The organism is Exiguobacterium sp. SH5S4, assembly GCF_004337045.1.
GTDB lineage: Bacteria > Bacillota > Bacilli > Exiguobacteriales > Exiguobacteriaceae > Exiguobacterium > Exiguobacterium aurantiacum_A.
This window is the reverse complement of record NZ_SJUQ01000024.1, coordinates 1-48,912: the sequence shown is the minus strand read 5'-3', so window position 1 is coordinate 48,912 and position 48,912 is coordinate 1. Positions and strand designations below refer to the sequence as shown.

42 protein-coding genes and 2 pseudogenes are annotated in these 48,912 nt (G+C 45.5%); 25 read left to right on the top strand and 19 right to left on the bottom strand.

Going from position 1 to position 48,912, the window contains the following annotated elements:
* Positions 1–749 precede the first annotated feature (749 nt).
* Positions 750–1,601 (bottom strand): hypothetical protein, encoded by an 852-nt coding sequence (locus EVJ32_RS12790; RefSeq protein WP_131458676.1) that lies wholly within the window; start codon positions 1,599–1,601, stop codon positions 750–752.
* A 758-nt stretch (positions 1,602–2,359) separates the two neighbouring features.
* On the opposite strand from EVJ32_RS12790, the pseudogene EVJ32_RS12785 reads away from it, so the two are divergent.
* Positions 2,360–2,485: pseudogene (locus tag EVJ32_RS12785) on the top strand (IS3 family transposase); the annotation flags it as partial.
* Positions 2,486–2,617: 132 nt separating this feature from the next.
* Here EVJ32_RS12785 and EVJ32_RS12780 read toward each other — a convergent pair.
* The 10 genes from EVJ32_RS12780 to EVJ32_RS12735 form a co-directional block, all read right to left on the bottom strand.
* Entirely contained in the window at positions 2,618–3,421 is an 804-nt protein-coding gene (locus EVJ32_RS12780; RefSeq protein ID WP_131458675.1) for a hypothetical protein, read from the bottom strand.
* A complete protein-coding gene (locus tag EVJ32_RS12775) occupies positions 3,418–4,194 on the bottom strand; it encodes a ParA family protein (RefSeq protein WP_071399740.1) in 777 nt (258 codons plus the stop codon). The genes EVJ32_RS12780 and EVJ32_RS12775 overlap by 4 nt, the downstream gene beginning before the upstream one ends.
* Positions 4,191–4,880: a hypothetical protein gene (locus EVJ32_RS12770; RefSeq protein ID WP_071399739.1), complete on the bottom strand. Its 690-nt coding sequence runs from the start codon at positions 4,878–4,880 to the stop codon at positions 4,191–4,193. The genes EVJ32_RS12775 and EVJ32_RS12770 overlap by 4 nt, the downstream gene beginning before the upstream one ends.
* On the bottom strand, positions 4,877–5,659 hold the full coding sequence (locus EVJ32_RS12765) for a ParA family protein (RefSeq protein WP_131458674.1): 783 nt from the start codon (positions 5,657–5,659) through the stop codon (positions 4,877–4,879). The genes EVJ32_RS12770 and EVJ32_RS12765 overlap by 4 nt, the downstream gene beginning before the upstream one ends.
* A 704-nt stretch (positions 5,660–6,363) precedes the next feature.
* On the bottom strand, positions 6,364–7,431 hold the full coding sequence (locus EVJ32_RS12760; protein ID WP_131458673.1) for a hypothetical protein: 1,068 nt from the start codon (positions 7,429–7,431) through the stop codon (positions 6,364–6,366).
* Between the two features lie 848 nt (positions 7,432–8,279).
* Positions 8,280–9,716: a hypothetical protein gene (locus tag EVJ32_RS12755; protein ID WP_131458672.1), complete on the bottom strand. Its 1,437-nt coding sequence runs from the start codon at positions 9,714–9,716 to the stop codon at positions 8,280–8,282.
* Between the two features lie 827 nt (positions 9,717–10,543).
* The gene (locus tag EVJ32_RS12750) at positions 10,544–11,140 is read right to left on the bottom strand and encodes a YcxB family protein (RefSeq protein ID WP_131458671.1); all 597 of its coding nucleotides are present in this window, start codon (positions 11,138–11,140) and stop codon (positions 10,544–10,546) included.
* A 1,047-nt stretch (positions 11,141–12,187) separates the two neighbouring features.
* Positions 12,188–12,796, bottom strand: coding sequence for a hypothetical protein (locus EVJ32_RS12745; protein WP_131458670.1), 609 nt, complete (start codon positions 12,794–12,796; stop codon positions 12,188–12,190).
* Between the two features lie 491 nt (positions 12,797–13,287).
* Entirely contained in the window at positions 13,288–13,869 is a 582-nt protein-coding gene (locus tag EVJ32_RS12740; RefSeq protein WP_131458669.1) for a YcxB family protein, read from the bottom strand.
* A gap of 238 nt (positions 13,870–14,107) precedes the next feature.
* Complete coding sequence (locus EVJ32_RS12735; protein ID WP_131458668.1) at positions 14,108–15,130, bottom strand: tyrosine-type recombinase/integrase; 1,023 nt, start codon at positions 15,128–15,130, stop codon at positions 14,108–14,110.
* Between the two features lie 344 nt (positions 15,131–15,474).
* Here EVJ32_RS12735 and EVJ32_RS12730 point away from each other — a divergent pair, with 344 nt between their 5' ends.
* From EVJ32_RS12730 to EVJ32_RS12720, 3 genes are all read left to right on the top strand, one after another.
* Positions 15,475–16,554 carry a hypothetical protein gene (locus EVJ32_RS12730; RefSeq protein WP_131458667.1) on the top strand — a complete coding sequence of 360 codons (1,080 nt, stop codon included), beginning with the start codon at positions 15,475–15,477 and terminating at the stop codon, positions 16,552–16,554.
* 40 nt (positions 16,555–16,594) lie between these two features.
* Entirely contained in the window at positions 16,595–16,996 is a 402-nt protein-coding gene (locus EVJ32_RS12725; protein ID WP_131458666.1) for a hypothetical protein, read from the top strand.
* 146 nt (positions 16,997–17,142) lie between these two features.
* Positions 17,143–17,478, top strand: coding sequence for a hypothetical protein (locus EVJ32_RS12720; RefSeq protein ID WP_131458665.1), 336 nt, complete (start codon positions 17,143–17,145; stop codon positions 17,476–17,478).
* 258 nt (positions 17,479–17,736) lie between these two features.
* On the opposite strand, the gene EVJ32_RS12715 is transcribed toward EVJ32_RS12720, so the two are convergent.
* Positions 17,737–17,958, bottom strand: a complete 222-nt coding sequence (locus EVJ32_RS12715) for a helix-turn-helix domain-containing protein (protein WP_131458664.1) — start codon at positions 17,956–17,958, stop codon at positions 17,737–17,739.
* A gap of 336 nt (positions 17,959–18,294) precedes the next feature.
* Here EVJ32_RS12715 and EVJ32_RS12710 point away from each other — a divergent pair, with 336 nt between their 5' ends.
* The 19 genes from EVJ32_RS12710 to EVJ32_RS12620 all read left to right on the top strand — a co-directional run bounded on the left by EVJ32_RS12710 (position 18,295) and on the right by EVJ32_RS12620 (position 34,952).
* Positions 18,295–18,783, top strand: coding sequence for a helix-turn-helix domain-containing protein (locus EVJ32_RS12710; protein ID WP_131458663.1), 489 nt, complete (start codon positions 18,295–18,297; stop codon positions 18,781–18,783).
* 298 nt (positions 18,784–19,081) lie between these two features.
* Entirely contained in the window at positions 19,082–19,264 is a 183-nt protein-coding gene (locus EVJ32_RS12705; protein ID WP_131458662.1) for a hypothetical protein, read from the top strand.
* Between the two features lie 12 nt (positions 19,265–19,276).
* Positions 19,277–19,501, top strand: coding sequence for a hypothetical protein (locus EVJ32_RS12700; RefSeq protein WP_012390467.1), 225 nt, complete (start codon positions 19,277–19,279; stop codon positions 19,499–19,501).
* A gap of 66 nt (positions 19,502–19,567) precedes the next feature.
* Entirely contained in the window at positions 19,568–20,668 is a 1,101-nt protein-coding gene (locus EVJ32_RS12695) for a hypothetical protein (RefSeq protein WP_131458661.1), read from the top strand.
* Positions 20,669–20,682: 14 nt separating this feature from the next.
* Positions 20,683–23,046 (top strand): VirD4-like conjugal transfer protein, CD1115 family, encoded by a 2,364-nt coding sequence (locus EVJ32_RS12690; RefSeq protein WP_131458660.1) that lies wholly within the window; start codon positions 20,683–20,685, stop codon positions 23,044–23,046.
* 16 nt (positions 23,047–23,062) lie between these two features.
* Positions 23,063–23,305: a hypothetical protein gene (locus EVJ32_RS12685; RefSeq protein WP_024127790.1), complete on the top strand. Its 243-nt coding sequence runs from the start codon at positions 23,063–23,065 to the stop codon at positions 23,303–23,305.
* Between the two features lie 16 nt (positions 23,306–23,321).
* Entirely contained in the window at positions 23,322–23,738 is a 417-nt protein-coding gene (locus EVJ32_RS12680) for a hypothetical protein (protein ID WP_131458659.1), read from the top strand.
* A gap of 15 nt (positions 23,739–23,753) precedes the next feature.
* Complete coding sequence (locus EVJ32_RS12675) at positions 23,754–25,715, top strand: pLS20_p028 family conjugation system transmembrane protein (RefSeq protein ID WP_370251059.1); 1,962 nt, start codon at positions 23,754–23,756, stop codon at positions 25,713–25,715.
* Between the two features lie 6 nt (positions 25,716–25,721).
* Positions 25,722–26,021: a DUF5592 family protein gene (locus tag EVJ32_RS12670; RefSeq protein WP_029336108.1), complete on the top strand. Its 300-nt coding sequence runs from the start codon at positions 25,722–25,724 to the stop codon at positions 26,019–26,021.
* Between the two features lies 1 nt (position 26,022).
* Complete coding sequence (locus EVJ32_RS12665; RefSeq protein ID WP_131458657.1) at positions 26,023–26,643, top strand: hypothetical protein; 621 nt, start codon at positions 26,023–26,025, stop codon at positions 26,641–26,643.
* A gap of 17 nt (positions 26,644–26,660) precedes the next feature.
* Positions 26,661–28,613, top strand: a complete 1,953-nt coding sequence (locus EVJ32_RS12660; protein WP_201739083.1) for a VirB4 family type IV secretion system protein — start codon at positions 26,661–26,663, stop codon at positions 28,611–28,613.
* Positions 28,613–29,719, top strand: a complete 1,107-nt coding sequence (locus tag EVJ32_RS12655) for a lysozyme family protein (protein WP_131458656.1) — start codon at positions 28,613–28,615, stop codon at positions 29,717–29,719. The genes EVJ32_RS12660 and EVJ32_RS12655 overlap by 1 nt, the downstream gene beginning before the upstream one ends.
* Before the next feature lie 30 nt (positions 29,720–29,749).
* Positions 29,750–30,328, top strand: coding sequence for a hypothetical protein (locus tag EVJ32_RS12650; RefSeq protein ID WP_131458655.1), 579 nt, complete (start codon positions 29,750–29,752; stop codon positions 30,326–30,328).
* Positions 30,329–31,168, top strand: coding sequence for a hypothetical protein (locus tag EVJ32_RS12645; RefSeq protein WP_131458654.1), 840 nt, complete (start codon positions 30,329–30,331; stop codon positions 31,166–31,168). It abuts the gene before it with no gap.
* Positions 31,169–31,360: 192 nt separating this feature from the next.
* Positions 31,361–31,612, top strand: coding sequence for a hypothetical protein (locus tag EVJ32_RS12640; RefSeq protein ID WP_029596487.1), 252 nt, complete (start codon positions 31,361–31,363; stop codon positions 31,610–31,612).
* Positions 31,605–32,759, top strand: coding sequence for a MobP2 family relaxase (mobP2, locus tag EVJ32_RS12635; protein WP_131458653.1), 1,155 nt, complete (start codon positions 31,605–31,607; stop codon positions 32,757–32,759). The genes EVJ32_RS12640 and mobP2 overlap by 8 nt, the downstream gene beginning before the upstream one ends.
* 9 nt (positions 32,760–32,768) lie before the next feature.
* Positions 32,769–33,218 carry a hypothetical protein gene (locus tag EVJ32_RS12630; protein ID WP_131458652.1) on the top strand — a complete coding sequence of 150 codons (450 nt, stop codon included), beginning with the start codon at positions 32,769–32,771 and terminating at the stop codon, positions 33,216–33,218.
* A 5-nt stretch (positions 33,219–33,223) separates the two neighbouring features.
* Positions 33,224–33,511 (top strand): hypothetical protein, encoded by a 288-nt coding sequence (locus tag EVJ32_RS12625; protein ID WP_131458651.1) that lies wholly within the window; start codon positions 33,224–33,226, stop codon positions 33,509–33,511.
* A 4-nt stretch (positions 33,512–33,515) separates the two neighbouring features.
* Positions 33,516–34,952 (top strand): ImmA/IrrE family metallo-endopeptidase, encoded by a 1,437-nt coding sequence (locus EVJ32_RS12620; protein WP_131458650.1) that lies wholly within the window; start codon positions 33,516–33,518, stop codon positions 34,950–34,952.
* A gap of 300 nt (positions 34,953–35,252) precedes the next feature.
* On the opposite strand, the gene EVJ32_RS12615 is transcribed toward EVJ32_RS12620, so the two are convergent.
* From EVJ32_RS12615 to EVJ32_RS12595, 5 genes and pseudogenes are all read right to left on the bottom strand, one after another.
* Positions 35,253–35,645 carry a hypothetical protein gene (locus EVJ32_RS12615; protein ID WP_071398599.1) on the bottom strand — a complete coding sequence of 131 codons (393 nt, stop codon included), beginning with the start codon at positions 35,643–35,645 and terminating at the stop codon, positions 35,253–35,255.
* Positions 35,642–37,066, bottom strand: a complete 1,425-nt coding sequence (locus EVJ32_RS12610) for an RHS repeat domain-containing protein (RefSeq protein ID WP_131458649.1) — start codon at positions 37,064–37,066, stop codon at positions 35,642–35,644. Before EVJ32_RS12610 ends, EVJ32_RS12615 begins: the two co-directional genes overlap by 4 nt.
* 139 nt (positions 37,067–37,205) lie before the next feature.
* Positions 37,206–37,498: pseudogene (locus tag EVJ32_RS16415) on the bottom strand (transposase); the annotation flags it as partial.
* 152 nt (positions 37,499–37,650) lie between these two features.
* Positions 37,651–38,010, bottom strand: coding sequence for a transposase (locus EVJ32_RS12600; protein ID WP_131458647.1), 360 nt, complete (start codon positions 38,008–38,010; stop codon positions 37,651–37,653).
* On the bottom strand, positions 38,007–44,738 hold the full coding sequence (locus tag EVJ32_RS12595; protein WP_161568804.1) for a DNRLRE domain-containing protein: 6,732 nt from the start codon (positions 44,736–44,738) through the stop codon (positions 38,007–38,009). Before EVJ32_RS12595 ends, EVJ32_RS12600 begins: the two co-directional genes overlap by 4 nt.
* Positions 44,739–46,018: 1,280 nt before the next feature.
* Between EVJ32_RS12595 and EVJ32_RS12590 the strand changes: the two genes are divergently transcribed.
* Positions 46,019–46,354 (top strand): hypothetical protein, encoded by a 336-nt coding sequence (locus EVJ32_RS12590; RefSeq protein WP_131458645.1) that lies wholly within the window; start codon positions 46,019–46,021, stop codon positions 46,352–46,354.
* 232 nt (positions 46,355–46,586) lie between these two features.
* Positions 46,587–46,808, top strand: a complete 222-nt coding sequence (locus EVJ32_RS12585; RefSeq protein ID WP_131458644.1) for a hypothetical protein — start codon at positions 46,587–46,589, stop codon at positions 46,806–46,808.
* 336 nt (positions 46,809–47,144) lie between these two features.
* On the opposite strand, the gene EVJ32_RS12580 is transcribed toward EVJ32_RS12585, so the two are convergent.
* Together EVJ32_RS12580 and EVJ32_RS12575 are read right to left on the bottom strand one after the other, a co-directional pair.
* The gene (locus EVJ32_RS12580; protein WP_161568803.1) at positions 47,145–47,768 is read right to left on the bottom strand and encodes a helix-turn-helix domain-containing protein; all 624 of its coding nucleotides are present in this window, start codon (positions 47,766–47,768) and stop codon (positions 47,145–47,147) included.
* A gap of 105 nt (positions 47,769–47,873) precedes the next feature.
* Entirely contained in the window at positions 47,874–48,401 is a 528-nt protein-coding gene (locus EVJ32_RS12575) for a hypothetical protein (RefSeq protein WP_131458642.1), read from the bottom strand.
* Between the last annotated feature and the right edge of the window lie 511 nt (positions 48,402–48,912).

Below are 48,912 nucleotides of genomic sequence, written 5' to 3'. Positions count from 1 at the left end.
TTACAACTGCGAACGCGGTCAGTGGAACCTAAAAAAGATGACCCCGGAACAATATCGGGGCCATCTAATCGCCGCATAGGACATACGGGCTTTTTATTAAACTGTCCATTTTACGGGGCTCAGTTCAAATCGATGCTTCGAACACGTTTCAATTCCACTATGACTTTATTTAGTTAATATCGAAGGGAATCACGTGTTCTCCTGCAACAATCTCCTCTACTACAATTAATGCGGCACGTGTAGAGTCGACAGGTACCTCATAGGTCAACGTGACCAAGGACGTTGAAGGGACTCGAAGCCAAGAGTTATGTTCCCAGCCTTCGGTGTGTCACCACGTACCGCCACAGAAACTAACTTATATCCCCGAGCGACTTAAGCAGGAATCGGGACGATTTTCTCGATGCTGACGAGTTCATCACGGCCACACCGAGTGTCGCTGCGATAGAACCGACAGCGAGCTTGAAACGACGCTCGGTCCGTCTCGTGTTCACCTGCGTCCCACGCATCGCCTGATACTGCAAAACGTGACGGCCATTTGGGCCGGCAGTAATGCGCCAATCAGGCCCGTCAGCACGGGGACGAATAGCGTTGCCTTGAGGATAACAATATCACTTCTACTTTCGTTTATGTTCTGCCACATGATCTCCTTCGTCCTAAGCATGGCGATGAGGAGCAAGACACCCATCGTGCATGATTCCCTCCTCGAGTTCGACGTAGTTTCTGAGGAGTGAAGTGAACATGCGCTTCAATTATGTCTCAAGCTCATTAAACACAAAAAAATGGAATGCTTGAGTATATTTTGCCATGTAATGTTGAAGTTCATCGTCCAAGAACTGCTTTCTTTTATTCATATACTCACCAACTTCTCGAAAATCAGGTTTACATTCACTAAAGTTTTCTGGTGTAACGTGTTGTATGATTTCTCTAAAATACGAGTGAAAAATTTTATCAAACTCAATTAGTTTTAATGACCATTCTTGTAATTCAAAGGTTCTTTTCGTAAGTAGCGAGAATGAATATTCCTCGTCTTGTGATAAATCTGTTCTAATAGCAATTAGAGAGTTTGTATATTGAACATCAAGCTCAGGTGTATGCATTATTCCTCTATGTTTTATATAGTTATATGACCTTCTTATTTCTTGAGTTAAATCATTTTGGAAAAACGAATTTATGTACTCTCTTATTGAGTCATCGGCATATCTTCTTAATAGTTCATTCAAAGATTTTATACTACATAACCCAGCATATTTTTCATATAAATCATTATCTTCCATAAATAAATAAGAGGAATCTCCCCAATAAAACCACAGTACTTGCCAAGATAGATCTATTGCATAGTTATAATAAGCTAATGAATTGGCTAGAAATCTTGATCTAACAAACGTTAAATGTGTCTCATCATGCTGAGAAATCATCTCCCCATAATTATCAACTTGATAGAATGATAAATTAGTTCTTGCATTAGCAATCGAATGATAAACATCCTCTATTTTAAATGTTGAATATATTATATGGGGATCATAGACCACATAATGATGTTCCTCAGGAAAATAGTCTCGCCAAAAATGAATATCATGCGTTTCATATAAATTATCTATCATTTTATCTCCTTATCATATTAATTTATTTTAAAGAAATTCTCAGTTATACAGTCAAATTTATTTTATACTCTGCTCAGTTCAAAAATTGTTAGACATGTCGTTTCAAATCCAACTCCTCGTCTTCTAGCTTTTAGGTGTGCTCGCAGAACTCATTTTTTGAGCAATTTAAAGTTATATTTTTATTTTCTACAGAATTAAGATTCTTGTTAGTCATGTTATTCTTCGATTCCACTTCGAATAGTCCTCCTCTTGTTTTTATGTTCTATCAAACTTTTTAAAGTATTTCCGTCATAGCACTTCAAAATAGTCATAAAAAAACACCATTCGGCCGAATGGTGTATATCGTTAGACGTATCCACATTTTTGCTTTTGACGTTACGCTTACAGCTACGTGCACACCACTAAAAAAAGCCTAGGAGCAAAGATGATTTTTAAAAATAGCTTTTGTAATCGTGACATAAATGAGCAACTGTACAATGAGTGATTTTATCTAAACGGCGCTAGACGCTCACGCATGAGCTTAAATCACCATTCCTTCTCCCTTAATCCATCTTCAGGAACTCCCCAATCCTCGAACCAATACTTGATGAGTCAATAGACGTGCATCATTTTATACTCAAATACACTCTTTGATAACTTCGAGACTACAATACTGATGTCTCCATTTGCAACAACCCATGTCCCGTATGGATATCATTAAAATTTACTTTTTACCCAGATAGATTAACAACCGGAAGTGAAGTTAGTTCCATGCCTATCGCGAACTCACCTCGGCCATCGAGACCTACATCTCGTTCTACAATCACAATCATTTCCAGAAACGAATAAACGGATTGAGCCTTGTCGAATACAGGGCTCAAAAAGCCCAGATCGTTTTTCATTAGTTGCCCTTTCTACTTGATGGGAAGCAGTTTAATACAAAAACATCCCGATTTGATACGCATAACGAAAAGCACTGTAGATTCTGCCACGAAATAGTAGTTAAGCGAACATTTATTAGCTAACAAATAACTTAATCACGATTCATTCAAATATTTACTTAAAGCACGACGAATGATTTCATCTTCTGACACATGTGCCTTTTGCGCAGCTTGTGTTAATCCGACGTATAAAGGATCTGTCAAATCAGTAAAGCGAATTTGTACACGCATTGGCTTCACTGGTTTAGCTTCAACTTCGAGCACACGTTGCTCCTGACGTTCGATCAACATTCGTTTTACTTCACGGAGCTCTTCACGTGTCATCTCGTACACGGTCTTATCTCCTGAAGCAGTGTAATATTTTTTATTCTCGAGCAGCGCGAGCTTCGGATCTTCTGGCCACGACAACAACTCAGCAAGTTTTGTCGCACTGAAATCTTGCTCGAGAGTCTTCTCTAAGATGTTCGGACCAAACGTGTTCCAAAAGGCTACGAAGCGACTGACTTGAGGGTGTGACATTCCAATCTTGTTTAAAAAGTCTTTCCAAGTTCCTTGTTCTTTTTGGAACTCTTTTTTTGTTTCAGGATCACGGAATAGACTGTTCGCATGGGCAAGTATACGACACTTTTCGACAAAACTAGTCGCTTGAATCGCATCGATATGATTGTAATATTGAACGATTCCATCCATGTCCTCGGGAAGCCGTTTCGTGATGATACGCGACAATCCTGTCGCTGGGAGGGCCTGATAAGGGTTCGACACGGTCGTCGTCGCAGAGAACTCTTTCACGGCCTCGACTTGTTCCGTACGGCTATCCGTCGCTTGTTGATTCTGATTCACCGGAAGGTTGGCACTGAACGTCGAGATTTTAGGCGTATGTTTCTTTCGGTTACGTGTCATAAAGCAAGTACCTCCTGAGCAAGTAATAGATAGGCGTCTGTGGCTGGGCTCTTGTGATCAATGACGGGACGAGACTCTCGCTGCAACGTCTGAACCTTCACCGCATAAGGAATCGTCGTCAAAACAGGAATACCGACCTCTTTCCCGAGTTCTTCAAGTTCTTCGACTGTCGTGACATCCCCCTTCGAGCGGGCACTCACCATCGTAGGGATGAAGGCAGCGATATGAATGTCTTCCCGGAATCGTTTCATCTCTTCCAATTCTTCTGGTGCCGAATAGACGGCATCCATCGAGAACTTCTGCATCTGTACAGGCATCACGATGCGATCCTGAGCGACGAGTGCGCAACGGGCATAGGGATTAAGGGCAGAAGTCGATCCTGGACAATCGATGAGACAGATGTCAAACAGTTCATCAATTTTGGCGAGTTCTTCGCTGAGTCGATACTCGTACCCGATCTGGCTCGTCAGGTCACTCGGTGAGGCTGAGCGTCTCGTCGGAACAAGATAGACCGTTCCCGTCTCATACTCGCATGTCACGATGACCTGTTCGATCGGTGTATAGAATGGATCATTCTCTTCAAGCAGGCAATCGAGTAACACCTTGCCTTCATAATCGTTTGTCAGACCGAACCCATTTGTCGAAGAGGCCTGGTCGTCCGCGTCGATGACAAGGACACGTAATCCGTCGCGTGCATAGGCATGAGCCAAATTGATGGTGGTCGTCGACTTCCCGACGCCGCCCTTTCGATTGTACAATGCGATTTTCTTCATGATTCGTCTCCTCGCTTATCGTCTGTGACGTCGATGATATTGTCGTTCACGGTCCGCTCGATGATTTCCGTCAACAGCTCACTTACACTCCTGTTTTGTGCATGCGCATACTGTTGGAACTGATCGGACAGATCCGACGGGATTCGTGCAGAAAGAACCGCAGATGGTTTCTTCGGTTTTTGAAACGGGCTGACTTTGACCTTCGATACAGATTCACGTGTTTTACGGGCCTCACGGATTTGTTTGACCGTCAATTCGTCGACACCTCGAGACTCGCCGTCGATATAGAGTCCCTGTTCGACGACTTCCTCGACATTGTCGAGATACATCAGTTCAAACAGCTTGGAAGCCGGCAAGCTCGCAAGGGATGCTTCAAGTGGATGTAACGTCTCATATGCTTTGATATACCGGGATGCAAGAGAACTCGACATCGAAACGGCTTCGAGAAAACCGATCCATTCTTTTTTGTCATGCATCTCAGAACGGGCGATGACCAGCCGCTTCCCGATCTCGAATACAGAAATCGTTTGAACTTTTGAGAGCTCATTGATTTCATGGACGAGGTCTTCGACTTCTTTCGACACCGGAAGTTTTTGAACGAGTGTACTGATATTCGTCAAACCGCTCTGATATGGATGCTGCTCACTCGGCTTAATTTTATGAATGTTTCGGTTCCGTGCCTTCATGACGTCCCACCTGCCTGTTGAACGACTTGTTTGGCTAATAGTCTAAACGGTTCAGCGAGTCCCTTCGATTCCTTGGAGCGGTACTGGATGACACTCTTGCCACTATCGGCAGCTTTCTCAATGAATGTGGATCGTTTGATCATCGGAAGGATCTCTATTGCCTCCTCCTTCGCGATGACTTCCATTGCTTCATAGTATTCTTTATCTGCCTTTAACGAAGCATCCATGGCGACAGGAAAAATTCCCGTGATGACGAGGCCCGGATTATAGAACTTCTTCACTTTTTGTATGGTCCTTACCGTACTCGCAAGTTGATCGAACACGAGCTTCTTCGGCATGAAAGGGATGACCGTCATATTTGACGTCGAAAGCACGACTTTCGAGAGTTCATTGATCGATGGGACCGAGTCTAGGATGATCCAATCAAACTCATCCTCGAGCGGTGCAATCATATCTTTTAATAGAAAGAGCTTGTCTTGCTCAGAGATCAAATTGATCAACCTCGCATTTCGTTCATTCGAGGGGAGAAGACTCACGTGATACGTCTCATCGTCAAACAGGACTTCTCGGATATCGAGATTGCGTGTATGTACATCAAACATCGTCATATACTTGATCGTGTCAGATTCTTTTAACATCAACTTACTGAGTGAGCCTTGGGGATCCAAATCAATGATGAGAACTCGTTGTCCCAGCTCACCCAATGCGTAAGCCATATTCAAAGAACAGGTCGTCTTGCCTGATCCACCTTTCGATATGTAAAACGTGAGTATGTTCATCTTCTCTCCCCTTTCTCTTTCATATCATGTCACATTCACTCTTTCCATTCAACACAAAAACAGCAAAGACAATGATAAATTCAATATAAAAATGTATACAATAATGATTTGGATTTGTATACGATTTTTGAATCTGAATATTTTTTGTATATGTTTCGACGTCGAATTGTATACAGAGAAATTTTTGACCTAGGTATTTATACAAAGTTCCTGTTGTGAACGTCATTCATATTTGTAGATCTCTTTTATAGAATAAATACGTGGCACATCTGAACATGCTTTAAATAATAGAAGAAGAGATAAAACCATATTCTTCTGAGTTAAAAAAATATAAATAGATTAGAGAGAGTTAAATAAAGATTAATAGAATTAGAAAAAGAAGAGGGTCGCTCAAGCCAGTCGTACCAATCCTTCTGACGATTTAAGTGAAAAGAGATATTTCAAAAGCGCCATCGTTTCATTCACAAAGGTTCATTTTTTTTCAACGCTGATTTGAGAATTAAAAAACAAGAGAAGATTTAATTCAGTAAATCCTTGATTACTTAACTGTTTGGTTTGATTTTTTTCCTAAAAGTAAAAAAATGCAGATTCAGTATGCACTGATGACTTAGAACGAATGGGAAACAATACAAACAGAAGGAAACACCTGAAAGAATGGGTCATTTTCATATATACTTTCAAAAACGAACATGACAAATAGACCATCATGCGATAGCCAATTTTGCCTGGTTCTCTTTTAGTCGTTGATGGAGATAGAAGATCGGTTCTTCAAAGAACAGCTTATGGGTGCTCGAGTGGACCAAGTCCTCACGATGGTGTAGGAATGCCTGTTTTAACTCTTCGACGACCCGTTTGAATGTCTCGGCCCCGAATGTATCGCTCATCGAGAAGAGTGAATCACGGTTGACCTTGAGAGCATCAAAGTCGAAGAACTCCCCTACTCGCTTGCGCATTTCGAACCAAACGAGCTGAACTTCAGTGCGGTCTTTCTCTTTGATCTGCTTACTGTCTTGCGCAGCCGATAGCTGGACTTCAAGTAAGAGCGGTCGTGTCGCGTCTTGGACTCGTTTCTTGAGCGAGATGTTCTGTTTGACCATATTTAAGAAACGCTTACTGTCTTCAACAAGCGACACTTGAAGGAATTTGAGACCAGACATCATCTTTTGGATGGCGAGCTTATGGCCACAGTATTTAGGAAGGAATCCTTTGATCTCATCGTAGGTCAGGATGGCCTGTTCATTTGACTGGACATGAACGTCTTTTTCGACCTGGACGATTGTCCGTAGCGCGAGTCGTAACGTGTTCACATTATCAAGCGCGATTAATTCGGACAAGAGACCGTGCCAAACAGACGTATACCCGGTCTTCGAAACGACCACAGCAACGTCTACAAACAAATCACGATAGTTTTCAAGGTAATCCGTCAATTGGATTGAAATCACTCCTGGGAAGTGACGGATGACCGTCATGAGGCCATTCTGTTCGAAGGTCTTCAAGTTGTTATGTAGGGAGCGGACCGACGTACAGGCAAAATCCGCGACCATGTGGTCTTCGATGAATTCAAGCTTCCCTTGGTCGTCAGCGTAGGCGAGAATAGAGAGAATATGACGGATTCGAGACTTGGTCCATTTGAAGGCCGTGAAACAGGCCGGGATGTTATAATGATGCTGCTCATAACGATAGTGATCTGGGCGTTTCGTCCAGCGTGTCAATCCGCTCATCGCGACCAATAGTTTATTGGCGATTAAAATGTGTCGATTCGTCTCCATCATCTCTCCTACACCTCCCCTATCCTAAAATATGCTAGTTTCAGTATCCAGCTCTTTCAAGATAGTGTCAAAGTGCGTTTTCAGTACGGCATTTTGTTACCAAAATGAAAAATTCGTTGATATAAAGCCATTTTGAACCAAGAAAAATATGCGTTTTCAGTACGGTCATTTGTTACCAAAATTGATTCATCCGCTCTACAGCGCCATTGCTGTAGAGAATAGAGTAGATTTTTTTAGATGGAAAGGAGAAAAGTGTAGTTTCGGTACGGTGTTTTGTTACCAAAAACGAAAAATTGTAAGTTTGGTACGGTCGTTTGTTACCAAAAGAGAAGGAAATGTAGTTTCAGTACGGTCATCTGTTACCAAAAAAACAAAAAGAGTCTCAAAAATTTATTTTCTAAAGGGCGAGGAATCCATAAAAATGTAGTTTCGGTACGGTGTTTCGTGACCAAAATAAGAAAATGCACTTTCAGTACGGTCATCTGTTACCAAAAAACGAAAAGTGCAAGTTTGGTACGGTCATCTGTTACCAAAATCGTTGAAATCTGATATAAAGGAAAGCCATATTCACCAAGAAAGGCGATTTGATTGAATATCTATCGAATCTTAAGATGAAGATTTAGGGAAGATAGATTCAAACCAGCGCCATTTTTTAAGAAGAATGAGAGGAAAGTGTAAGTTTGGTACGTTACAAGAGAAGATATAATTCAGGATGTCCGACGATACTCGACATCATTGGACGTGTTGGTTCCAACTTCACTGTTAAATTCGAATCGTCGTGATTCATGTGAAACAATGAAGTAGATTAATTAAAAAAGAACCCAGATAGACTAGGTTCTTCTAGATAACAGTTATAACAGTAACGTGTCCGCATGACCTGGCAATTCCCAAGACTCCAACGGATAGAAGGTGAAGAAGTAATAATCGCCGGAACGGTGCCAGTCCTTCAGGATGAAATCATGTTCCTTGATCCGATCCAGGTTCAATTCAAGCTCTTTCAGGTTGTCGGCCTTTCGGACCTTGTTGAATCGAATCGAATAGGTGAACTGACGCCAGTGCCTTCGCACTGGTTGTTGCTCCCCTGTCTGGATGGAGCTCATCCGTTCTTTTTGTAGGACGAAGGCCAGATGATAGGCGAAGCTGCCTTTCAACTGTTCGATCTGTTCCCCATAGATGCTGACGATCTGTTGTTTCAACAGGTCGTCGTAAATCTCCTCACTGACCGTGACGATGACCTGGCTCTCGGCTAATGTCGTCGCATTTTTAATGGTCACCGAGGAGAACAGGCCTCGGATGAAGAAGTCCCCGTCCTCGTTGTGGCCTGCGACCCGATAATAACCGAGCTTCATGAGACGTTGCGTCGTCAAATCGTAGCTTTTCCCACTATCGTTCGCATACAGCTTCTTGACGAGCTGCGAGAGTGGGAAGATGATTTTCCGGCTAGTCTGGAACGTCATGTCCCGATACGCCAGAATCTCTGTGAAGGCCTCGAAGTCTTTCGAGTCAAGGTCCGGCACTTTCCCGTTCAATTCTTGGATGAATTCTTTGCTCACAAGGACCGAAAGGTGGTCGGGAATACCTTTCTTATATTTCGGGATCACCGTGTCATAGTTCTGAAGCTCGAGATTCAACTGCGACGCTTCATTCAGTTTCTCATCCAACAGGTCCGTCTGGTTCTTGATGCGGTCAGACATGCCGAAGAATGGGATATCGACGGCGAGCGTCGGAGAGTGGTGCGCCGTCGGTTGGTTGAGATCGACCTCTTTGGCGACCTCCCAAAGAATCATCAAAACGTCCGTCTTGAGTGAGGTCTTCTTCTGATTCACCGTCTTTTGGGACCAGTAAGGATACGTATGGATTAACAGATTCGGATTCTCAGCCCATTCTTTCAATTCTAGGATGCATTGTTGCATATAACCTTCGATGGTTTTCACGTGAAACTCTTTCAGGAAGGCTTCAGGGCCGACCAAATGATGATATGCGGTAATCATCTCGAACCGGGCACGCAATTCTTTCTTCGGGCCACGCCCCTCCTCATAGTTTCGGATGGAGGCCTGCACCCATCGTTTCTTTAGCTTGTTGAATGAATGATAACGTATCTTCTTATAAGAAGCTTCTAGATTTTCGAATTGATAGTGCTCTTGATAAAGTGTCGTGACGAATTCCTGGATATCAAAAATAGACACGCTGTGGAGAATCTCCTCCATACGATGCCTTTGAATAGCCGTGACCGCTTGAGAAATGATGAGTTGTTGCGAGCGGCCATTGGAGGTTGATTGAGTCTCCATATTGATCACCTCTTCTAAGGATAAATATAGCACAAATTAAGGCATATTTTTTTATCCAATTTAAATTATTTCAAATACCGTAGTTTTCATAAAAGTGTGCGCCGGCGCACACTTTTGGAATATAAATATTGTGGATAAGGCGATTTCTTATCCTTTCACTCTGTTTTCGACAATAAAAGAGAATAAAGATGCTTTGCAAATAACTAAGCATCATGATGTGTCAGCGCTCTTGAATTATTTTTTTTAGGATTATTTAAAACAATTTGATCGGTTTTAAATCAAAAGTGGGCTTAGCATGTGTTTGAGACATACCAATGTTTAGACTCTCTTTTTTTAGGATGTCCAAATTTGTTAGTTCATGATACATAAAAGCATTTAGAAAAGTGTGCGCCGGCGCACACTTTTGAAGAACGAAAACCAGAAAGAACTGAGGGTTGATATGCAGACGGGGTTAAAGAGGAACATTGATTAAAAACATTAAACTGAAAGTGTGCGCCGGCGCACACTTTTTTGGATTGTTCAATTATAATAACGTTTATAGTTTTTTGAAGAATCAACTCATGTTAAAAATCAACCCGATTCGACTGAACATCACGTCTATGCTGATAAAGTTTATTTTTGTATCTTAGAACGTTGTAATACTTTAAAAAATGAGAAGCTTAAGTATTATAAGCAGCACTTATGAAATATATAAAAAACCGTCAAAAGATAAAGAAACCATAGATTTATCTTTTGACGGGAAGTTTCAAAATACCTTATTCAGTTATATGTTTGTTAGTGAAGACTTTGTCCGTTATGAGCATTAGGACTTTCGTATAAATAGTTAATTACATTCCATTTTTCTTAAAATCATTATTCAAGCGTTGTTCTATCAAATCGTAAAACGCTATATTCTCTGATTCATTTAGAGTAGGAATGATTTTGGGGACAATGATTGCCTCGTTCGTTTCATAGTATAAAAAGAAGTGACCATCGTCTTCACCAACGACCTTAATTGAATCCCATGGCACATCAGTTTTTTTGATCCCACTTTTAAAAGAAGAGCTTACGTGAACCCCGGTTTCATCGAGCTGCAACGTCACATCCCGTGGCCATCTTGTATCATTTTTATACGCAGATTTGAGTTTGCGAAGCGTGACGAAATCGTAATACTTTCCGATGAACGGTCTCAATAGAATGACGGGGATAATGGCTAAACATACTACGATGAGTTTAAATATATTCTCCGAATTCAAATAGAGAGAATAAAAATAGAGAGACATCGGCAATATGATATGGAGAACAATAAAGCCGAACAAGAAGACCATCATGGCGAGTGCGATGGTTGTAATATTGTATCTAGCTTTATGATGCTCGGTCCTCTTTAAAGAGTCTTTCTGTAAGGCCATAAAGTCTTCAAACGTCAATTGATATTTTGTATCCATCCTACAGCTCCTCTTCTTCCATATAAATAAAATTTACTTACATAATGCTAACCTAGGTCAACCGTAACAGATTATTTACGTTATTTTCCAGCGATATGACTTTAATCATATTTTGTATAAAGAGTGTACATATCTTTATTTGTTAAAGAATGTGGGCACTATCAGGTAGGTATACAGTGACAAATACTTATTATCATTTCAAATAAAGCAGTTTTTGAAGTTCAGAAAAGAGCTTAGTTTGATTTATGAAATAAGCTCTGTTTCATGGGGACAGTCTAATGAAAAGTGCCTCGATTTCTATGCGGCGATCAGCTGGCCTCTGCATTGTTACGGGATCATCTTTTTTAAGTTCCATTGTTTGCCTTCGCTGTTGTAATAGTCGATATAGGCGTTAACCATTAAACGAACCTCGGTGAGGTCCAGTGCCGATCGCTGGTCGACAAGGTCCTTCAGGTGCTTGTAATGAGACTAGATCGGTGCGTTGTCGAGACCGTTCCTACGACGTGCCATAGACTGGAACAACCCCAGCCCGCGAATCTGCGATTGATAGGCCGGATAAGTATAGTGAAACCCTTAGTCCGAATGGTCATCGCATCAGGATGTAAGTTCCTGTGATGGTTCTCTTCCAGATTCTTCATCGTCTGAAAGACGATGTCTATGTGAAGGCTCGTCGACATATGGTGCGCCACGTCCTTCACATAAGAGAGATAGACGTTCTGCTACTTTCGTGTCGGGAGATAGGCGATGTCCGTCACGAAAACCTTGCCCGGCCTGGCTCGTTTTGGTCGAACTGACGGTTCAGACGATTTTGAAGTTTTTAAATGTTCAATCCTCAAACCCCTCCGTAAAAGTTTCAAGTCCAACTTTTACGGAGGGGTTTAGTAGAAAGTGCTTTTATTTATACGGTTTGAAAGGCAAGTCAATTTTTATTCATCGTTTAAGTTTCACGCCATTTATATTATCAGTTGTAATAAGCTATGGATTTCTTGCTGTCCGCATCAACTTAAATTCGAGCTTCAAATAAATTACTTGCTAATAGTTAAAGAATCAACTTAAGAATTGTCCGTGTCTATTGTTTGCGGCGATTATGTCAGAGGATAAGTATTGATTGAGCAGGTCCCGAAGCTTTTGTTTCTCAGCCTTACTTATTCTAGCATCGCTAATAGGGACGATTACTCCCTCTTTAGATTCAAGATAGTATAAAAACAGACGAGTTTTGTCGTTACCCAATCTTTCAATAGATTTCCAACTAACCTTAGTGATTTTTTTAATTTGATTATTGATTGAGTGGATTTCTATTCCAGTTTCTTGAAAGTGCAAAATTAAATCTCGTGGAAAGCTATTGTCTTTTTTTAAAACGAACCTATAAATTAAGAGCCTCACAAAATCGGAAATTTTGCTTATAGCCGGCATCATCAATACAATAAATAAAACACCTCCAAATGCTCCCAGGATAGGAAGTATGTCATAAAATGAACTTGTCGAAGAAGTCGGTTTAAATAGAAGTGAAGCAAGGAATAACCCAATCCAATATACAATGAAAATTGTTGCGATGATTAAGGTGGTCTTTTTTTGTCGACGAGACCTTGTTTTATTTAAATAATCCTTTTGTAGTGCGATAATGTCTTCATAAGTCAATTGGTAGTTAATAATCATTAAGATTCTCCTATTTTCATGTCATTATTTTTATAATCACTTATGATTAATTTTTTCTGAAATCTAATACAATGTACTAAGTCTAAATACGTTTTGTTATTTACATTTGATGCATTAGGATTCCGTTATATTCTGAAGAAAAGTTCTCCTCACTAGATATAAAATTATATCTTATTTGAAAGTAACATAGTTCTGTTCTTTTCATAAACAACTTACCTTCATATAAAAATCCATAACATACATTTTAAGTTCGTTTCACTACCATCCCAGCGGCTCCTTAAGTCCAAGTACCTCTATAATCTGGTGAAGATAATTATTGAAAGGTATTTAAAAAACAAACCCCATGAAAGCTAGAATTTCATGGAGTGTTGATCTTTTGAGTTTATTTAAATAATATTTGGCAATCCCAAGGGGCACACACATATAATTAATTATAATTTTATATTTTTGTATGAAATTGAATAATAAAGATAATTATCTCGAAGATAGATTTAATCACTATTATTTTGGAACTCATAATTTAAATGTTGCTTAAGTAGCTTTCGGAGTATTTCTTGTTTTTCTTTACCTAATAAATTATAACTTGTAGGTATAATAACTGCTTCGGTTTCTTCATAATACAAAAAAAGATGATTTCTGTCTTGACCGATTGTTTTAACCGAGTCCCAGATTACTTTAGTGGTTGTATCCGAATTCTCGCGAGAATATGTTAAATCGATACCGACTTCATGTATATTCAAGGTTATATCATGTGGCCAACGTTTATCGTTTCTAAGCATGAATCTTAGTTTTGCAATTGTAGCAAAAGCATAAAACTTTTTAACATAACACATCATTACCAAGGCAAGTAGGATTCCTATAAATATCGGGAGAAGTTGGTACAATTTAAACGACATTAAGTACGATGATTGAGGCAAAACAAGAATAGAGAGCACAATTCCAAATAAAAATACCATTACCGTTAGCAATATAAACAGAATACTAGATTTTATTCGATGAAATTTTGTTCTTTTTAAAGAATCTTTTTGTAAAGCCATATAATCTTCATATGACATTTGATACTTTACGATCATCCATTTGTTCCTCTTTTCTACTTAGCATTTAATTACTTTTTAAGTATGTGGAAATTATTCTATTTTCAAAAATGGGTGGTTTAAAGCAAGAATAAAAAAGTTATTCTCTATGCCTACTCTTTTTATAAAAAAATATAAGAGTAGAAAGATATTCAGTTTCTAGTAAATGTTCACCTTAGGTTAACAGTAATAAATTAAATTTCCAAATAAACCACATTAAACGATAAAAAATATTAAATTATTTAAATGGTAATTTATTGTTTGAAATATCCTGAATTTGATTTAACGATTGCAAGTAACCATTCGTCGTATTAATTGAATTATGACCGACCAGTTGCATGACCCCGATCAATGGGCTGCCATTGGCCAAGAGTTTCGTGATATAGGCGCGACGGAACCAATGGGGTGGTGTCTTTTCCTCGGTCTCCACATGCTCGACCGCGTTGTGCGTCATCAGTCGAAGAGCTTCATAGGTCATCGCCTTGCCTGACTTCTTCGTGCTGAAGGCGATATAAGGAGAGGTGATCTCCTCGATCATCATGAGCGTTTGCAGTCGGTTGATGAGGTGACTCGCCTTCTCGGTGAGCGGGATCCGGCGCCACTTGTCACGCTTGCCTTTCACCTCGAGGTAGAAGGTGTGCTGGTTGCGTTTCACGTCGGTGAATTGGACTGAGAGCAGCTCGGCCGCCCGCATTCCGGTCGTCAGCAACAAATATCCGATTGTCTCGTTCCGGAGCTCCATGAGCTCCTTTTTTTGTGCTCGCTTGACGGTATAGCGGAACGACTCGGCGATCCGCTCGATTTCGGCAAAGTCGACCTCACGTCGGAGCAACTCAGGGCGCTGCTGGTTCTTCACGTGGAAGGCTAGATTATGTAGATGATATTGGTTGACGTGGAGGTAGGTCAGGAGACGTTTGAGCATATGGTTCTTCCGTTGCGCCGTGCGTGGGGCATACTGTTCGTTCACCTCGAATAGGTAGCGATGGATGTCGAGAACGGTCAGGTTTTTTAACCCGTCTGTCTTCGTCATAACAAAATTAAGGATGAACTCAAGGTCCAATTTATATGCGCGTCGCGTGTGTGGGCTCTTGTCCGCATAGATAGGGAACAGTTCTGTCGCCCAGAACAATTCGATGATTTCGATGTCAGTCAACGTTTTTAGATCGATATGGTCCTTCCTTAATGCCTCGGCCAATTTTGGATTCGCACCGGTCAGTTCTCGCAACGCTACTTCGAACGCCTGCTGCTTCTCGATTTCCATGCTTCTCCCTCTTTTCCTTCTGTTTTTTTTGGAAACAATGTCCAATTTATTGAAAAGCAACGTGTTTTCTGTGTATTACACACGTAATATATAATAAAATACGAATGTTATAAGCTTTTATATTCGAAATGATGATGTATTACTTACATGTATCTTTATTATAATTAAATCCATTAACTTGTGATAATCTTATATTATCACAAGTTAATATCGAACCAAAAAAATACTTGTTATAAAAAAATGAAAAGGGAAAGGACATTCTATAAAAAGATAGAATAAGATTATTTAAGGTGATAAATGTATTAAAAAGTAATTAACATTATAAAAAGTGGGGAATTATGATTATGAATAAGCTAACTAATATTGTTTTTTTGACAGACATTGTAAAGCTTCCGAAAGATACGCTAAAAGAAATATGTACAGATTTTGACATTGATGATAATGGTCATGCTCATGAACTTGCTACATCAGTTTGGAATCACATTCAACAACACGGAGAGCAAATCAATGCGTTGGAACGATCAAAGAAAAGATTATTAGCAGGAAAAACTTCTGTAACGTGGTATCGTCTAGAACGGGGAACTGAATTCAAAGACATTAAAAATAAAATTATTCAGAATACAAATTTTAATTTATTTCAAGAAACTCGAATTCCTTCAATTGAAAGTCTAACGACTGATCCAGTGATTGTTGCAGGAGCAGAAGGTGATGTTGAAACGCAGTATTATTTAAGATTCATGTACAAAAGTGGCGTTAGTCGAGAATATCACTTAACGGAAATGAAGACTTCACCTAGAAGTGAGATTACTACAGTATTTATAGACGAATCGACTGGTCTTATTGAAGTTAGATCGGATGCCCGTAAATCAGATAAAGTGGCTAAGTCTCTTGCAAAATTAGTTGATAGTGAAGTGATATTAGAACAAGTTGTGGCACCTTACGGGACCAACATTGAAGAGATTGCCACTCAGTTAAATGGAGAGCTTATTGATGTGGTTTCAAAACCGGAATTTGTAGTAGAAGACCTTTCTCCTGCACAAGGTAGTGCTGTTGTAAAAATTCTTAATTCTCTAGATAGTTATTTGAAATCAAATGACATCTCAGAACTTGAAAACGATCTTATGGAAGCTAATGAAGTATTTGACGAGCAACTTCTTACTGTACCTTTCGCGGCGTTGATTTTGAACGGTTTAGAAAAGGTAGGATTTGGCGGGGAGCGCGAACTCCGTGGATTGTCTTTATACGATTCCTTAAATCCCTACCTTCAACACCAAGGAGGATTTATTAGATTTAAATATCCTGAAGAAGGCGTTGAAAAAGAATATACTATTAGATTAGGAATAAAGAGTAAGAGTATTTATTTCGCCACTTCTGCGACAGAAGATGTTATTGACTTTGTAAGAAGAAATGTTATAATTTCTTGAAGTTTAAATAATACTATTTTTGAACGAAAGGGGAAGGGAAATGTCATATCCTTGGCAAGAGAAGTATTTGGTCAACGAATATGTTGATACAATTGCACGTAGTCCAATTATTCGTTTTTATCCTACAGCTGTTGCTAAGTATGCAAAAACTTCCCCTAGTCGTACATTTAAATACTTAATTGAGATGGCCGAAGAAGGAAGATTAAATTTACTTTGGGAACTTCGTTGTCCAAACTACGAGTGTTTGCGAACTATTCAAATTAGCAAAAATGCAAGTGACTTTCCCGTTGAATTTACATGTAGAACATGCGGGGAGTTTTATGAAGTGGATGAAAGCATGTATTTTCCAGCTTTTGAAGTTAACTCAGAATATAAAAAATTTATAAGAGAATCCTCTGCAACTAGTACTAAAAAAAAAACTCTCAGTCTGTCCCTTTCATGAATCCAGGAGTAGCTTCCTCTTGGTCGTCTAGTTTATTATCTGAATTGGATAATGGACAAATAAATTTTTTGAAGAAACATTCTCCATCTGTTGTATTTATTAAAATCGATCAAATTTTACATCATTCGGGAAAGGGCGCCGTTCATATGAATAATAGAGAAATCAAAGGAAGTTTCAATAATTCATCTTTAAATGGGAATTTTAACGTTCAGTCAGATAATAATCATAACGAATTCAATGGTAATATTGATTCTGAAAAAATTGAATTAGCTTTTAGTGATTTGCTAGAGAATATTCAAAAAATCCCAGATGAAGATGAGCGTGATCAGGCTGAAACTAATTTAGAGTCTCTTAGACAAGCTGTAGATAACCATGACTCAGAAAAAACTAGCAAATTACTTCGATTATTGGGTAAAACTTTAGGGAACGTTGCCTCTTTAGCTACTATTGCCTCTGCTTTAGGTATTCCTTCTCCATTTTAATAACTTAGCTATATAACTATTTAAATTAGTTTTAATAAAGTCTCAGACTTTAGTTGTAAACAAGTGGTGCCTATTTATTGCGAAACATCTTATAAGACTTGGATCTTCATATCCAAGTCTTATAAGATGTTTTTTTATAAGGTGATATATGATTAGATTTAAGAAAATTAAATTAACATATCAATTCTCGACTTGAAACTTCCAAAAATAAATGTTGATTGAACTTTTGGTTTAGATATTAAAGTGATTCTTGAAAGCTTATTGGAATTTATTGCTATCAAAAAAAGTATTAATCGTAATATCTAATCCATTACAAAACTTTTGGATTGTACTGACTTTAGGATGTTTTGTACGCCCACTCATCAATTCTGAAATTGTCGCCTGATTCAATCCACCCTTTTGAATCACTTGATGAATCGTCATGTTGCGCTCTGCTGCGAGCTCTTTCATTCGCTCGATGATTGCCTCGTTCAATTCCACTTTCTCACCCCACGATCAAAGTACTCTCTTCATCTTTATTCTTTACGAACTCTTCTATTCCTCTACCCTACCACAATCTCTTGAAATCAAAATACTTGTCATTATTTTCTATACTCAAAGCGTTATTTTTTTACAGTTGTGCTACAAAACCAAAAATATTGAGTTACTGTTACCGATAAACCCTCATGTAGAGCGGATTCGACAAGAATCGTCAATTGTAAAATTTCTGACATATCAGAAAACTGATGATTTTTAGACTTAATCCTGCTATATTGGAACCAACAAAAGGAAACATCTGTTTGGTCGCCGCTCTGGTTTACAGAAAGGGGAAGGCTCATGTATCGATTCGGGGAGTGGTTGAAGGAGAACCGCCGGCTCTCGGGCTGGTCACAGGTCGAACTATCAGAGAAAACGCTCGGAGAAATCTCACAGCCCGCCATCAGTCAGTACGAACAGAATCGCTCGGTACCGTCGATCGCGGACATCGATCATCTGGCTCGCGCGTTCGGGCATACGCTCGCGACGGTCCCGTGGGACGCCATCGACTTCGGCTACGGAGCGAAGCGGTCCAGCACCAAGCTCGAACGACGCCGGTTCGACCTGAAGGAACTGCCGCAGGCCGACTCGGTCCGGACGTTCGACGGGAAGACGTATGAGCTACATGGCTTCATCGGCATCGAGAAAGGAAGCGGCGAGGCGGTCCAGTTGACGCAACTCTATTACCGGATCCGGACCGTCGTCTGTGACGCCCACGTGCTCGCCAAACGCAAGAACCCGGATGACGAGCTCATCCACGTCAAGAAGCGAAAAAACGTTCGACAGTAACCGACATCGACGCAGCAGCACATCCTTAAGGATGGTCTCCTCCAATCACATATCGGCGTGTCTCTCATCAGTGACCGGGTGAGCGGGATCTACGCACAGATGGTTCGGCGAGAGTCACCTAAAACTCGCCACAAGGTCACAGAATCGTTCCGGGTCATCGAAAAACCCTGTACAGCTCCTTATCACAACGAGGAGCGGAGTTTGTGGGGAAACGGCTAAAAACCCATCGCATCGAATCCGACTGTCCTTAATGATGTGCTGCTGCACATCACGAGATCAAGGGAAGGAAGTGTGTACTGTGGCATCAAAAGAGCAGAAACAGCACCGTAGCTTCGCCGAGAAACTCTTACGCATCCGTGGGAAGGACTACGAGGAGTGGCTCGACGAGCAACATCAACAGGTCATCCAAGACAACCAGGAGCTCATTTTGGAGGCGCTCGAGGCGAAGCTCAGCTTCAAGTCACCAGCGCACCAGGACTAAGGAGGGAACGACATGGGACTCAATGAGACAGGGCTCAGTTTGCTTCAGTTCTTCCAGGGACTCGCTGTCATCGCCGCCGCCATCGCTTTCGCCATCGGAGGCTTCTACTTCATCTTCGGTGGGGATCGCGGCCGCTCGAAAGCCGTCGGCTGGCTCGTCGGGGGCGCCGTTGGCCTGATCATCGTCATGGGCGCGTTCACGCTCGCCGAGATGGTCGACCAGAACATCAAATTCTAATGCACACGCACGCAGCGTTCCAATCGGAAGGCTTTTTTTGTTGCTTGAAACGAGAGGAGGAACGAGATGCTGTTTGTACGATTCACCGACGTACCGGACACACGGATCCAGAACTATGAGCGGCTCCCCTTCGCCGAGGCGGTCGTCGCGACCCATGATCTGCATCAGGCACGGAGCGAGGAAGGGACGAGCTGTTCCGGTGACTTCCGGCTCTTCGACCAGAAAGACGAACTGCTCTATCGGGGGACGTTCACGTTCGGAACCGAAGGAACCTATCCGAATCTGTACCATCAGGTCAAGGACCGGGTACAACGGATCCGGACAAAGAAGGAGGATAACGCGAAGAAACTATGGCTCCTCGACGAGATTGAGGCCGAGACATCGGATAACTATAAGCGCCAGTCTGTTAAACCAATCACAACCGTCTCGTCGACCTATCAGTCACGGCTGACCCGACTGCAGCGCCGCCTCATCTACGGGGCGGCCGCGGCTGGAATTCTCTTCACATCGTTGTTCACTGCTACCCAATGGTTCATTGACAAGGAGGCACACGCCGAACAGATGACCGGTGTCGAACAGACGTGGCTGGATGCTTACGAACAGGCGCTCCAAGGCGAGGAATCCTCACTCATCCAACTGTTGGAGCGAAAAGACCGGTCCGAGGAAGAGAACGCTCTATTGGTCGACCTTTATCTCGAAGAGGGCGCAGACCAGAAAGCGCTCGAGCTCACAGATGACCCCATCCTGATCGAGACGAAGCTGGCCGGACTCAATCTATCCGATAAAGAGAAATTGGAACGGCTCCAGGACTTCCAAGTGTCACATCCTACCGATGAGGGCGCGTTCGATATCGCAGTACTGGAGCGGAACCATGAGATTGTGGCCAAGACGAAAGACGTGGAGTGGACCGCGCCCCGCGTCTCGGCGAAAGTGAATGCCTATCTCTATCTAGGAGATATTGAGTCCTCGAATGAATGGGCGTCCAAGACGAACGACCCTAACGTACAAGAAAAGATCGACGCGTACCAAGATATTACGGCCACGATCGACGGACTGAACGAGAAACTGAAAAAAACCTCTGGTAAAGACACCTCGGCCCGTGAGAAGATTCAAGCCGCTATCGTTGCTGAAGAAGTTGAGTTGCAAACGATTCTTTATTCAGATTAAGGTAGGTGAAATAATTGAGAACTCGGTCTCTGTCACCACGATTCCCGATACGTCTGATTTTCCTCGCCTTGTTCTGCCTGTTGGTAGTGCCGGCCGGGTTTTTTTATCTCTTGAACGGTGTCTACAACATCATTCGACAAATCATGACCCCGATAGTAACAGACGGGCTTTTGGCCGGAGCGACGATTCCGACGCTCTCACCCTCCTTGTTCTTGGAGGTGAGTCTTCCCTCTTCGACCGTCTTGATCGGACTGATGGCGTTCAGTCTGTTCATCGGACTGGTCGTGTTCGGCAAGGTATGGCTGAACTTCCGGGATCTGCGGAAAGATCAGAAAGGGAGCGCCCGCTTCACGTCGTTCGATGAACTGAAGCAACAGTACCACCGCGTCCCGGACCGGAAGAAACGGTATGAAGGATCAGGTGGTGTCCCCGTCGGACGGGTCAAGAACGAGCTGTTCATCGATAATTCGCCCGTCAACAACCTCGTCATCGGGACGACCCGATCCGGTAAAGGCGAGACATTCGTCTTCTCGACGATCGACCTGTACAGCCGAGCAAGTAACCAGGCGAGCCTGATCATCAACGATCCGAAAGGCGAGCTCTTCGCCGCCTCGAAGGAGACGCTCGAGCAACGCGGCTATCAGGTCGAGGTGCTGAATCTGATGAACCCGCTCCAATCGATGTCATACAACCTGTTGCAGCTGACGATTGACGCGTTTTTAGAAGAGAACTACTCGCTCGCCCAACAGTATGCGCGCTCGGTCGCCTTCATGTTGTACCATGACCCGAAGGCACGGGATCCGTTCTGGGCCAACTCGTCGATCGACCTGTGCACGGCGCTCATCCTCGGGCTCTGTGAGGAAGCAAAGGACACACCTGAGAAAATCAACATGTACAACGTCGCCCTCATGCTCTCGGACCTCGGCTCCCGGACGGTCGTGACGCGACAAGGGCAGGAGATCTCGGCACTCGACGAGTTCTTTCAGCGCTTCCCGGAGAACCACCCGGCCCGGCTCCAGTTCGCGACGCTCCACTTCTCTGGTGGTCAGACACGGGCGAGTATCCTGGCCAATACGAACGCGAAGCTCGGTATCTTCACGTTGAACGGGACCGGGAAGCTGACGTCGATGAACTCGCTCGACATGCGACGCATCGGATTCAACCGTTGGATCAGTGGACGCGCGGAGCCACTGACACGACTCACGTTCAAATTTCCCGACGGAACGAATCATGCGCTCACGACGGACGACGATGGCAGCTTCATCGTGTACCATACGTCGCCACTCCAAATTGGAGACGCAGTTCAAATCTCGACCGACTCAAGCACTGCGACAATCCAGCTGGAAGCGCATAACGAGGAGAGCGGTCGCTTCCGCTACTCCATCGACGGGACGATACTGATCCGTGAGGTGATGCACCTGCTCCGTCCTGTGGCGGTGTTCCTCATCGTCCCGGACTATGACCCGACATTCAACGTCATCGCCTCCCTCTATATCAAGCAGGTATACACGGCGCTCGCCCGTGTCGCCTCGCAGACGAAACAAGGTAAATGCGAGCGTCAGGTCGTCTTCCTTCTCGATGAGTTCGGCAACATGCCGCCGATCGAGGGCATGGCCAATATCATCACGGTCTGTCTCGGTCGGAACATGCGCTTCAATCTCGTGATCCAAGCCTATTCCCAACTCGAGAACTTGTATGGTGAAGACTGGAAGACGATCGATGGCAACTGCGGGAACACGCACTATCTACTGACCGCGGACGAATCGACCGCCGAACTGATCTCGAAGAAGCTCGGTGAGGCGACCATCGTCACGAAATCGCGGTCCGGACAGACGTTCTCGCTCAAAAAATCGAAGACGGAGAACGTGGACGGCCGCCGGCTCATGACAGCGACCGAGGTCATGGGGCTAAAGGAAGGCGAGATGCTCATCATCCGTGTTATCAAGCGCCAGGACACGAAGAAACGACGCATCCAGTCGTATCCGATCTTCCTGAGCGGCAAGACCGCGATGAAGTATCGCTACGAATACCTGGCGGACGACTTTGACACGGACCGCTCCCTGCATGACATCGACATCCCCTGTCGTCACGCCGGTCTCGACTTCGAACAGATCCGTATCCGTTTCACGAAAAAAGAAGACGAGACGGAAGCGAACACGCCATCGAATCAGGAAGAAAAACCGTTGACGGTACGGGACGTGCTACAGGACAGCATCCTGCGCTCGATGTTCGAGGGGCATGACATCGGAGGAATTTCCCTCCCTGAGTTCGAGACGAACCTGAACTTAGGAGTTTACGACGTCACTGACAGCCAGAAGAGCTTTTTGAGCACGATGATCGCGAAGCGACTCGAGAAACTGAAGCAAGGCACACCGTAGAGAGGAGGCCGAACCCATGGCCGAGAGTGCGAGAGAGAAGCGAATCCAGAACGAACTGCGTGTCGTCGCGAGGATCATCGAGACGCAACGCGTCCGCCTCGAACGGGGCGATGTTCTCAACATTCAGACGACTGACGGCTTTCTGACCGTCTATCAGGACGACACCTCAGACACCCCAAAAACTGTTACACTAATAGATAAGTTCGACTTCCGCGTCAACCTGAAAATCGCGGATCTACTAAAGGGGAAAATCGTCTGACGGAGGGGTAAACGTTATGAGGAAACTACTTGCGGGTACTTTAGGAATCAGCTTGTTTTTACTTGGAGCTTGCTCAAATTCCAATGAGTCTTTGGTTCAACGTGATATTGAACACGTTGAGAAGGTCATGACAGCCGAAAAGGATGATTATTTGCTGATTGTAAAAGAAGAAGATGGTGAATTCGAAGAGTTCGTTGAATTCGTAAAAGAGGTAGCGAACGAAGAGAGCCAACAAGTCGCGCTCTATAATACGTTTCAGCCAGATAGCGAGACACTAGTCGATCGTGGTAACTTTGAATACACTGACGAACTAAAAGGTGCCGTTCTATACTCCATTCAAGATGGAAACGTCACAGATGAAATCAATGTTGGAATGTTAACAGCGGACAATTACGAACAACAGTTAGCGGACTTCTTTGCTAGGACTCAGTAGATTGGGGGTCTTTCAATGGCTGATTCCGATTTAATCACCAAATTACAGGAATACGAAGACGTACTCCAAATAAGTAGTATGGTAAATGACGCACTACGCTCAATGGGATGGATTCTTGTCAGAGGACTATCAGTCTTGATTGACGGCCTTGAATCAATCACGGATCAAATCCTATTAACCAATACATTCTTCAATAATGACCAAGTGGTTGAATTCGTTCTTACGATTCAACCTTTTTTGTATGTTCTTTTAGCAGGAAGCTTCTTGTTCACTGGGTACTTGTTGATTTTCCAAAAGAAATTTGAACGTGAGAGTTTTTTGATCAACCTGTTCATCACACTATTGATCTTAGGTTTACTTTCACCAACTATGAGCCGAATTCAGGAGTTCTCTGATGAAGCAATCGCAGAAATCGGAGCAGATTCGCTTTACGACGGAGAAGCATCATTATCTGAGAGTATCTTAAAGCGGAATGTACATGATTTGATTGAGCACGATTCGAAAAATTTTGATGCTGCTACAGGCGAATCATTAAATGCCATTCCAACTGAGTTGATTGATAATATCCGAATCAATGAGATTTTCGACAAGAACAACTATGACTTATCGGCAACCGGAAACAAATTGGCCGAGTCCTATATTCTATGGAACGGAAAAGAGACAAGTCTCGGTAAACTCGACCAAGGTGGCGTCGAGTGGAACAACCAGTATTACTACCGCTATCAGCCGAACTGGTTGACCATCTTCGTCACGCTCGGGATCATGGGCTTCACGCTGTTCTCGATCGCCTACAAACTGGCGCGTCTCTCGTTCGAGCTCGCCTTCAACTATGTCTTGGCAATCCTCGTCGCACCGGCCGACCTTCACAGTGGTCAAAAAACGAAGAAGGTCATCCAAAGCATTTTGAACACGTTCCTCGTGATCATCCTGATCTTTGTCTCCATCAAGTTGTACACGATCGGGACCGCCTATCTCGCGGAGACGTTGGACGGGTTCGCCTATCTGATCGCCCTCATCGCCTTCTCGGTCGCTTTGATCGACGGGCCGAACATGGTCGAGCGACTGTTCGGGATCGATGCCGGACTCAAGCGGGGCTGGGGTGTCGCGCTCGGCGCCTATGCCGCCGGGAAAGGCGTGACCTCGGCCGGTGCCCACGCGGTCTCGAAGGTCGCGCGTGCCACACAAGGCGCACCGAAGATGCCATCGCTCCATGAGGCCGCGACGGCTCGGATGGACCTAAATGCCATGACGCATAACGGTTCACCGCTTAGTGCAGCGGGCCAAGCTTCACAGAGAGCGGATGCCGAGAGCCAAACCGATCCAGATGGTGTTGCTCAGACGAATCAAACCGCAAGTCACACTCAACCTGACCAAGAAAAATCGACAAATCAAAAGGACGTTGCGCAACCAAACAACGGTCAAGAATCCGAGTTGGAGGCGCAAGGTTCTCCACACGTGAACGAAGCATCGGGCCGCACATCTCCCGAATCGATTCATGCGACGAATCCTGAATCGAATACAGAAAGTAGACCCGATCATCAAACAACGTCACCGGAGAGGCAAAGACCGGAATCACTTCACGATCATTCAAGCTCTGGTCCTTCTTCAAGCCCTGCTTCATCGACTCTCGAACCGGTCACTGGATCCATCGATACCACATCCGGATCAGACAATCGTCACGATGAATCGATAGCCAGAAACGACGCGACGTCACCGAAACCTCATGAGGCGCCACATTCAAGCGGCTCATCCCCGTCTTCGTCATCTGCGACGGATTCGAGTGATTCGGCAACAGAGAAAAATCAAGGACGCGCCCGACGGACCATCCATCAGGACACCGTGCTCGACGTCGAGAACGAGGTCATCGAACAGGTGCGCGAGAACCAGACGCACCGTCATAGCCAGCATCATGAAGAAACGCGACGGATCTATCCGACCTCGCCACCGCGACCTGATAACACTAAGAAGAAGGAGTGATGACCCATGCGCAAATACCGGATCCCGAACGAGGTCACGACCGAACTGAAGATCAACAAGATGCTCTATCTGCACGACTTTCTGTTCCTCGTCGGGCTCATCGTGCTCCGGCTCGTGACGCTCCCATTCATCCCGTCGGTGCTGCACATCCCGTTCACGGTATTTCTCGTCGTCTTCGGCCTGTTCATGGTACTGCGACCAGCGACGAACCCACAGAAACGGATGGTCCACGCCCTCTACTACGCGCTCATCAAACGGAAAGACACCTATCTCGCACTCGACGCGCACACGAAAGGACGTGATTGAGATGGCTTTTATCGAGGAGTCGCTACAAGAACCCAGACGCACAGGCACCTGGCTCGACGAACAGGACGTGGTCGAGAAACGGAAGGTCAAAGACAAGGTCGTCGTCAAACCGACGGTCGCCGAACTGATGCCGGTCGTCGACATCACCGGGACTGAGGCGTTCGAGATGCGAGACGGGACCTATCTCGACATGGTCCAGCTCACTTCGAAGGACATCTACTCCTTGAACGAGGAGGAAAAAGACCATGACGTGTTCTCGCTCGCCTATCTCCTGCAGGCGTACACGCACCCGCTCAAGATCGTGCCACTGAACACACCGCTCAGTCTCGAACGGCAGAAGATCAGCATCGAACGACAGATTCGACAAAATCAGACACCGGCCTACCTGCCCTTCTTACTCAAAAAGAAGCAGGAGCTCGAATACCTCGAGGAGCATCGCACCAATCGCGATTATCTCCTCTTTTTTTATGCCGATGACGAGCGGACGTTACGCGAACGAAAGACGCATCTCTCTAAACTGCTTCGCCGTTCGAACCCGATGCACGAGCTGACGCTCGATCAGAAGGTGCATGTGCTCTATCAATTGAACAACCCGAACACGAAACCGCAACTCGACGCCTGAAGAAAGGAGTGACGCATATGTGGCAGCGCCTGCGTGACAAGTTATCCAAACAACAGGACCCGGAGACCGTCAAGATCGAGAAAGGCTACAATCCCGACGTCATCGCCAAGATCCAACCGCAGGGCGGCATTCGGTTTGAGGCCAACTTCGTCCGGCTCGGTGACGGTTACCTGTCCTGTCTCCATGTCTATAAATATCAGTCGCTCGTCTATGACTACTGGCTCGAACCCATCCTGAACATGCCGGGCGTTTTGACGACGCTCGACATCGGGACGGCCGACAAGCGTGAGATCATCCAGACCATCAACAAGTCGATGGCCGAACAGAACACGCGCTTCGAGAACGCGAAGGACAACATCGACCGTATCGACGCCCGGGAGACGTATAAGGAGCTGAACGAGCTCTACGAACAGATCACCCAGGGCGAGACGATGAAATATCTGCACCTGCGCCTCTATGTGAAGGCAAAAACGCTCGACGCGCTTGAGGTGAAAGTGCAGGAAGTGATGGAGGAGCTCGAGGCCCGGAATTTCCGTTCGACGATTTTCCTGAACGAACAGGAATGGGAGTGGCAGAGCCTGTTCACGAGCTATGATCAGCAACAAAAACTCCCGAACCGGCGCCGCGGGAAAGAGATCCCGTCCCTCTCCATTGCCGGCGGCTATCCGTTCCATTTCACGTCGCTCCAGGACGCGACCGGCACGTATTACGGGACGACCGACACGAACGGCAGCGTCATCTTCGACCTGTTCCACAAGGACAAACAGCGCAAGTTCTATAACGCGCTCATGATCGGCAAGATGGGGTCCGGTAAGTCGACACTCCTCAAGAAGACGGTGCTCGACCAGGCGATCAAGGGCAACAAGATCCGGATTCTCGACGTCACGGGCGAGTTCTCGGACCTCGTGCGTCAGCTCGGCGGGAAAGAGATCGCGCTCGACGGGTCGGCCGGTCTCATCAACCCGCTCCATGTCTATAAGACGGTGACGAACAATGACGGGAGCGCCAACGAGGCACTCTCGTTCATGCAGCATTTGTCGAAGATGGCCGTGTTCTATCACTACATCAATCCGGCGGCGACACAGGAAGAGACGAACGAGTTCGAGATCCTGCTTCGGGATTTGTACGTCCGGCACGGGCTCTGGGATGAACAGGGCGAACTGCCGATCACGACGCACCCGGCGAACCGGTACCCGACGTTCTCCGACTTCTTGCATCTCGTACGTCGCGAGCTCTATACGGACGACACACGCACCTCGATCAAGGACGCAATCAGTCCGAACCGGGTCCGACGACTCGAGAATATCGAGCTCGCCGTCACGAACCTCGTCCATAACTACGGCAACATCTTCGACGGACACTCCTCGATCGACCGGTTCGACGAGGAGCTCATCGTCTCGTTCCCGCTCCGAAACCTGACGAGCCTGCGCGACGAGGTGTTCCAGGCGCAGGTGTTCTCCTTGATGAACATGCTGTGGGACGGGATGATCGCCAACGGCTCGAGTCAACTGAAGGCCTATAACCAAGGCGTGCTCCGGACCGAGGAGGCGTGCAAGTATCTCATCGTCATCGACGAGGCGCACCACTTGATCAACACACGCGATATCGCCCAGCCGGCCATCCTGTATCTGCAACGCTGCATGCGTGAGGCACGCAAGTATTTCGGCGGTATCTTCTTCGTGTCGCACCTGATCACCGACTTCGTGCCGGCCGGATCGAAGTCTGAGAACGCGGAGAACGTCAAGTCGCTCTTCCAGCTCACGCAATACAAGATCATCGGCGAACAAGACGCGGAGAGCATCCCGATCATCCAGACGGTGTTTGATGGCCAGCTCTCGAACTCCGAGATGCGCATCATCCCCTCGCTCGAGACGGGTCGAGTCGTCCTCAGCATCTCCGGCGTGCAGAACCTCATCTTTGACGTCGATGTCGCGCCAGAAGAACTCGCTCTGTTCGGTGGAGGTGCCTGATGTGGGCGGCCGCGAAACGGACAGCCCGCTTCGCCGTCATGGCGAAATGGCAGCTCGCGACGTTCAAGTGGCGACTCATCCTGCTCGGCATCGCGGCACTCGTGTTGTTCTTGGTCATCCTTATCATCGGAATCCTCGACACGCTCACGGGTGTCCAGAATGAACAACCGACCGACGTCACGTTCGACACGGCCGGCGGTCTTCAGGTGAGTGACCAGGTACTCCAATATCGTGGTCTCGTCGAATCGGAATTGACGAAGCACGGACTGGTCGAACAGACGAATCTCGTGCTCGCGCTCATGATGCAGGAGAGTGGCGGACGCGGGAACGATCCGATGCAGGCGAGCGAGTCGAAGTGTGGGCGGATCGGTTGCATCACCTCCCCTGAGGAGAGCATCGTCTACGGCGTCGAGCATTTCGCCTCCGTCTTCGAGCGGGCGAACCGGGACGTGCAGCTCACGTTACAGAGCTACAACTTCGGCGGCGGCTTTATCGATTATGTCCAGGAGAACGGCGGACGCTATTCGAAAGAACTCGCCATCTCGTTCTCCCAGATGATGTATCAGCGCGTGAAACACACCGGCATCTATCGCTGTCATCGTCCGATTGCGGTCCAGCACGGCGCCTGTTACGGCGACATCGAGTATGTCGACGCGGTGTTGAAATATCTCGCGCCTGTCGCCGTCGCCGACGGGGTCATCACGAAAGAGCTGTTGTCGGGGTTACGTTCCCCACTTGCCATTCCGCTCAACGTGACATCGCGTTTCGGCTGGCGCGTCGTCTTCGGACAACGGGACAACCACACCGGAATCGACTTCAGTTGCACCCCGTCTGACACAATCCATGCAGTCAAGAGTGGCACCGTCATCTATAGCGGGAACCGCGGACCGTACGGCAATCTCGTCCAAGTCCGGCACGACAACTACATCACGGCGTACGCGCACCTGAGTCGTCTCGGCGTTCAGACCGGGCAAAAAATCGAGGCCGAACAGGCGCTCGGGTACTGTGGCACGACCGGACGATCGAGCGGGAACCATCTGCATTTCGAGATCAAGACGAGCGAATGGTCCGGTCATATCGACCCCGCCCCGGTCTTCGGTTTTTGAGTCATGTATGTATGGAAAGGAGGAGGAAGGATGAACTTCACCGCACGTCACCTCGCGTATCTGTTCGGGGTGCTGCTTCTTATTTCACTCGCGGCGAACATCTTTTTTTATCAACGTGCGGCACCAGCGGCAAACACCTCGAACACGAGTGAGACACAAAACAAGAGCGTCACTCCCTATGAATCGGTAACCTCCGAAGGTGTGTCGTCTGACACTGAACACGTCGTCGCTTCGCCGGAGACGGAACGAATGGAGGAGCTGACGACACAATCGACGCGCTTCGTCGAGTACGCCTTCACCGTCACGAAGGACAGTTACACGACCCAGAAACGACAGGCGAAAGATGTCATGTCGGAAGAACTCGCGGCCACGCTCTTCGCCGCGGATGGGAGCGACGTCGGCACGTTCGAGACGACCGTCCGCGACATCGAGGTGTTTCCTTCTGTCTCCGGAGAAGAGTGTCTCGTCCGGTTCGAACAGGACCTGCTGATCACCGAGACGGGTTATGAAGAGACGACGCAAGAACTGTTGGCCTTGACGTTCGAGTCCGTCGACGGACGTCTGGTCGTCGCCGCGATGGAAGACCTGACACCGGAAGGAGGGATTTAGATGCGACGACAATCGCGACGACGTCTCACACAGAACGTCTCCCGGTTCTACCTCGTACTCGGCATGTTCTTTGTCATCGGCTTCCTCTTTTTCGGCACCTCGTCGTTCTTCTTTGCCGAAGAATCGCCGGTCAATGAGACGCCGGTCAACGAGGCAATCCGACTCTCGAATGGCGAGGTCGTGACGCTCCATGCCTGGAGTTATGACATGGATAAACGGACGATGCGTATCCGGCTCTCACTCGATGAGGCACCAGGTAATACGAACGATCATGTCTTTCGTTCCGTCTACAAGGCACGTCCTGATGCCGAAAATGAGGTCTCCTTACTCTATGAACGGAACGACCAATATGTGCTCGAACTGGAGGACGTGCCGAACGATTTTGACCAGCTGGCCGTCCGGATCTACGGATTGGATGAGTCGCAATCACTCGTTAAACTTACACCCGAGGAACAAGAGAGCCGTCTCCTCACGTCACTCTATGCCGACCGTCGGACCATCGACCAGGCGAGTCACGATTCATCAGACGAGACGTATTTCACGAGATTGTTCGTCGAAGATGAGCTCGCAAAGACCGAGCAGCAACTGGAGGATGCTCGTCAATCGGTCGAGGTGCAACAGCAACAAATCAAGCGACTCGATAGTGACAAAGAAGAGCTCGAAGGCGAACTCCCCTACCTCTCGCTCGACGAACAGGTCGAACAGGAGAATGAAATCTTCGACCTGGGCCGGAAGCGCGACGAGCTCAACCTGGAACTCGAGAAGCTCGAACAATCGGTCGAAGCGCTCGAAGAAAAACACGACAAGTTGCGCGTCCGGCTCCGGGAACTGTCGATTTAAGTGGCACATTTCGTGCCAAATCGCTGGTTTTACTGGCACATTTCGTGCCATTTTCGGACTTTTGGTGATATCACGGAAACCCCAGGCTCTGCCTGGGCTATCACGGAAAGTGATAGCAGTTTCCCCTTATGCTCTTTGAACGAACTTTTCGAACGTTGGCAACATGTAGCCTCTAGAAAGGTGGTCAGGTAAATGGATCTGTTACTCCGCGACATCGACCCCGTCATCGTGAAGCAGATCGATGAATGGGCAAAAGAACATAACCGCTCCCGACAGCAATATTTGAAAGAACTGCTCGCCTCCTGGTGCGCGAACGGCATCCAATCGACGCAGGTCGAGCGGCTCGAACGACAGCTCGAGGCGAACACGCTCCACCTGAAACGAAGCGCGGACGAGCTCGCCGAAGTGACCCGGTTGTTGAACGAGGTGATGCAAGATGCGTGAGACCCCGGGTGTCGTCATCAAGTCAAAGTTCAAGGTACCGGGCACAAAAAAGAAGTCGCGTCGGTACACGACGTACCTCGACTACATCAATCGTCCCGACGCGAAAGACAGCCGAGAACAGTTCGAGACGTACCATGATTATATGGAAGACGAGATGAAATCGAGCGGTCTGTTCACACGTGAGGACGACCGGTTGAACGACCAAAAGCGTCGCGCCGTCCGCGATATCTTCAAGCACGCGCAAGAGAACGGGAGCATCCTTTGGCAGGACGTCATCTCGTTCGACAACGCCTGGCTACGAGAGACCGGTGTGCTCCACGACGACCTCGTCGACGAGAAGCGGTTGATCCAGGCGACGCGGAACGCGGTCGAGGCGATGTTCCAAAAAGAAAGAATGGTCCATGCCTATTGGACCGGCGCCGTGCACTACAACACCGACAACATCCACGTCCATGTCGCCATCGTCGAGACGAGCCACATGCGCGAACGCGGCAAACGAAAACCGAAATCGATCGAGCTGATGAAGTCGAAGGTCATCCACTCTCTCGCCGACCGGACGAAAGAACAGGAGAAACTGAACGCTTTCATCCGCGACGAATTGGTCGCCCACAAACGGAACCGGAAGATTCCAACGCTCCCGAATCGTGTCCTGCATCCCGAACTCGTCCGCCAATTCAAAGACATCTATGAACGGTTGCCGGAAGACAAACGACAGTGGCGCTACAACATGAACGGGATGCAGCCACTCCATGAATCGCTCGATCGTCTGACCGACCGATATATCGACATTCACTTCAAATCAGAGCTCCAAGCCTTCAACGAGCGGCTCGAGCAGGAGGTGTCGTTCCATCGTCGCAGCTACGGCGACACGGAGAAGGCCGAGCGGTACCGGACGACGAAGCGGCAGGACCTCTACACCCGGATGGGGAATGCCATCCTCTCCGAGATGCGAAACTTGTCAAAAGAACAGGCGACATTCGATAAAAATGAAGCTCGCAACCATCCGGTCCGACGTGCATTCAACCAACAAAAAATATTCAATGAATCACTCTGCCGGATCGAGCGGCACATGAACGACGAGTTAGAACATTTGAAGAATCAACGTGCTTTCGAACAACTGGAACGGGACATCGAATATGGAAAGTGAGGGAGGACGATGGAAGAGTTGAGACAGATCCGTCTTCGGTTGAAGCCGGAGACGGTCGCGTATTTGGAAGAGTTCGCCGACGACAAGCGCTTCGGCCACCTCGGCCAGGTCATCGACCACATCGCAGACGAGCATAAACAAATGGCCGACGAGAAGTGGGACATGCAATTCCTCACCCGCTCGATCAGCACACAGGTCTCCCGTCATATCGAGGAGTTGATCAACGGGCAGATATCGACAGAACTTGAGCGGATCCGGCTCGCCGCGAACCGCTCCGACCGCCACGGACAGATCCTGACAGAGCTCCTGCAGGCGCTTATGCAGACCGAGGGTATCGAGGACATCATGACGACAGATCAGTTCAAGCCGACGTTCCTCACGACGGCGGAACGTGTCGTCCAGGAACGCATCGAGTATCGAAAACAGAAGAAGGACACACTAACTTTTGAGAGAGGATGAATTCTATGCGACCACTTGATCGTCTCTTTACGATGGGACAACTGTTGACAATTCAACCGAACACCGTCACGGTCCTCATCTATGGAAAACGGTACGACATCCCGATATCCGTTTCCGAGCATCAACTTTTGACCGCCATCGCGCAAGACGAGATTGTCTTACTTCCCGTCAATTTCGAGCGGACACAACTGTTACTCGACATTTCGGAATCGTCGCCACAACTCGAACGTGAACTGAATGAATTTGCGGATAGTGATGAATCTGTCACCGACTTGTTGAAGGAAGGAGTCTGAAACGATGGCCAAGATGAAGACGAACGAAGAACGGAAAGCCGAGCTCGAGGCCTTGACCGAACAGATGGGACAACAGATCGACAGCTACTTCGAGAGTCCAGAGAAAATCCGGGAACATCTACAGTTCCTCGGCAAGTTCCATCAATACTCGATGCGGAACGCGGTCTTGATTGAGTCCCAGTTCCCCGGCGCGGTCGCGGTCGGCTCTTATCCGTTCTGGGAGAAGCAGGGCGCACAGGTCCAGAAAGGTGAGCGTGGCATCAAGGTATTCGTCCCAAATCCAGTGACTTATGCCTTACACAAAGACGAATGGGTGCCGCTCAGCAAGGCACCTAAGCCGGTCAAGGATGGTGTGAAACAAGGAAGAATCCCATCACGCAAAATGATGTACTTCAAGATCGGTCACGTGTTCGAGTACACACAGACCGACGCGCGCGAAAAAGGAATCGAGGTCTCGGACATCTTCAAACGGTATCACCGGGACGGCGGTCTCGAGAACGAACAAGACATCCGCGACGCCTTGACGACACTCGCGGATGCCCGGAATGTGACCCTATTAGAGGAACCGCTCGACGAGATCGGGACGGCGAAGGGTTGTTACTATCCGGAGTTGCATGCAATCGCCTTGAACCCGCGGAACACATCGATCGAGGACATCACAGTCTTGATCCATGAGCTCGCTCACACGGAGCTACACAATCAGGAACGGAATTTTGAACGAGACCAACCGCTCACGGCACCTGAGAAGGAGTTCCAAGCCGAGATGGTCGCCTATGTCGTCTCACATCAGCTCGGGTTCCCGACGGACGATTTCTCGCTCTCTTACTTGGCCGGTTGGACGAAAGACAAGGAACTCCTCGACAAGGAACAGCTGTTGCAGGAGGTCCATCAGACGTCCGCAGGCTTCCTCGACCATATCGAGTCACACTTAGAAAAAGTACACGCCTTACAACAGGAGAAAGAACAGAGCCCTCTTGATTACCTTGAACAGCTGGAGCGGCGTATGGGATGGAAAGACGCTGACCTCAGTCTTTATGAACGGGTGCATGCCGTACAAAGTGTGTCTCCCGAGGAGGTGGAGCCCTATCTGAACGCAAAAGCGACCCTCGAGACGAACCTGAAGATGGATCGCGTCGATGGGCCGCTCATGTATATTCACGATAAAGGTTTCGGGTTCCAGTCATTCGGTGTCGCAAACAATCACGACTTCAATGACGACGCGCTTGTCGTTTACACGATTGCATTACCAGATCAGCCATTGATTAGCGGTCACTTTGATCCCGAAAAAACAGTTCATCCATTACACGATTTAGAAAAGAACAATAAGGTTGAAAAACCAACCCTCAAAAATCTTGAAGATAATTGGCATGATGTGTTGCTTGCTGATGAAAAGGAACCCTTTTCACGAACCGCTTTTTTGAATATTGAACGCTTAGTTTAACAAACCGTCGTATTAAAAAACACTCCCTAATAAGAAAGCAGATTTTTACTTTGTCTGCCTACTTTTTTGGGAGCATACTTGTAAGATTCAATTTTTTTAATCATCTTTATTTCTTACTGAGATTTGCATTACTAAGGTTCGCCCTAAGAATAATAAAAAGACTCAACCTTTCTGAAGTCAAGTTGAGTCTATCTCAAAGTGTTTATATTTATTTGGTAAAGTAAAAACTATATTATCAGGTTCGAAAAATAAACTCTAAATCAGAGGTTACCCTTTAATTTCAAATATTTTTTCACACAATCATTCCAAGAATTTTAATTGTTCTTTTTTTCTCTTTTCAAAAATGCGGAGCGCTTCACCTTCTCTCTCAAGTAAATCATCATAATGATTCGAGCCGTCCACTAATTCTTTATAACCCCAAATTGCGTTAACATTATTGATTAATGGGAAATCAAAACTCCAATTTTCTGGAATTTTGTGTTTTTCTACAGTAAATAACTCAGCTGGAAACCATGAAGGGTTATAATCATTTACTTGAATTAAGTATTGTAAAGAACCACCCCAAAGACTCATACCATAAACTATATAAGTATCATTAATTTTCAACTCAAAATCAGCCTCAATAGAGTATCCTAGTTTTATTGTATTGGGTAAAAGATTTACGCCGGTCACCTCTTTACATTTAACTTTCATTTTTTCTTCCCTCTTTTATCATCAAATTTAAAGTCATCAAACTTTCCGGTTTTTATATTCTTAAGATAATGTATCTCCACTCCATCTACATTTTTAGCCATTTTCCTCCACCCGTCTTGTTGTCTCCATCTTGGGTCAGTCATTCCTTTTGTCATATTTAATATTCGACCTGAATTAGGATTATAGAGAACGTTTCTCATTGCAACTTCTTCTTTGTAAGTTCTTGGGACTTGGCGACCTGTAGATCCTCTACCTAGTGATTTACTACGAATCAAATATTGTAAATTTGAAAGAGGGACTGATTTTTTCGCGGGTACAGTAATCTTTCTAACACTAGTGTAATACCTGATCCCACTACCATAAGAATAGTATCCATATCCATATCCATCAGGACGCCACATAAGTCCATCTGGATCAATCCTTGTCAACGGATTGTTCATAACATAACTGTATCCATTTGCCATTTCGATTGATTCGTTACTATCTAATAAAGGATCAATTGAAAGAAACACAGCTTGTTCTGAGTTGTAATAACGAGCCATCAAATAGTAGAGCGCCAAGTCTTCGTCATAATAGTATGACGCATAACGAATTGGTTGACCTGTCAGTTTCGAATCAGTGATGTTCGACGTGAGCGGTTTACCCCATGTGTCATAGGTGTATTTGGCAGCAACATTACCTAAAGTATCCGTGATTGCAACAATATCTCCACGATAGTTCCGTTGATAATTGTACCATGTCCCATTTGTTTTTAGCCCGACGAGGATATGGTCCGCATTATAGACGTACTCCCGGATTGCTTTGCCAGCCGTATCTGTTTCGGCCATCAGTCGGTTCGAATCTCCGTCGTAATGGAAGCGAATCGTACCGCTCGGCCCCGTCTTCTGGATACGGCGCCCTTGTTCGTCATAAACAAATTGCCATTTCTTTGTCCCGTTGACTTCTTCAATCGCAGTCAGTTTTCCTAGACCGTCCCATAAATATTTCAGACGTCCGTCATTGATCCGGTTCCCGTCTGCATCATACGTAATGGCTTGCCCCTTGAACTTAGTCATCCGGTTTGAGTTATCGAACTCAGCTACAACTTGGTTGTTGATATGTGTGCGATTTCCTCGTTTGTCATATGTGTAATTGATCGTCTGTCCGTCAAGTGTCTTCTCTTCGACCAATTGATCCATCGCGTCATAGGAATAACTCGCAGTTTGTCCATCTTTCTTTAAACCTGACAGGTTTCCATATTGATCGTAACTATAACGCTCAAATGCAATCTGTTTGTCACCAGCAGAGGCGGACCATGCTGATACGGCACCAGTCTCATCGAACTCGACGAGCGACTCACCGGCTTGTCCTGGCATGGTAATCTGCGTCGTCTTACCATCCTCATTATGGCGGAAAGACCACTTCTGTTCATCAACAGTCACCCCATGGTTTCGTTTAGCGACGTCATTGATGAAGTCACGCTTCGTTCCCGCTAACGTTATTGAGAGTGGGAGTTCGGTCCCAACACCATTCTTTTCTTGAATCGGTTAACTCGCTATGACTAGTATACTTCTCAATCTATTTTCGAAGAACTGACTCATCACTGATTTGATTGTTGGAGAGAACTTCTATCTTGGTGACTCCGTCTAGATTGTCACGGACTGCCGAAATGTTCTGTTCCTTGATGTAAAGGTTCCAGGTCTTCGATTCCTCTAAGGCGTCGATCTCACCATATCGAACTTGGCTTTCCACACCCGGAGAGTATTCTCAGAGACCTGATGAGCCTCCTCGATTTCCTTCCCGGTATATTTTTCTGCTTCCACCAAACGTAGTGTACTCAGTTTTTGTTCAATCGAATACCGACTTCTCGTCATAAAAAAAACACTCCCCAATCAGATAAACAGATTTGTAATTTCATCTGTATACCTATCGAGGAGCATAGAAGCTTAAATGGGTGCCTCTTTCATGATATTAACTTAGTTCAAATAGAACCAAGAAAAAATTACATTTTTATTTTATTCACTAATCAAGGGTATAGGTCGTTTTCTTCCATAAACATTAGAAATTCATCTTGTAATTCATTTTCCGTGTCATGAGAGTCAAGAAATAATTTAGATTCAATTTCAGTTCCATCGAGAGTAGAACTACCATCAATTACACCTAACACAAGAGAAATTGTATCAATCATAGTTTGTTCCATGATTTGCATCAAGGTTTCTTTCCCTTCAAGATCTGATGTTTGGTATAAGCTTAAAGCCTTTCTCCAAAAGTCACTCATATCAGGTGTAATTTCTGTTGTTTCATACATTTCTTTTGATTCTTCAAGACCTTCTTTGACTACAGTACTGTACAATGCTTTCACAAATTCTTCATTAAATTTTGTCATCTTTTTCTCCTCATTTCTGGATACATATCTTTGTTCATCTTAATAAGTTTTCTGAGTGTCGAGTTCGGGATATTTTTATAAACTCTTCTCAATTCCCGTATATCTCTTGCTAGTAAATCTCTTGGATTATTTATTCCTCGAGTATTTCTAGATACTATACCATGAGTTGGATGTTTTCTCGTGTGACCTACTCGCGGGACATTTATAGAAGGTCCAGTTCTTGGATTATAGCTTGCAACAAATTTTTTCATAACAGCTTTTTGACCAACATGGTGAGCGTCTAATCCTTTCCCACCTCTTATTGAACCATAGGAGCCGACTTGATATTTATACTTTTTTGTTTTTTTAGCTGTAGCAGCTAATTTTCTCCCGTATCTATACACCGTTCCAAATCCAACAGCACCACTCGCCGCACTATAAGCAGTATAACCCCATTTTTTCCAGCCTGTATATCCGCGAGACTTAGCTGTTTGATAACCGGTATAAGCCCCATAGCCAGCCTTAACCGCAATCCAAGCCCATGTTCCGTCTGGATCGACTTTCAGAACCGGATTATTGTCCGCATACGAGTAGCCATTCGCCATCGAGACGGTCTCATCGGCATCAAGTTCTGGATCGATGGATAAGAAGACGGCCTGTTCTGGATGGTAGTAACGGGCCATTAAATAGTAAAGCGCTAAATCTTCATCGTAGTAGTACGACGCATATCGGATTGGTTGACCAGTGAGCTTTGGATCGATGATGTTACTCGTGAGCGGTTTGCCCCATGTGTCATAAGTGTATGCGGCAGCAACTTTCCCATCCATATCCGTGATCGCTACAATATCGCCACGGTAGTTCCGTTGATAATTGTACCATGTTCCACTTGTCTTTAGTCCGACAAGGATATGGTCCGCATTATAGACGTACTCTCGGATTGGTTTGCCGGCCGTATCTGTTTCGGCCATCAGTCGGTTCGAATCTCCGTCGTAATGGAAGCGAATCGTACCGCTCGGCTCCGTCTTCTGGATACGGCGCCCTTGTTCGTCATAAACAAATTGCCATTTCTTTGTCCCGTTGACTTCTTCAATCGCAGTCAGTTTTCCTAGACCGTCCCATAAATATTTCAGACGTCCGTCATTGATCCGGTTCCCGTCTGCATCATACGTAATGGCTTGCCCCTTGAACTTAGTCATCCGGTTTGAGTTATCGAACTCAGCTACAACTTGGTTGTTGATATGTGTGCGATTTCCTCGTTTGTCATATGTGTAATTGATCGTCTGTCCGTCAAGTGTCTTCTCTTCGACCAATTGATCCATCGCGTCATAGGAATAACTCGCAGTTTGTCCATCTTTCTTTAAACCTGACAGGTTTCCATATTGATCGTAACTATAACGCTCAAATGCAATCTGTTTGTCACCAGCAGAGGCGGACCATGCTGATACGGCACCAGTCTCATCGAACTCGACGAGCGACTCACCGGCTTGTCCTGGCATGGTAATCTGCGTCGTCTTACCATCCTCATTATGGCGGAAAGCCCAATGTTGACTATCGACCGTTACCCCATGGTTCCGTTTGGCGATGTCATAGGTGAAGTCACGCTTCGTTCCCGCTAACGTCATTGAGAGTGGAAGCTCTGTCCCGACACCATTCACATCTTCGTAATCCCATGTCTGGAGCACTCCATGGTAATCCGTCAGGTTCAACAGACGTCCTTTACCAATTTCGTCATTTTCTTCGTCACCTGGGTCATATTCGTACTTCTTCTGTTTCGAGCTATCATTTCCCATTTGAACCGAGAGGATGTCACCAGAAGATGAATCATATGCATACTTGAATCGGCTCGTCGTTTTAATACTTTCTTCCGTTCCCGTCTCACTTGTCGGATCAGTACTCTCTACCTTTGTTGTCTCTTGCAGTTCAATGATATTCCCTTCGTCGTCGTAAATTTTAGATAGGCTGTTCCCTGAAGGGAGAAGCGTTTTTATTAAGTTACCAGTGTGAGGCGCATATTCATACGCATACTTCTGCCCCCCTGGACGAATGACCGAAGTGATACGACCTTTCAAATATCCATATTTAGTGAGTGTTCCATCAAATACCTTTTGTGTGACCTCACCTTTTTTATTGTAATCATAGGAAATGACAGTCCCGTTCTCTGCGGTTGTCGTCTTCAAACGCCCTAATAGATCATAGGTGTTCGTCCGTGTGCGATTCCCTTGACCGACGGTTAAGACATTCCCGAACGCGTCGACCGTATTGGTCACTGGAAGTTTCGTCAGCCCGGCGTCTTTTAAGACGTGGTTTCCTTGCTTGTCATATGTCGAGTCAGACACGACTCGTCCGATTGACGCTCTGACCGCATCGATAAGAATGGTGCTAGTCGAGTTATTCTTAATAGTGAGTTCGATTTTCACGAGCTTCTTGTTCTCATCTGAGGTCAATTGGATGGTTTGACGTTGCCATGTCGCGTCGTTGTCTTTTCCAGTATAGTCTAAGGCATGGAATGCGGCTGTCTTCTGTACCGTCGTTCCGTCCTCATATGTCGCCACCACGTTCAGTGAATCTGTTTTCGAAGCCTTTTGTGCCAAGGCACTCACATAGAACGGTTTTGCTATCGATTGGTTAACAAAAATGGTTTGTTTCGCCGTTCCATCAGGTTGAAGGTACAAGCCACTCTCACTCATATAACCTGTCGAGCTTGCTGTAGCCTTCACCAACTGCCATTTGTTGAGGCCATCGAATCCGCCCTGTTCGACATGGTTGAACGCCGAGGCCGAGACGGCATGCCCTTGTTTCGCAGTGTCGAGTTGCACCTCGTCAAACAAGGTCGAACCATTCTCAGAGATAATGTTGATTCGAGCTTTGACGGCCCCATTTTTTGCTGTGAACTCGACGAATCGTCTTGTCCATTCCCCTAAATTGCCCATTGGACGAATCGTATAAGTTTCAGTTACGACATTCGAGCTATTCAAGAGCGTGAGCGTGACACTTCCTTTCGACGTGCCTGATGTCTTCATATCGATACCCAAGTTATACGGGTGACCAGTTTTAATGTTGACTTCTCTTGTGAACGTCGCGTTGTTCAACTGAAGCGCTTTACCATTTCGACCGCCATCCACAAGCACTCCTGGAGTCACCGTCTCCGTTACTTCAAAGCCACCGTTTGGATACAGATTGACGCCTGGCGTTAATCCCACACCTGTTCGCGTGACGTTTCCGCGATTGTCATACTCTGTGAACCCAATTCGTTCCTCTGGTTCCTCATGATCGACGATTTCTTCACGATCCTCGTTCAAGGCCACTTCTTCGGCCAAACCGAACTCATCTTCGATTCGGAGGAGGTCGTCCCCATTCTCAGCGTATTCATAGGTCGTGATCGACGTGGCATCTTTCTCTACGAGTACATTTCCGTCTAACTCCGTCGTCTTGTCGACGTCAGCCGTATCCCGATCATCGTACGTGGTCGATTCGACAGAACCGTCCGGATTTTTAACGCTTATGATTCGATGGTCTTTCCACTCATAAATTGTTTTCTCATCGCCTTCTGCCTCTTCAATCAAATGGCCCACATCATTAAATGTGTAGACAATCGGTGTCATGACTTGATCATCTTTTGAATCGACGGTCGCAACTTTGTAGACCATGCGCTCTTTTGAATCACCCGACGTCTTCTCATAGGCATTGCGTGTACCATCTACCTCTTGGACAATCGATGGGATCGCATTATCGAATTCACCGACAATTTCATTTGGTTCGGCTGAGGTATGGCCCGGCAAAATCAAGCGATTGATTGAAGATGGGAAATCTGGACGCTCCGCGACCTCGCCCGTCTCTTCAATCGTGTTGACACTCTCCGTATAGGCGTAACCGTATGTCTCAATCGGGGTTGACCCTCTAAAGCTATCAACAGATGTCAAACGATCCCAAGCATCGTATGTGTATCGATACGTGCGCGAGTCAACTTTCTCATCCGAAGACGCGGTCGCTGTCATCGCCTCGACCCAGCCTTTGTCATTATAGGTAAAGGTAAGGCGGTTCGGTGAGGTCGTGCCCGTGTCACTCGCCGCATAGATGGTTGTTAAACGTTTAACACCTTGGACATCTGAATAGTCGAAACGGACGTTATTCTTTTTCCCGTTCTCTTTCGCGTCATATTCCATCCCGACTAGTTGGCCAGTTTGATTGTAGATTTCACGATGACCATCACTCGTTTGAATGACATATTGTGAACCGTTGTTCTCAATGCTGAACTCATAATCGATTCCGGTCGGCGGCAGAAGTTTCTCGACCGTCTTTCCATTCTCTTGAACAAACGTACGGAGGAACAAGTGACCGCTGCCGTCAGCATCGATATAGCGAATGACTTTCGGTTTGTCTTCTGTCGGAATCTCGAGTCGTCGTTCCAACCCGCTGCTCCATCCAAGCCCGAACATGCCGAATCGGATCGACTTCGAGTTAAAGTAGCGACTCGCTTCAACAGCCGGCCCTCGTCCCGGAAGCACTTCATCCGTCTCTTCCAAGAACTGATTTTCTTTCATGACGTTGAACGAGCCAATCGAGGTATCAAGCATTGGATAAAACTCTTCTGTACCAAGATCCGGCTCATCTACCTTTAAGATACGTGGTGTCGTCGGGAGGCTCCGATTCAAGTTCCCTTCGGCGACAAAGTTCGATGCCAATAATACAGCTGGCTGGACCGCGCGACGATGAGCGGTCACACGGATCCAATAGTTGGTATGCTTCCCATACTTCCCGCCTGACAAGACATAGTTCGAGCTTGGATCGACAGGGAGTTCTCCTCCTTGCCCGACAACTCCGTTATTGTTCAATTTGTAAGACTGACCGGCAAGTGGCCATAATTTCTTGTTTCGAGAATGCCACGTGGTCACGTCACTCGGGACGGTCTCGACCAAGTCATACTCTTTTCCGTTATACAAATACACGTTATATCCTGCAGCACCAGGAACGGGTTGCCAGCTAGTGAACAAGAAACCGGTGTTGGTCTTCCGGTTATCCGAATAGCCGACGCCTTCCGTCGTCACCCGGGTTGCCGGTACGTTGAACGTACGGACGTCAGATCCGGCACTCTGGCCTTTCGACGATTTCGCGTAGACGCGGAAGTAATAGTGGAGGATATTATGATAGGTTGTTCGGTCCGGGTTGTTCTTTCGATACAACGGGCGAGGGTCGCCAGGGAAATCTTGTCCATCACCTTTGCGGAATGCTGTCCGTGTATTGACTGGCATGGCATTGATTTGCGCCGTCGTAGGGAAGAGACGTTTTCCGTTCGGGCTCCAGCTCGTTGTGGTGACATTATCAATCAACTCGTAGGCGAAACCGTTAAACACGTAGACATCATAGCTTGTCGCATGCTCTGACTCATCCCAGCTCAATGCAAATTGTCCACGATCGTCAGCTGTCGTATCCCCGGCAGTAACTGCTAGATTCGTCGGCACGTCTGGAATCAGTTCTTGCAACGAACGTTTAGCCGTCGATGAAGCTGAGCCACTACCCAACTTATAGTCTGCGATGACACGGAATTGGTATGATAACGTGTTCGTTGTCGTTCCGCTACTACTATTAAAGAAGGTAGATGGATCGACTGGAAGTTCCTGTCCGTCGCCGTTGCGGAACTTGATCCCACCAGTTGATGATTCTTTCGTTCCGTACTGAGTAGTCTTTGGGAACATCCCTTTATCTTTTGTTGTATAAGATCGGGCTGTCCCGTTGTAAACTGTCTGCCAACCTTTCCCATCAAACATCTGTAGGCGGTATCCTGTCGCCCCAGCCATCGCTGGCCACGATACATTGACATGACCAGTAGATGAAGTCGGGGTCGTCAAGAAGCCTTCTGTGGAGATCGAGGCCATCTTCGGATAACTGTACGTGACGTTCAATCGAGTACGGTTTGTCCCAGTTTCAGAGGCTGTAATTTGTTTCCAATGTGTCGTCCCGTTACCGTTCGTATGGAACTTGAACCCATAATCTGTTCGGCTTCCAGCAGCCACCTGAGAAACGAAAGATGTCACATCAAAGTTCGCCCATTGATTGCGTGCGACATTCGTTGAACCAAGATTCGTCGATGAGGGGCGTGTGTTCCAGGTGACGCCTGTCTCAGACCAGTTCGCATTAACGCGATCGAGCCACAATCCATTTTGTTGTGTTCCATAATAACTCCATGTGACATATGAATTCACTTCTGCCGAACTAACAGTGGCACCTCTTAAATCCGTAAGGGCAGGGAATTTAATGAGTCCATAGTTTGTACCCGTAGTAGTGTCATAATAGCCAACCCATAACACGTACTCGCCACGAGACGAGCTCCAAAACTTGTTCATGTTCGTGGTCGGGTTCTTGCTTGATACAAACGTATCGAGGGTCGCGTCACGAGCTAGTGTCGGATCGACGTAAATCGGATAGACTCGCGCTGGATCGTTCAACCACTCTTGGTCAGGTACGATTTTAAGTTCATATGAAGTGCCATTCACTTCCGTGAGTTCATATGCGATATCAAAAGAGCGAGCGGGAAGTCCTGATTTCTCATCGATTGCACTGTCCTGCATTTCAGGGACAGGCATCGTGATGACAAGGGCCTCCTCTTCGTAAAAAAGAATCTGGTTATCCTTTAGTACAGGTTTCAATGATGTATTGAATTCATAAATGATTTCTTTCGGTAATTGAGCAGACTGATTAAAGATCAAGTCTTCCTTCACTTCATCGTTCAATGCGATGTGACGCAAGTCCACATTCGGAAACACATTTCGATGCCAAACCTGATTTTCACGGACGAGGGTCTGAGTCTCCTTGGGCGCTACTAGACCTTCCTCGTACTGAAGTCCTTTTAACGTGAAAGCAATACTTGTAGCGTCTTCCCCAACTTCTAAAAATGGTGTTTCCGACCGTAATGCTCGGTCAAAACTTACCGGGAGATTTGTAGACTTCGGTGAAAAACCTCCCTGAGTCGATTCCAACGTTGCATCCACAGGTACGATTTCCCCATCGGCATTTTTAATTTTCACCGTGTCATCATAGGCGTTGAGCTCATATGTATCAGGCTCATTCCCTTCCGTCACGACCACATGATCTCCTGTAATGTCTTCTACAGGCAGGTAATCCGGCTCGGAATCAGGTGCAACCAGTTCAGCATTCTGTTCCTCATTAGTCGATGAAGTAGACGCTTTTCTTTCATTTTCTTCAGCCTTTACTCCTTCTCCCATTGGGAAAGAAGATAATACAAGTGTCACGACTAAGAACCATGACAACATTTTATGACTTAACTTATACATACATAACCTCCATATTTTTCATTAAATGTTATGAACAAGGCAACATGACATCATGAATCTTACACAAAATTAGAAAAAGAGGGAATAGAAAATTACATATTCGACGATGAAAATATAATGAAAATGTAATCTTGAAATATTTTTGTATTATTGTTTCAATATAATCGTATTTATTTATGAAATAGAGAAACCATTTGCTACGCTTAAGAAATTTTAAAACCATAAAAAAAAAGTACTCAACATGGTATTGAGTACTTTAAACAATAACTCGGGGCTCACATCTAGTAGAAACGATGAAAAGAGAGTCCTTTTTAAGAAAAGCGATGCGCATTGATTTTTTCATTTGATAGAATGAGTTCAAAAAAAACAAGATGCATAAACTAGTTCGATCTATAAGGATAGGGGGATTCGGTCTATCAAAGAGGCAACACACCATCTAGAAACACATACGTCGGGCTCCTCCATGCCATATCGCATTATCATGAACGGGATAATTTTTGATGAGACGTTTATATATGCGGGACGCAGCTATCAATTCACCACTAACCCTGATCTAAAAAAGAAAAAATCAGATGAAATGAAAATTCAGAAAAAAGAACGTTTTTAACATGTCTGGTCGACGAAGTTTCATGTGCGACACCTCCTAAAATTTTAAAGCACCGCATTCGATTTGTACATAAACTCGTCACTGTTTGCCATCCGTAACACGGGATACACTTAAATCAAAAAGGAGTTATCTCATGAATCTTCAAGAGTGGATTAGACTTTTTCATAAGACGGAGACACTACGCTTTGATCACCTTTGGAAATACTTAAATGCGCTACCACAAGAACTCGAAGAGTACATTGATCGACTCAATCCTTGGTTGAATATCGCTTTGAAATCCTCTGATGGTATCGATGACGCGGATGTCATCGACGAACTTGAGCATTACCTACTTCAGCGATTCAACAAACAGAAAAAGAAAGTCAAAGTCACGCTCGAGGTCGAGTTGGAACTATTGGAAGGTGTCTTCAATTTTTCTCAGACCGAAAAAATGAGAATGACTGAACGAGTCACAAACCATATGGAATGAATCAGATGAAATTGAATCTCAAGAGGACGTTGAATCTAATCTCCTCTCGTTCGTTCAAAATATTTTCTTCCATCCGGTCCAAGCAGCAGGAACAAGTAAAATTAAGAATGCTTCTAGTACTCGAAGTATTTACGATGCAAGGGCCACTAGTTGGAAAGTTGTCACAGCATATATTGGTGCAGAGTTCACTTATAATGGAACTACAGTCACTGCGAGAAGAACAGGAAACTACATGAAGACTGAAAATGGGGGAGGTATTCTTGTCGACATAGTCGATAAAAAAAGTGAGGTTCAAAAGCCAAGTAGCTCGAGAAGAATCGCTTATCAAGAAGGAACAGCTATTATTGGCATCACTTTTAAAGGACACGGTCTCAAGTTACAAGAACGATATTTACGTGTGAATGTAGAGTGTAACGCAAAAGGGACAATTACTAAAAATTCTATTTTAAGATAAACTGGAGGTATGGACATGAACGTTCTTGATTTTGCAATATTTTTACTGCTATTCATTTCATTCGTAATTTTTATGATTGTCAAATTAGTAAAGAAACCAAAGAAAAATAAAAAGTTGTAAGCTCAAAGTAAAAATAAGTTACTCGTTCAACATTCAATCAATTCTATGTTTATATCGCTGACTATGATTGAGGAATAGTTCTATCCATACAAGCTTCGCACATTCAAAAATGAAAATGTGATGGGCAGGAAATAGTTTACATCAATTTAATACAATAACGATTGCAAAAGGCGTATTCTCAATAACACAGAGAATACGCCTTTTCGTTAGATTCCTCTAAATTTTAAATTCATTTTTGTACATTCCTGACCTCTTTTTAAACCTTACATGTTCAATCAACGCCTGCATGATTTGTTCTTCTTTAATGCCAAAATCCTGATCGAACGGCACTCGCTCTCCTTCGAATAGAAATGCATCAATCAAGTAAAGGACTCGTGGTTTTTTACGCGGAGCGCTGTCCTTCAGACATCGTTCCCAGACGAACTGCTCGAACTCTTTTGTATAGCCCCTATGCTCAATCGCATGTCGTACCATCGTTCGGGTTATATCAAGATGACCTTCCCATAGCCAACGTCCGGCCACTTGATGCCACATTTCAATGCGCCCCTGCTCTTTGATTGCTTTTACATCGATTTCGACGTGATACGGGGCCTCTTCTTCATTCTTGACGATCTCCCGAGCATCCCCTGTCACCGACTCCGGATACAGTTCCCACCCGTCAGGCATCCGTTCTTTGATGAACTGTTCGAGCGCCTCCTCACTGATCCGATATCCTTTTTTACGCGACTCGAGCGGTTCCGCCTGGATCACGCCTTTCCGTACCCAGTTCCGGACGGTCTCCTTATGGCTTGTGAGCTTGTTCTTCGATAGAATCTCAAAGGCCTCGTCAATCGTATACATGATGGACCTCCTTTTAACATAATGATGATTTCATTAAATAATACCATAACCATTGTATTAAATCGATGAGATTCCTTAAGCAATTTCAAATTCATTAGAAATCATTTAATGGATTCTAAACAAAAACACCATTCGGCCGAATGGTGTTCCTTGCGTGGCGTTAGACGCGCCCACGCTCTTGGTCTTGACGTTGCTCTTACGCTCCGTGCCTCCCGTCAGAAAGGACCAGGAACATAGAGATGCGGCTAAGCCAGCAGCTCTTGTTATCGGGCCGTCCTCGGACACGCCCCAATCCTCGAATCGGTACTTGATGAGCCAATGCACATGCATCACTTCATACTCGAACACACCTCTCGACAGCTCCGAGACGACGAAACTGACGGCACCGTCCGCCACCACCCATGTCCCGTACAGATACACCTTCTTGCGCGGACGCTCTGCCCCGTCCAAATAGATGAGCACCCGGAAGTAAGGCGAGTTTCGCCCCTCGTCGAAACGGACGACCTTCTCGACGTAATGTTCCTTGTCGACGACACGCATCCACTCCGGATGTTCCATCAGTTCCGAAAACACCGTCCGGACGAACGGATCCAACCCTTTAAACGCATAGTCATCCAATCGCATGTCGTCCATCACGTCTCATCCTTTCCGATTTTTATATAAACCTGTTCCCCGTCTAAAGACAGTTCAGTCCTTGTTCATAACCTACAGAAATGAAGACATTAGGAAACAGAATTGCAATTGTATAAAATATTCGCTCCTTCCTGATTACTGTTAAAGATATTGTATTCTCTTGCGATGTGGGAAGGAATATGAAGATATCCTTCTCCATAAACATTTCCCCTAGTACTCGTATGCCTGTGCGTACCCCATTCTAAATACGCTTGCTTCAATGTAAGAACATATGAATTTCCTGCTTCCGGCATATAAAGACCCCCACTACTAATTTTATAAACAATAGAGTTCAAGGCCGATCGAATTAGAAAAACGGTATTCTACATTCAATCGTGCTTTAACTGTAATCAACGCTGTTAAAATCCCTTATATCAACGTATTAAAAATCCCTCAAATTAACGGATAATGATTCTGACAACCTGAAAATGGAGTGTGAGACATGATCCGAAGTGAGGGATTTTTTATGATT

Excerpts from the sequence above, each read along its gene's own strand:
- EVJ32_RS12755 (WP_131458672.1), bottom strand. The coding sequence starts at position 9,716 with ATGGAGACTCAATCAACCTCCAATGGCCGCTCGCAACAACTCATCATT.
- EVJ32_RS12775 (WP_071399740.1), bottom strand. The coding sequence starts at position 4,194 with ATGAAGAAAATCGCATTGTACAATCGAAAGGGCGGCGTCGGGAAGTCG.
- EVJ32_RS12660 (WP_201739083.1), top strand. The coding sequence starts at position 26,661 with ATGTGGCAGCGCCTGCGTGACAAGTTATCCAAACAACAGGACCCGGAG.
- EVJ32_RS12735 (WP_131458668.1), bottom strand. The coding sequence starts at position 15,130 with ATGGAAATCGAGAAGCAGCAGGCGTTCGAAGTAGCGTTGCGAGAACTG.
- EVJ32_RS12575 (WP_131458642.1), bottom strand. The coding sequence starts at position 48,401 with ATGGACGACATGCGATTGGATGACTATGCGTTTAAAGGGTTGGATCCG.
- EVJ32_RS12745 (WP_131458670.1), bottom strand. The coding sequence starts at position 12,796 with ATGATTATTAACTACCAATTGACTTATGAAGACATTATCGCACTACAA.
- EVJ32_RS12680 (WP_131458659.1), top strand. The coding sequence starts at position 23,322 with ATGAGGAAACTACTTGCGGGTACTTTAGGAATCAGCTTGTTTTTACTT.
- EVJ32_RS12625 (WP_131458651.1), top strand. The coding sequence starts at position 33,224 with ATGCGACCACTTGATCGTCTCTTTACGATGGGACAACTGTTGACAATT.
- EVJ32_RS12750 (WP_131458671.1), bottom strand. The coding sequence starts at position 11,140 with ATGGATACAAAATATCAATTGACGTTTGAAGACTTTATGGCCTTACAG.
- EVJ32_RS12760 (WP_131458673.1), bottom strand. The coding sequence starts at position 7,431 with ATGATGGAGACGAATCGACACATTTTAATCGCCAATAAACTATTGGTC.
- EVJ32_RS12675 (WP_370251059.1), top strand. The coding sequence starts at position 23,754 with ATGGCTGATTCCGATTTAATCACCAAATTACAGGAATACGAAGACGTA.
- EVJ32_RS12770 (WP_071399739.1), bottom strand. The coding sequence starts at position 4,880 with ATGAAGGCACGGAACCGAAACATTCATAAAATTAAGCCGAGTGAGCAG.
- EVJ32_RS12645 (WP_131458654.1), top strand. The coding sequence starts at position 30,329 with ATGCGACGACAATCGCGACGACGTCTCACACAGAACGTCTCCCGGTTC.
- EVJ32_RS12600 (WP_131458647.1), bottom strand. The coding sequence starts at position 38,010 with ATGACAAAATTTAATGAAGAATTTGTGAAAGCATTGTACAGTACTGTA.
- EVJ32_RS12620 (WP_131458650.1), top strand. The coding sequence starts at position 33,516 with ATGGCCAAGATGAAGACGAACGAAGAACGGAAAGCCGAGCTCGAGGCC.
- EVJ32_RS12615 (WP_071398599.1), bottom strand. The coding sequence starts at position 35,645 with ATGAAAGTTAAATGTAAAGAGGTGACCGGCGTAAATCTTTTACCCAAT.
- EVJ32_RS12685 (WP_024127790.1), top strand. The coding sequence starts at position 23,063 with ATGGCCGAGAGTGCGAGAGAGAAGCGAATCCAGAACGAACTGCGTGTC.
- EVJ32_RS12730 (WP_131458667.1), top strand. The coding sequence starts at position 15,475 with ATGAATAAGCTAACTAATATTGTTTTTTTGACAGACATTGTAAAGCTT.
- EVJ32_RS12655 (WP_131458656.1), top strand. The coding sequence starts at position 28,613 with ATGTGGGCGGCCGCGAAACGGACAGCCCGCTTCGCCGTCATGGCGAAA.
- EVJ32_RS12725 (WP_131458666.1), top strand. The coding sequence starts at position 16,595 with ATGTCATATCCTTGGCAAGAGAAGTATTTGGTCAACGAATATGTTGAT.
- EVJ32_RS12640 (WP_029596487.1), top strand. The coding sequence starts at position 31,361 with ATGGATCTGTTACTCCGCGACATCGACCCCGTCATCGTGAAGCAGATC.
- EVJ32_RS12740 (WP_131458669.1), bottom strand. The coding sequence starts at position 13,869 with ATGATCGTAAAGTATCAAATGTCATATGAAGATTATATGGCTTTACAA.
- mobP2 (WP_131458653.1), top strand. The coding sequence starts at position 31,605 with ATGCGTGAGACCCCGGGTGTCGTCATCAAGTCAAAGTTCAAGGTACCG.
- EVJ32_RS12710 (WP_131458663.1), top strand. The coding sequence starts at position 18,295 with ATGTATCGATTCGGGGAGTGGTTGAAGGAGAACCGCCGGCTCTCGGGC.
- EVJ32_RS12790 (WP_131458676.1), bottom strand. The coding sequence starts at position 1,601 with ATGATAGATAATTTATATGAAACGCATGATATTCATTTTTGGCGAGAC.
- EVJ32_RS12630 (WP_131458652.1), top strand. The coding sequence starts at position 32,769 with ATGGAAGAGTTGAGACAGATCCGTCTTCGGTTGAAGCCGGAGACGGTC.
- EVJ32_RS12580 (WP_161568803.1), bottom strand. The coding sequence starts at position 47,768 with ATGTATACGATTGACGAGGCCTTTGAGATTCTATCGAAGAACAAGCTC.
- EVJ32_RS12695 (WP_131458661.1), top strand. The coding sequence starts at position 19,568 with ATGCTGTTTGTACGATTCACCGACGTACCGGACACACGGATCCAGAAC.
- EVJ32_RS12665 (WP_131458657.1), top strand. The coding sequence starts at position 26,023 with ATGGCTTTTATCGAGGAGTCGCTACAAGAACCCAGACGCACAGGCACC.
- EVJ32_RS12670 (WP_029336108.1), top strand. The coding sequence starts at position 25,722 with ATGCGCAAATACCGGATCCCGAACGAGGTCACGACCGAACTGAAGATC.
- EVJ32_RS12765 (WP_131458674.1), bottom strand. The coding sequence starts at position 5,659 with ATGAACATACTCACGTTTTACATATCGAAAGGTGGATCAGGCAAGACG.
- EVJ32_RS12700 (WP_012390467.1), top strand. The coding sequence starts at position 19,277 with ATGGGACTCAATGAGACAGGGCTCAGTTTGCTTCAGTTCTTCCAGGGA.
- EVJ32_RS12780 (WP_131458675.1), bottom strand. The coding sequence starts at position 3,421 with ATGACACGTAACCGAAAGAAACATACGCCTAAAATCTCGACGTTCAGT.
- EVJ32_RS12720 (WP_131458665.1), top strand. The coding sequence starts at position 17,143 with ATGAATAATAGAGAAATCAAAGGAAGTTTCAATAATTCATCTTTAAAT.
- EVJ32_RS12650 (WP_131458655.1), top strand. The coding sequence starts at position 29,750 with ATGAACTTCACCGCACGTCACCTCGCGTATCTGTTCGGGGTGCTGCTT.
- EVJ32_RS12590 (WP_131458645.1), top strand. The coding sequence starts at position 46,019 with ATGAATCTTCAAGAGTGGATTAGACTTTTTCATAAGACGGAGACACTA.
- EVJ32_RS12585 (WP_131458644.1), top strand. The coding sequence starts at position 46,587 with ATGAAGACTGAAAATGGGGGAGGTATTCTTGTCGACATAGTCGATAAA.